The organism is Janthinobacterium sp. GW821-FHT03C10 (genome assembly GCF_059420865.1).
Genome location: NZ_JBWKUN010000011.1, coordinates 57,672 through 115,342 on the forward strand (window position 1 = coordinate 57,672; position 57,671 = coordinate 115,342).

The 57,671-nt window shown below is 63.1% G+C and carries 54 protein-coding genes (2 of these 54 cut by a window edge); 45 read left to right on the forward strand and 9 right to left on the reverse strand.

The annotated features are described in order from the left end of the window. From AC07VH_RS27420 to tatC, 26 genes are all read left to right on the forward strand, one after another. Positions 1-558 carry the end of a glutamate synthase-related protein gene (locus tag AC07VH_RS27420; RefSeq protein WP_494788895.1) on the forward strand. It extends 4,143 nt beyond the left edge of the window, so only the last 558 of its 4,701 coding nucleotides appear in the window; its start codon lies beyond the left edge, outside the window; the stop codon is at positions 556-558. Positions 559-638: 80 nt separating this feature from the next. Next, the gene (locus AC07VH_RS27425) at positions 639-2,102 is read left to right on the forward strand and encodes a glutamate synthase subunit beta (protein ID WP_475416706.1); all 1,464 of its coding nucleotides are present in this window, start codon (positions 639-641) and stop codon (positions 2,100-2,102) included. 259 nt (positions 2,103-2,361) lie between these two features. After that, positions 2,362-3,171 carry an ABC transporter ATP-binding protein gene (locus AC07VH_RS27430; protein ID WP_152252789.1) on the forward strand — a complete coding sequence of 270 codons (810 nt, stop codon included), beginning with the start codon at positions 2,362-2,364 and terminating at the stop codon, positions 3,169-3,171. Beyond that, a complete protein-coding gene (gene mlaE / locus AC07VH_RS27435; protein WP_034780952.1) occupies positions 3,168-3,950 on the forward strand; it encodes a lipid asymmetry maintenance ABC transporter permease subunit MlaE in 783 nt (260 codons plus the stop codon). Before AC07VH_RS27430 ends, mlaE begins: the two co-directional genes overlap by 4 nt. Before the next feature lie 78 nt (positions 3,951-4,028). Then, on the forward strand, positions 4,029-4,499 hold the full coding sequence (mlaD, locus tag AC07VH_RS27440; protein ID WP_070219660.1) for an outer membrane lipid asymmetry maintenance protein MlaD: 471 nt from the start codon (positions 4,029-4,031) through the stop codon (positions 4,497-4,499). Continuing rightward, positions 4,496-5,377 (forward strand): MlaA family lipoprotein, encoded by an 882-nt coding sequence (locus AC07VH_RS27445; RefSeq protein WP_494788896.1) that lies wholly within the window; start codon positions 4,496-4,498, stop codon positions 5,375-5,377. The genes mlaD and AC07VH_RS27445 overlap by 4 nt, the downstream gene beginning before the upstream one ends. A 72-nt stretch (positions 5,378-5,449) precedes the next feature. Continuing rightward, on the forward strand, positions 5,450-6,085 hold the full coding sequence (locus tag AC07VH_RS27450) for an MlaC/ttg2D family ABC transporter substrate-binding protein (RefSeq protein WP_494788897.1): 636 nt from the start codon (positions 5,450-5,452) through the stop codon (positions 6,083-6,085). A 52-nt stretch (positions 6,086-6,137) separates the two neighbouring features. Continuing rightward, positions 6,138-6,485, forward strand: a complete 348-nt coding sequence (locus AC07VH_RS27455) for an STAS domain-containing protein (RefSeq protein ID WP_475416703.1) — start codon at positions 6,138-6,140, stop codon at positions 6,483-6,485. Between the two features lie 211 nt (positions 6,486-6,696). After that, complete coding sequence (locus AC07VH_RS27460) at positions 6,697-7,614, forward strand: ABC transporter ATP-binding protein (protein WP_494788898.1); 918 nt, start codon at positions 6,697-6,699, stop codon at positions 7,612-7,614. Then, on the forward strand, positions 7,611-8,372 hold the full coding sequence (locus AC07VH_RS27465) for an ABC transporter permease (protein ID WP_493047634.1): 762 nt from the start codon (positions 7,611-7,613) through the stop codon (positions 8,370-8,372). Before AC07VH_RS27460 ends, AC07VH_RS27465 begins: the two co-directional genes overlap by 4 nt. Before the next feature lie 46 nt (positions 8,373-8,418). Continuing rightward, positions 8,419-8,655 carry a BolA family protein gene (locus tag AC07VH_RS27470; protein ID WP_034753824.1) on the forward strand — a complete coding sequence of 79 codons (237 nt, stop codon included), beginning with the start codon at positions 8,419-8,421 and terminating at the stop codon, positions 8,653-8,655. Positions 8,656-8,659: 4 nt separating this feature from the next. Continuing rightward, entirely contained in the window at positions 8,660-9,910 is a 1,251-nt protein-coding gene (murA, locus tag AC07VH_RS27475; RefSeq protein ID WP_076569461.1) for a UDP-N-acetylglucosamine 1-carboxyvinyltransferase, read from the forward strand. Between the two features lie 12 nt (positions 9,911-9,922). Then, on the forward strand, positions 9,923-10,591 hold the full coding sequence (gene hisG / locus AC07VH_RS27480) for an ATP phosphoribosyltransferase (protein ID WP_070219646.1): 669 nt from the start codon (positions 9,923-9,925) through the stop codon (positions 10,589-10,591). Between the two features lie 26 nt (positions 10,592-10,617). Next, positions 10,618-11,943, forward strand: coding sequence for a histidinol dehydrogenase (gene hisD, locus AC07VH_RS27485; RefSeq protein WP_489629414.1), 1,326 nt, complete (start codon positions 10,618-10,620; stop codon positions 11,941-11,943). Then, the gene (locus tag AC07VH_RS27490) at positions 11,940-12,869 is read left to right on the forward strand and encodes a DNA-methyltransferase (RefSeq protein WP_489629415.1); all 930 of its coding nucleotides are present in this window, start codon (positions 11,940-11,942) and stop codon (positions 12,867-12,869) included. The genes hisD and AC07VH_RS27490 overlap by 4 nt, the downstream gene beginning before the upstream one ends. A 33-nt stretch (positions 12,870-12,902) precedes the next feature. Further along, positions 12,903-13,997: a histidinol-phosphate transaminase gene (gene hisC / locus AC07VH_RS27495; protein ID WP_494788899.1), complete on the forward strand. Its 1,095-nt coding sequence runs from the start codon at positions 12,903-12,905 to the stop codon at positions 13,995-13,997. A 19-nt stretch (positions 13,998-14,016) separates the two neighbouring features. Continuing rightward, entirely contained in the window at positions 14,017-14,607 is a 591-nt protein-coding gene (gene hisB, locus AC07VH_RS27500) for an imidazoleglycerol-phosphate dehydratase HisB (RefSeq protein WP_010402123.1), read from the forward strand. 38 nt (positions 14,608-14,645) lie between these two features. Next, positions 14,646-15,284, forward strand: a complete 639-nt coding sequence (gene hisH, locus AC07VH_RS27505; protein ID WP_489629417.1) for an imidazole glycerol phosphate synthase subunit HisH — start codon at positions 14,646-14,648, stop codon at positions 15,282-15,284. A gap of 55 nt (positions 15,285-15,339) precedes the next feature. Then, positions 15,340-16,113, forward strand: a complete 774-nt coding sequence (hisA, locus tag AC07VH_RS27510) for a 1-(5-phosphoribosyl)-5-[(5-phosphoribosylamino)methylideneamino]imidazole-4-carboxamide isomerase (RefSeq protein WP_475416697.1) — start codon at positions 15,340-15,342, stop codon at positions 16,111-16,113. A 60-nt stretch (positions 16,114-16,173) separates the two neighbouring features. Next, complete coding sequence (gene hisF, locus AC07VH_RS27515) at positions 16,174-16,935, forward strand: imidazole glycerol phosphate synthase subunit HisF (protein ID WP_034753845.1); 762 nt, start codon at positions 16,174-16,176, stop codon at positions 16,933-16,935. Between the two features lie 34 nt (positions 16,936-16,969). Next, the gene (hisI, locus tag AC07VH_RS27520; protein ID WP_070219635.1) at positions 16,970-17,407 is read left to right on the forward strand and encodes a phosphoribosyl-AMP cyclohydrolase; all 438 of its coding nucleotides are present in this window, start codon (positions 16,970-16,972) and stop codon (positions 17,405-17,407) included. Further along, on the forward strand, positions 17,404-17,775 hold the full coding sequence (locus AC07VH_RS27525) for a phosphoribosyl-ATP diphosphatase (RefSeq protein WP_034753849.1): 372 nt from the start codon (positions 17,404-17,406) through the stop codon (positions 17,773-17,775). Before hisI ends, AC07VH_RS27525 begins: the two co-directional genes overlap by 4 nt. Positions 17,776-17,790: 15 nt before the next feature. Beyond that, on the forward strand, positions 17,791-18,162 hold the full coding sequence (locus AC07VH_RS27530) for a histidine triad nucleotide-binding protein (protein WP_475416696.1): 372 nt from the start codon (positions 17,791-17,793) through the stop codon (positions 18,160-18,162). 80 nt (positions 18,163-18,242) lie between these two features. Next, on the forward strand, positions 18,243-18,479 hold the full coding sequence (tatA, locus tag AC07VH_RS27535) for a Sec-independent protein translocase subunit TatA (RefSeq protein WP_046683197.1): 237 nt from the start codon (positions 18,243-18,245) through the stop codon (positions 18,477-18,479). A gap of 48 nt (positions 18,480-18,527) precedes the next feature. Then, on the forward strand, positions 18,528-19,061 hold the full coding sequence (gene tatB / locus AC07VH_RS27540) for a Sec-independent protein translocase protein TatB (RefSeq protein WP_475416695.1): 534 nt from the start codon (positions 18,528-18,530) through the stop codon (positions 19,059-19,061). Continuing rightward, entirely contained in the window at positions 19,058-19,813 is a 756-nt protein-coding gene (tatC, locus tag AC07VH_RS27545; RefSeq protein ID WP_035823092.1) for a twin-arginine translocase subunit TatC, read from the forward strand. The genes tatB and tatC overlap by 4 nt, the downstream gene beginning before the upstream one ends. Positions 19,814-19,897: 84 nt before the next feature. On the opposite strand, the gene AC07VH_RS27550 is transcribed toward tatC, so the two are convergent. From AC07VH_RS27550 to AC07VH_RS27570, 5 genes are all read right to left on the reverse strand, one after another. Continuing rightward, entirely contained in the window at positions 19,898-20,299 is a 402-nt protein-coding gene (locus AC07VH_RS27550; protein WP_494788900.1) for a hypothetical protein, read from the reverse strand. Between the two features lie 172 nt (positions 20,300-20,471). Then, on the reverse strand, positions 20,472-22,331 hold the full coding sequence (locus AC07VH_RS27555; RefSeq protein WP_475416732.1) for a DUF885 domain-containing protein: 1,860 nt from the start codon (positions 22,329-22,331) through the stop codon (positions 20,472-20,474). Positions 22,332-22,501: 170 nt separating this feature from the next. Then, positions 22,502-22,990 carry a hypothetical protein gene (locus AC07VH_RS27560; protein ID WP_494788901.1) on the reverse strand — a complete coding sequence of 163 codons (489 nt, stop codon included), beginning with the start codon at positions 22,988-22,990 and terminating at the stop codon, positions 22,502-22,504. A gap of 69 nt (positions 22,991-23,059) precedes the next feature. Further along, on the reverse strand, positions 23,060-27,241 hold the full coding sequence (locus tag AC07VH_RS27565) for a DEAD/DEAH box helicase (protein WP_494788902.1): 4,182 nt from the start codon (positions 27,239-27,241) through the stop codon (positions 23,060-23,062). Further along, positions 27,238-29,181: a dipeptidyl-peptidase 5 gene (locus AC07VH_RS27570; protein WP_494788903.1), complete on the reverse strand. Its 1,944-nt coding sequence runs from the start codon at positions 29,179-29,181 to the stop codon at positions 27,238-27,240. Before AC07VH_RS27570 ends, AC07VH_RS27565 begins: the two co-directional genes overlap by 4 nt. 199 nt (positions 29,182-29,380) lie before the next feature. Here AC07VH_RS27570 and hemE point away from each other — a divergent pair, with 199 nt between their 5' ends. Both hemE and AC07VH_RS27580 read left to right on the forward strand, forming a co-directional pair. Then, a complete protein-coding gene (hemE, locus tag AC07VH_RS27575) occupies positions 29,381-30,466 on the forward strand; it encodes a uroporphyrinogen decarboxylase (protein WP_152255899.1) in 1,086 nt (361 codons plus the stop codon). Between the two features lie 842 nt (positions 30,467-31,308). After that, positions 31,309-33,372: a primosomal protein N' gene (locus AC07VH_RS27580; protein WP_494788904.1), complete on the forward strand. Its 2,064-nt coding sequence runs from the start codon at positions 31,309-31,311 to the stop codon at positions 33,370-33,372. Here the strand turns inward: AC07VH_RS27580 and AC07VH_RS27585 are convergent. Continuing rightward, on the reverse strand, positions 33,369-34,259 hold the full coding sequence (locus AC07VH_RS27585) for an ArgP/LysG family DNA-binding transcriptional regulator (RefSeq protein ID WP_475416689.1): 891 nt from the start codon (positions 34,257-34,259) through the stop codon (positions 33,369-33,371). The genes AC07VH_RS27580 and AC07VH_RS27585 overlap by 4 nt on opposite strands. 128 nt (positions 34,260-34,387) lie before the next feature. Here AC07VH_RS27585 and AC07VH_RS27590 point away from each other — a divergent pair, with 128 nt between their 5' ends. Then, a complete protein-coding gene (locus AC07VH_RS27590) occupies positions 34,388-35,836 on the forward strand; it encodes a dihydrolipoyl dehydrogenase (RefSeq protein WP_494788905.1) in 1,449 nt (482 codons plus the stop codon). Positions 35,837-36,001: 165 nt separating this feature from the next. Next, entirely contained in the window at positions 36,002-37,123 is a 1,122-nt protein-coding gene (locus AC07VH_RS27595; RefSeq protein WP_494788906.1) for an HD-GYP domain-containing protein, read from the forward strand. Positions 37,124-37,132: 9 nt separating this feature from the next. Here the strand turns inward: AC07VH_RS27595 and AC07VH_RS27600 are convergent, their stop codons facing one another. After that, complete coding sequence (locus tag AC07VH_RS27600; protein WP_494788907.1) at positions 37,133-37,618, reverse strand: SRPBCC family protein; 486 nt, start codon at positions 37,616-37,618, stop codon at positions 37,133-37,135. Between the two features lie 209 nt (positions 37,619-37,827). On the opposite strand from AC07VH_RS27600, the gene AC07VH_RS27605 reads away from it, so the two are divergent. Further along, positions 37,828-39,888, forward strand: coding sequence for a UvrD-helicase domain-containing protein (locus AC07VH_RS27605; RefSeq protein ID WP_071326079.1), 2,061 nt, complete (start codon positions 37,828-37,830; stop codon positions 39,886-39,888). Between the two features lie 11 nt (positions 39,889-39,899). On the opposite strand, the gene AC07VH_RS27610 is transcribed toward AC07VH_RS27605, so the two are convergent. Both AC07VH_RS27610 and AC07VH_RS27615 read right to left on the reverse strand, forming a co-directional pair. Then, a complete protein-coding gene (locus tag AC07VH_RS27610) occupies positions 39,900-40,256 on the reverse strand; it encodes an addiction module antidote protein (RefSeq protein ID WP_489629428.1) in 357 nt (118 codons plus the stop codon). Beyond that, on the reverse strand, positions 40,253-40,636 hold the full coding sequence (locus AC07VH_RS27615) for a type II toxin-antitoxin system RelE/ParE family toxin (protein WP_494788908.1): 384 nt from the start codon (positions 40,634-40,636) through the stop codon (positions 40,253-40,255). Before AC07VH_RS27615 ends, AC07VH_RS27610 begins: the two co-directional genes overlap by 4 nt. 160 nt (positions 40,637-40,796) lie before the next feature. On the opposite strand from AC07VH_RS27615, the gene AC07VH_RS27620 reads away from it, so the two are divergent. From AC07VH_RS27620 to AC07VH_RS27685, 14 genes are all read left to right on the forward strand, one after another. Beyond that, complete coding sequence (locus AC07VH_RS27620) at positions 40,797-41,015, forward strand: SlyX family protein (protein WP_070290273.1); 219 nt, start codon at positions 40,797-40,799, stop codon at positions 41,013-41,015. Positions 41,016-41,169: 154 nt separating this feature from the next. Continuing rightward, entirely contained in the window at positions 41,170-43,326 is a 2,157-nt protein-coding gene (locus AC07VH_RS27625; RefSeq protein ID WP_494788909.1) for a M3 family metallopeptidase, read from the forward strand. Between the two features lie 227 nt (positions 43,327-43,553). Further along, positions 43,554-45,704, forward strand: a complete 2,151-nt coding sequence (locus AC07VH_RS27630) for a M3 family metallopeptidase (RefSeq protein ID WP_494788910.1) — start codon at positions 43,554-43,556, stop codon at positions 45,702-45,704. Between the two features lie 109 nt (positions 45,705-45,813). After that, complete coding sequence (locus AC07VH_RS27635; RefSeq protein WP_071326083.1) at positions 45,814-46,026, forward strand: VF530 family protein; 213 nt, start codon at positions 45,814-45,816, stop codon at positions 46,024-46,026. Between the two features lie 11 nt (positions 46,027-46,037). After that, the gene (locus AC07VH_RS27640) at positions 46,038-46,316 is read left to right on the forward strand and encodes a DUF4404 family protein (protein WP_034753883.1); all 279 of its coding nucleotides are present in this window, start codon (positions 46,038-46,040) and stop codon (positions 46,314-46,316) included. A 248-nt stretch (positions 46,317-46,564) separates the two neighbouring features. Next, positions 46,565-48,826 (forward strand): YgiQ family radical SAM protein, encoded by a 2,262-nt coding sequence (locus tag AC07VH_RS27645; protein ID WP_494788971.1) that lies wholly within the window; start codon positions 46,565-46,567, stop codon positions 48,824-48,826. Positions 48,827-49,113: 287 nt separating this feature from the next. Then, a complete protein-coding gene (locus AC07VH_RS27650) occupies positions 49,114-50,130 on the forward strand; it encodes a zinc ribbon domain-containing protein (protein WP_494788911.1) in 1,017 nt (338 codons plus the stop codon). 49 nt (positions 50,131-50,179) lie between these two features. Beyond that, positions 50,180-50,905 carry a hypothetical protein gene (locus tag AC07VH_RS27655; RefSeq protein WP_475416680.1) on the forward strand — a complete coding sequence of 242 codons (726 nt, stop codon included), beginning with the start codon at positions 50,180-50,182 and terminating at the stop codon, positions 50,903-50,905. A 65-nt stretch (positions 50,906-50,970) separates the two neighbouring features. Next, positions 50,971-52,086 carry a hypothetical protein gene (locus tag AC07VH_RS27660; RefSeq protein WP_494788912.1) on the forward strand — a complete coding sequence of 372 codons (1,116 nt, stop codon included), beginning with the start codon at positions 50,971-50,973 and terminating at the stop codon, positions 52,084-52,086. Positions 52,087-52,094: 8 nt separating this feature from the next. Beyond that, entirely contained in the window at positions 52,095-53,165 is a 1,071-nt protein-coding gene (locus AC07VH_RS27665) for a zinc ribbon domain-containing protein (protein WP_494788913.1), read from the forward strand. Between the two features lie 163 nt (positions 53,166-53,328). Then, positions 53,329-54,210: an EamA family transporter gene (locus AC07VH_RS27670; RefSeq protein WP_494788914.1), complete on the forward strand. Its 882-nt coding sequence runs from the start codon at positions 53,329-53,331 to the stop codon at positions 54,208-54,210. Between the two features lie 208 nt (positions 54,211-54,418). After that, positions 54,419-55,378 carry a sugar ABC transporter substrate-binding protein gene (locus AC07VH_RS27675; protein ID WP_475416676.1) on the forward strand — a complete coding sequence of 320 codons (960 nt, stop codon included), beginning with the start codon at positions 54,419-54,421 and terminating at the stop codon, positions 55,376-55,378. Between the two features lie 86 nt (positions 55,379-55,464). Continuing rightward, on the forward strand, positions 55,465-57,018 hold the full coding sequence (locus tag AC07VH_RS27680; RefSeq protein ID WP_494788915.1) for a sugar ABC transporter ATP-binding protein: 1,554 nt from the start codon (positions 55,465-55,467) through the stop codon (positions 57,016-57,018). Between the two features lie 17 nt (positions 57,019-57,035). Next, positions 57,036-57,671 carry the 5' portion of an ABC transporter permease gene (locus AC07VH_RS27685; RefSeq protein WP_086146592.1) on the forward strand. 336 nt of this gene lie beyond the right edge of the window, so the window shows 636 of its 972 coding nt (coding positions 1-636); the start codon lies at positions 57,036-57,038; its stop codon lies off the right edge, out of view.

Sequence of the window (57,671 nt, forward strand, 5' to 3'; positions counted from 1 at the left end):
GTGGACAACATCATCATCGGCAACACGGTGCTGTACGGCGCCATCGCCGGCGAAGCCTTCTTCAACGGCGTGGCCGGCGAACGCTTTGCCGTGCGCAACTCGGGCGCCACCACGGTGGTCGAGGGCCTGGGCGACCATGGCTGCGAATACATGACGGGCGGCACGGTCGTGGTGCTTGGCAACACGGGACGCAACTTCGCGGCCGGCATGTCGGGCGGCATCGCCTATGTGTATGACCCGGCCGGCGACTTTGCCAGCAAATGCAACACGGCCATGGTCAGCCTGGACAAGGTCGTCTCGGCGGCGGAACAGCACGTCGACCGCGACGCCTGGCATACGCAGCACCGCGACGGCGTGCCGGAAGCGGACGAGGTCATCCTCAAGCGCCTGATCGAGCGTCACTTCAAGCACACGGGCAGCACCCGCGCCCGCGTCCTGCTCGACGACTGGGCCGCGGCGCGCGGCAAGTTCGTGAAAGTCTTCCCGAACGAATACAAGCGCGCGCTGATCGAGATGGCAGCGGACGCCGCCATGGAAGTGCAAGCCGTCGCCGCCTGAGCCAGCCAAGCTCATTGCCAAATGAATTGACCAGGGAGCGGCCCGGCCGCTCCCCGCCAGCCAAATACAAAGGAAACATCGTGGGTAAAATTACCGGCTTCATGGAATTCAAGCGCCAGGACGAACACTATCTGGAGCCCGCCGCGCGCCTGAAGAACTACAAGGAATTCGTCTTGCACCTGTCGGACGCGCAAGCGACCGTGCAGGGCGCGCGCTGCATGGATTGCGGCATTCCCTTCTGCACCACGGGTTGCCCCGTGAATAACATCATTCCCGACTGGAATGACCTGGTGTACCGCGGCGCCTACCGCGAAGCGCTCGACATCTTGCATTCGACGAATAACTTCCCGGAATTTACGGGCCGCATCTGCCCGGCGCCGTGCGAATCGGCCTGCACCCTGGGCATCCACGAAGATCCGGTCGGCATCAAGTCGATCGAACATAAAATCATCGACATGGGCTGGGAGCACGGCTGGGTCACGCCGCAGCCGGCGGGTTTTAGCACCGGCAAGAAAGTGGCCATCGTCGGTTCCGGTCCTGCCGGCCTGGCGGCGGCGCAGCAGCTGGCGCGTGCCGGCCATGCCGTCACCGTGTTTGAAAAGAGCGACCGGGTCGGTGGTTTGTTGCGTTATGGCATCCCCGACTTCAAGATGGAAAAGTCGCACATCGATCTGCGCGTAAAACAGATGGAAGCCGAAGGCGTGGTGTTCCGCACCAGCGTGCTGGTCGGCAAGGATTTCCCTGCCAATGTGAACAACTGGGCCAAGGAAACCATTTTCCCGGAAGACCTGGAAAAAGAATTCGACGCCGTCATCATGGCCGGCGGCGCCGAGCAGCCGCGCGACTTGCCCGTGCCGGGCCGCGACTTGAAAGGCGTGCACTTCGCCATGGATTTCCTGCCGCTGCAAAACAAGGTCAACGCGGGCGACAAGCTCAAGGACCAGATCAAGGCCACGGGCAAGCACGTGGTGGTGATCGGCGGCGGCGACACGGGTTCCGACTGCGTCGGCACCTCGAACCGCCATGGCGCCGCTTCCGTGGCCCAGTTCGAACTGATGCCGCAGCCGCCGGAACAGGAAAACAAGCCGCTGGTCTGGCCGTACTGGCCGACCAAACTGCGCACCTCGTCCTCGCACGAGGAAGGCTGCGAGCGCGACTGGGCCGTGGCCACCAAGCGTTTCGAAGGCAAGGGCGGCAAGGTGGAAAAGCTGATCGCCTGCCGCGTGGAATGGAAAGACGGCAAGATGAGCGAAGTGCCGAACTCGGAATTCGAGATGAAGGCGGACCTGGTCTTCCTGGCCATGGGCTTTGTTTCTCCTGTTCAACAGGTGCTGCAAGCGTTCGGCGTCGATACGGATGCGCGCGGCAACGTCAAGGCGACCACGGATGGCGCCGGCTGCTACCAGACCTCGGTGGCCAAGGTGTTTGCGGCCGGCGACATGCGCCGCGGCCAGTCGCTGGTGGTGTGGGCCATTCGCGAAGGGCGCCAGTGCGCACGCGCCGTCGATGAGTTCCTGATGGGGGCATCCCTGCTGCCACGCTAATTAACGAGCAATTGTTCGTTTTTTGACAGGGCCACGGCGCGGATTGCGGCGTGGCCTTTCTTATTTTTACTTGTCAAGTCGACAGCTGTGAGCGCCATCGGATGGGGGCGCGATGCGCAGGTCAAATTTCCACTACAATATCTGACTTTCGATTCATTAGTGTTGTATTCTTCCCCTTCACGGGGCTGTCCCAAGGGGTGTCTCAGCAGAGGTTGGCGTTTCTGCACTACAATACGCCATTAAAATAGTGAGCTTCGTCGTGCCAAATCTTGTTGAGATCCGTGATTTACACTTTGCCTATGGAGAACGTTCGATTTTATCGGGCCTTCAAATGGATTTCCCACGTGGAAAAGTTGTGGCCGTCATGGGTGGCTCCGGCAGTGGCAAGACGACCGTACTGCGCCTGATCGGCGGGCAGTTGCGCCCCGGCTCCGGTTCCGTGAACGTGGACGGCCAGATCGTGCATACGCTGGGGACCGACGAGCTGTATCAGCTGCGCCGCAAGATGGGCATGCTGTTCCAGCACGGCGCGCTGTTTACGGATTTGACGGCGTTCGAGAACGTGGCGTTCCCCCTGCGCGAACACACGGACTTGAATGAAGAGCTGATCCGCACCCTGGTGCTGATGAAGCTGCACGCCGTGGGCTTGCGCAATGCGGCGCAATTGAAGCCGGCCGAGATTTCGGGCGGCATGGGCCGCCGCGTCGCGCTGGCGCGCGCCATCGCGCTCGACCCCGAACTGATCATGTACGACGAGCCGTTCGCCGGCCTGGATCCGATTTCCATGGGCGTGACGGCCAATTTGATCCGCAATCTGAACGATGCGCTGGGCTCCACGTCTATCCTGGTATCGCACGATGTGAAGGAGTGTTTCGCCATCGCTGATTATGTCTATTTTCTGTCATCAGGCAAGATCGTGGCGCACGGCACGCCGGCCGAGATGGCCGTGTCGACGCATCCGTACGTCAAGCAGTTCGTCAATGCCGAGGCCGATGGCCCCGTTCCGTTCCACTATCCGGGCAAGTCGCTGGCCGACGACCTGGGCTTGCACGCGGGGGCGGGCCGATGATCGCGCGTTTCCTGGCGGCGATCGGAGCATGGTTGCGCAATTCGGTACAAGACCTCGGCTTTGCCGTGCGGTCGTTTTTCATCATCATCGCCTCGTCGGGCGGCCTGTGGCGCCGTCCGCGCCTGGTGATCGAGCAACTGTTTTTTATCGGTAACCGCTCGCTGGTGATTACCGCCGTCTCCGGCCTGTTTGTCGGCATGGTGCTGGGTTTACAAGGCTATTACACCCTGACCACGTATGGCGCCGAGCAGTCGCTGGGCTTGCTGGTGGCGCTGTCGCTGACGCGCGAACTGGGCCCCGTCGTCACGGCGCTGCTGTTCGCGGGCCGCGCCGGCACCTCGCTGACGGCGGAAATCGGCCTGATGAAGGCGGGCGAGCAATTGTCGGCCATGGAAATGATGGCCGTGAACCCGATCCAGCGCGTGCTGGCGCCCCGTTTCTGGGCCGGCGTGATCGCCATGCCGATCCTGGGCGCCATCTTCACGGCCGTCGGCATCATCGGCAGCTACCTGGTCGGCGTGGTGCTGATCGGCGTCGATGAAGGCTCGTTCTGGTCGCAGATGCAAGGCGGCGTGGATGTCTGGAAAGAAGTGGGCAACGGCACCATCAAGAGCCTGGTGTTCGGCATCGCGGTGACCTTCATCGCGCTGTTCCAGGGTTACCAGGCGCAGCCGACGCCGGAAGACGTCTCCGGCGCGACCACGCGCACGGTGGTGATTTCGTCGTTGATGGTGTGGTGGCTCGATTTCATGATGACGGCGTTGATGTTTAGCAAGTAATTGCCGATCAGCGACAAACAGCGGGCCTGGGCAAGATGTTGCGCAGGCGGCAGCAAGTAAAATTATTTAGGATTGTTTATGCAACGTAAATCTTTGGATGTCTGGGTCGGCTTGTTCGTCTTGCTGGGTGTGGCGGCGTTGATGTTTCTGGCGCTCAAGGCCGGCAATATGAGCTCGCTGTCTTTCAGCAAGACGTATACCATTACGGCCAAGTTCGACAATATTGGCGGCCTCAAGCCGCAGGCGCCCGTCAAGGGCGCCGGCGTGGTGGTGGGGCGCGTGGCGGAGATCCGCTTTGACGACAAGACGTACCAGGCGCTGGTGAAACTCGACATCGAAGATGGCTACAAATTTCCGAAAGACAGCTCGGCCAAGATTTTGACGGCCGGTTTGCTGGGTGAGCAATATATCGGCCTGGAAGCAGGCGGCGATTTGGCCAACCTGGCAGAGGGCGACAAGATCGCCCGTACTCAATCGGCCACAGTGCTGGAAGACCTGATCAATCAGTTCATCTACAGCAAGGCAGCGGAAGGAAAGGACAGCAAATGAGCGAGTCGACCAAGCAATCCCAAGGCAGCCTGGCGCGTATCGGCCTGGCCCTGGCCATCGCCGCCGGCGTGAGCGCCTGCGCCACCGGCACCAATCCGCGCGACCCGTTGGAAGGGTATAACCGCGCGATGTTCAAGTTCAACGATACCGTCGACCAGGTGGCGCTGAAGCCCGTCGCCACGGCCTACAAGACGGTCACGCCGTCGTTCGTGCAAACGGGCGTGGGCAACTTCTTCGGCAACTTGTCCGATGTGTGGAGCGCCGTGAACAATTTGCTGCAAGGCAAGGGCGAAGCGGGCTTGCAAGACGTCGTGCGCGTCAGCATGAACTCGACCTTCGGCATCCTCGGCCTGATCGACATCGCCTCGCAGGCCGGTATTCCCAAGCATAACGAAGACTTTGGCCAGACCCTGGGCTGGTATGGCGTCCAGTCGGGACCGTACGTGATGCTGCCGCTGCTGGGGCCGTCGACCGTGCGCGACACGGTGGCCCTGCCGCTCGATATCACGGGTGACCCCTGGCGCTACAAGGATCCTGCCTCGGTGCGCAATATCGGCACGGTGACGCGCGTGGTCGACAAGCGCGCCGCGCTGCTCGACGCGACGAACCTGATGGAAGCGGCCGCGCTGGACCGTTATGAATTCATCCGCGACGGTTTCCTGCAGGCGCGCGAAAGCAAGGTCTTCGATGGCGATACGGACCGCCGCGACCGCAAAGTGCCAAAAAACGACAGCAGCGAATACGAGCCGGAGTACGAGGCAAAACCGCAGCCTGCCAATGACGCGCCTGCGGCCACGGCCGCCGCCGCGGTGGCGCCGGCGGACCTCGTAACATCTGGTAGCAATACCGTTGCTTCCGAGGCCAGGCCCCAGGAGTAAACTCCGGTACAGAAACACCACGGCTGCGATCAACGCCAGCCGGTGCATAGCAACACCATGAAAGGTAGAACCATGAAATTGATGAAACAACTGCTGGCGATGGCCACCATCGCCTTTGCCACCGCCGCCCAGGCCGCTCCTGCCGTCGAAGCGCCGGATGTCCTGGTCAAGCGCATCAGCCAGGACGTGATCGACACGGCCAAGAACGACAAGGCCATCCAGGCAGGCGATATCAAGCGCGTCACCGAATTGGTGGAAAGCAAGATCTTGCCGTACGTGGATTTCCAGCGTATGACCTCGCTGGCAGCGGGCCGTCACTGGCGCGACGCCACGCCCGACCAGCAAAAGCAGCTGGCCGCGGAATTCCGCACGCTGCTGATCTACACGTACTCGGGCGCCCTGTCGCAGATCAAGAACGAAACCGTGGAATTCAAGCCGCTGCGCGCCGACCCTAGCGACACGGAAGTGGAAGTGCGTTCGCAGGTCAACGTGGCGCGCGGCGAACCCGTGCCCCTGAACTACCGCGTGGCGAAAACCCCGTCCGGCTGGAAGATCTATGACATCAACGTGCTGGGCGCGTGGCTGGTGGAAACCTACAAAAGCAGCTTTGCCAGCGAGATCAGCAAGGGCGGCATCGATGGTCTGATCAAGACCTTGCAGGCAAAAAACAAGGCCCTGGCCAGCCGTCCCGCTGCCAAAGCCAAATAATCGGCTATCATATAGCTCCTGACCCAGCTCCAGACCAGCGCAGCCCGACGCCATGCCCGATTCTCTCGACACCTTGCAGTCCCTGACTTCCCTGACCGTGCACAATGCCACTTCGGCATTGGAGCAGGGTCTGGACGCCATCCGCTCGGGTCAGACGAAGTTCGACCTGCGCAACGTCAAGGCCGTCGATTCGGCCGCCGTGTCCGTCATGCTGACGTGGCAGCGCGCCGCGCAGGAGGCGGGCGCCGTGCTGGAGCTGAAAAACCTGCCGAACAACCTGAAGAACCTCACCAAGCTGTATGGCGTCTGCTCGCTCGTCTCGAGCACCTTGACGGCCGACGACTGCGCCAGCGCCGGCGGCCACGCCGAACGCAGCCCGTCCGACCTGCATCATCATTGATCCTGTCCCACTCCCCGCATCAGCAGTAGCTTTCAAGCCGGCAGACCAGCAGCGCCGCCGGATTGATCTCCAAGTGTTCCACGAATTTTCCAACTATAATTGACTGTTGCGCCGTCCTCGCCTGAAGGTGGCGCCCTGCACCGGCCTGCCGGCCTGGATGTCTCCGGCAACTGGCGCATCACACCAGACGCATTACACTTGAAACAAGCACATGACCGCAATTCAAATAACGAATGTAGAAAAGAGCTATAAATCGCTCAAGGCGCTGGGCGGCGTGTCGCTGGCCATCGAAGAAGGCGAGTTCTTTGGCCTGCTCGGCCCGAACGGCGCCGGCAAGACCACCCTCATTTCCATCATCGCCGGCCTGATACGCCCCGACGCGGGCACCGTCAAGATCCACGGCCACGACGTGGTCGCGGACTTCCGCAACGCGCGCCGCAACCTGGGGGTGGTGCCGCAGGAACTCGTGTTCGACCCGTTCTTCACCGTGCGCGAAACCCTGCGCCTGCAGTCCGGCTATTTCGGCCTGCCGAACAACGACAAGTGGATCGACGAGGTCATGGAAAACCTCGACCTGACCGGCAAGGCCGACACGAATATGCGCGCCCTGTCCGGCGGCATGAAGCGCCGCGTGCTCGTGGCGCAGGCGCTGGTGCACAAGCCGCCCGTCATCGTGCTCGATGAGCCGACGGCCGGCGTCGACGTGGAACTGCGCCAGACCCTGTGGAAGTTCATCTCGCGCCTGAACCGCGAAGGCGGCCACACGGTCGTGCTGACCACCCACTATCTGGAAGAGGCGCAAGCCATGTGCCAGCGCGTGGCCATGCTGAAGACCGGCAAGGTGGTGGCGCTCGACACCATGTCGGCCCTGATCCGCCGCATCGCCGGCTCGCAGCTGCAGGTGCACCTGAAACACGGCAGCCTGCCGGCCGACCTGCAGCACCTGGTGCTGCACCCGGAAGAACAGCAGGCGCCGAACAAGTTCAGCCTGCGCGTCAATGAATACAGCGAAGTCGAGAAGATCCTCGCCCGCCTGCGCGAAGCGGGCGTCGAAATCGATGAAATGCAATTGCAACAAGCCGACCTGGAAGATATCTTCTTGCAGATCATGGATAAAGGTACCGTATGATTTCGACAGGATTTCGCACCCTCGTCTACAAAGAGACGCTGCGCTTCTGGAAAGTGGCGACGCAAACCGTGGCCGCGCCCGTGCTCACGTCGATGCTGTATTTGCTGGTGTTCGGCCATGTGCTCGACGGCCGCGTCGAGCCGAGCCCCGGCGTCAGCTACACGGCCTTCCTGATTCCCGGCCTGGTGATGATGAGCGTGCTGCAAAACGCGTTTGCCAATTCCTCGTCCTCGCTGATCCAGTCGAAGATCACGGGCAACCTGGTGTTCGTGCTGCTCACGCCCCTGTCCCACTGGGAAATCTTTTCGGCGTATGTACTCGCTTCCGTCGCGCGCGGCCTGGCCGTGGGCTTTGGCGTGTTTGCCATCACCTGCTGGTTCGCCGACCTGTCGTTTGTCGCGCCGCTGTGGATCGTCATCTTCGCCTTCCTCGGTGCCGCCATGCTGGGCACCATGGGCCTGATCGCCGGTATCTGGGCCGAGAAATTCGACCAGCTGGCCGCCTTCCAGAACTTTTTGATCATGCCGGCCACCTTTTTGTCGGGCGTGTTCTATTCGATCCACTCGCTGCCCGCCTTCTGGCAGACGGTATCGCACCTGAACCCCTTCTTCTACATGATCGACGGCTTCCGCTACGGCTTCTTCGGCGTGTCCGACGTCAGCCCCTGGCTCAGTCTTTCCATCGTCGCCGGCTTCCTCGTGATCCTGGCGCTGGCATCGATCCGCCTGCTGAAAAGCGGCTATCGTTTGCGCCATTGATTGCGGCACATCACATCACTACATTATTCAATATCAAGGACTTATCGTGACCACCACTCCAGAACTGATCCACGGCTACCTGTCGGCCGGCCTCGAATGCACGCACCTCGAAGTGGAGGGCGATGGCCAGCACTTCCAGGCCGTGATCGTTTCGCCCGCGTTTGCCGGCAAGCGCCTGATCCAGCGTCACCAGATCGTCTACGCGGCGCTGGGCGACCGCATGCGCGAAGAAATCCACGCGCTGTCGATGAAAACCCTGACACCTGAAGAATTCCAAGGATAAGCACATGGACAAGCTCCTCATCAACGGCGGCAACCGCCTGAACGGCGACATCGCCATCTCCGGCGCGAAAAACGCCGCCCTGCCCATCCTGTGCGCGGGTCTCTTGACCGCGGGCGACCTGGACCTGACGAACGTGCCGCATTTGCACGACGTGGCCACCATGCTCAAATTGCTGGGCCAGACGGGCCTGAAAGTGCAGCAGGACGGCGACCGCGTGGTCCTCAACGGCAGCGCCATCACCACCCTGGAAGCGCCGTATGAACTGGTGAAAACCATGCGCGCCTCGATCCTCGTGCTGGGCCCCATGCTGGCACGCTTCGGCGAAGCCAAGGTCTCGCTGCCGGGCGGCTGCGCCATCGGTTCGCGCCCCGTCGACCAGCACATCAAGGGCCTGGAAGCGCTGGGCGCCGAGATCCGCATCGAAGCGGGCTACATCTACGCCAAGTGCGCCAAGCTGAAAGGCGCGCGCATCGTCACCGACATGATCACCGTCACCGGCACCGAAAACCTGCTGATGGCCGCGACCCTGGCCGAAGGCGAGACCATCCTGGAAAACGCCGCCTGCGAACCGGAAGTGACCGACCTGGCGCACCTGCTGGTGGCCATGGGCGCGAAGATCGACGGCATCGGCACCAGCCGCCTGGTGATCCAGGGCGTGGACGCCTTGCACGGCGCCTCGCACGCGGTGATCGCCGACCGCATCGAAACGGGTACCTTCCTGTGCGCCGTGGCGGCCACCGGCGGCGACATCACCCTGCGCAACGTGCGCACGGACATCCTCGACGCGGCGCTCGACAAGCTGCGCGCCATGGGCCTGACGATGACCTTCGGCGCCGACTGGATCCGCGCCGAGATGTCGGCCCGTCCGAATCCCGTCAGCTTCCGCACCACGGAATATCCGGGCTTCCCGACCGACATGCAGGCGCAGTTCATGGCCGTCAACACGATCGCCAACGGCGCCAGCCGCGTCACCGAGACGATCTTCGAGAACCGCTTCATGCACGTGCAGGAAATGAACCGCCTGGGCGCCGACATCACCATCGAGGGCAACACGGCCATCATCGCCGGCGTCAAGCAGCTGCGCGGCGCGCCCGTGATGGCGACCGACCTGCGCGCCTCGGCGTCGCTGGTGATCGCCGCCCTGGCGGCCGACGGCGAAACGCTGATCGACCGCATCTATCACCTCGACCGCGGCTACGACCGCATGGAAGTGAAATTGTCGGCCGTCGGCGCGAACATCGTACGTATTAAATAACAAGGAACGAGCATGAACGGATCGAACAACGGCGACAGCTCCCAGCTGATCCTGGCGCTCTCGAAGGGCCGCATTTTTGAGGACACCATGCCGCTGCTGGAAGCGGCCGGCATCAAGGTGCTGGAAAATCCGGAGACTTCGCGCAAGCTGATTTTGGCCACCAACGATCCGAACGTGCGCGTCATCATCGTGCGCGCCAGCGACGTGCCGACCTACGTGCAGTACGGCGCGGCCGATTTCGGCGTGGCGGGCAAGGATGTCTTGCTGGAACACGGCGGCGAAGGCCTGTACCAGCCGATCGACCTGAATATCGCCTCCTGCCGCATGTCGGTGGCGGTGCAGGCCGGTTTCGACTATGAAAAGGCCGTGCACCAGGGCGCGCGTTTGCGCGTGGCCACCAAGTTCGTGCACACGGCGCGCGAGCATTTCGCCGCCAAGGGCGTGCACGTCGACCTGATCAAGCTGTATGGCTCGATGGAGCTGGCACCGTTGGTCGGCCTGTCCGACGCCATCGTCGATCTGGTCAGCACGGGCAGCACCCTGCGCGCGAACAACCTCGTCGAGGTCGAGCACATCATGGAAATCTCGTCGCGCCTGGTGGTCAACCAGGCGGCATTAAAGCTCAAGCGCGAGCGCTTGCAGCCGATTATCGAGGCGTTTGAACGCGCCTCGCAAGCCTAGACACATTCAGTAGCAGAAAGCCGATTATGCCGATACAGATACGCAAGCTCGATTCAAGCCAGGAAGGTTTCCAACAATCGCTCGACACGCTGCTGGCGTTCGAGGCGGGCACCGATGCAGCGATTGAAACGTCGGTCGCAAAAATCCTGGCCGACGTGAAAACGCGCGGCGACGCCGCCGTCCTGGAGTACACCAACCGTTTCGACCGCATCCCGCATGGCGGCGCGGCGGAAATGGCGGCGTTTGATATTTCGCAATCCGAACTGCAGGCGGCCCTGAACGGCCTGCCGTCGGCGCAGCGCGAGGCGCTGCAGATCGCCGCCCAGCGCATCCGCGCCTTCCACGAACGCCAGCGCGAGGAATTGCGCGGTTTTACTTACACCGAGCCCGATGGCACGGTGCTGGGACAGAAGATCACGCCGCTGGACCGCGTCGGCATCTACGTCCCGGGCGGCAAGGCGGCGTATCCGTCGTCCGTGCTGATGAACGCCATTCCCGCGCACGTGGCGGGCGTGGGCGAGATCATCATGGTGGTGCCGACGCCCGATGGCGTGAAAAACCAGATGGTGCTGGCCGCCGCCGCGATCGCCGGCGTGACGCGCGTGATCACCATCGGCGGCGCGCAAGCCGTCGGCGCGCTGGCTTACGGCACGCAGACGATTGCCGCCGTGGATAAAATCGTCGGCCCCGGCAACGCCTATGTGGCGGCCGCCAAGCGCCGCGTGTTCGGCATCGTCGGCATCGACATGATCGCGGGACCTTCCGAAATCCTGGTGCTGTGCGACGGCACGACGGACCCGGACTGGGTGGCGATGGACCTGTTTTCGCAGGCCGAGCACGACGAACTGGCGCAGGCGATCCTGCTGTGCCCCGACGCGGCCTACATCGCGCAGGTGGAGGAGAGCATCGCCAAGCTGCTGCCGACGATGCCGCGCCAGGCCACCATCAGCACCTCGCTGGCCGACCGCGGCGCCCTGATCAAGGTGCGCAGCATGCAAGAGGCGTGCGAAATCGCCAACGCCATCGCGGCGGAGCACCTGGAAATCTCGGCGGACAACCCGCAGCAGTGGGCCGAGCAGATCCGCCACGCGGGCGCCATGTTCCTGGGCCGCTTCTCGTCCGAATCGCTGGGCGACTATTGCTGCGGTCCCAATCACGTGCTGCCGACGTCGCGCACGGCGCGCTTCTCGTCGCCGCTGGGCGTGTACGACTTCCAGAAACGCTCGTCCATCATTCACGTCAGCGAGGCGGGCGCGCAAACCCTGGGCCGCGTCGCCGCCACGCTGGCGTATGGCGAAGGCTTGCAGGCGCACGCGCGCAGCGCCGAACTGCGTCTGAAGCCGCAGCCATGACGACGATGGCGGATCAGCCGGACTGGGTCAACCGGGTCTATTGCGAAGACGCGCTGGCGGGGCTGGCGCGCATTCCCGATGGCTCGGTGGACCTGATCCTGACGGATCCGCCGTACAACCTGGGCAAGGATTACGGCAATGCGTCGGACCAGCAGTCGGTGGCCGATTACCTGCGCTGGACGGAAGAATGGATCGATGCGGCGCTGCCCAAGCTGAAAGCCAACGGCAGCCTGTACATCTTTCTGACCTGGCGCTATTCGCCGGAAATCTTCGTCATGCTGAAACAGCGCATGGCGATGATGAATGAAATCATCTGGGACCGCCGCGTGCCGTCCATGGGCGGCAGCGTGCGCAGCTTTTCATCGGTGCACGACACCATCGGCTTCTTCGTCAAGCGCAAGGATTACTACTTCGACCTTGACGCGGTGCGCATCGCCTACGACGCGGCCACCAAGAAAGCCCGTTCGCGCTCGATCTTCATCGGCGCGAAATGGCTGGAAGTGGGCTACAACCCGAAAGACCTGTGGAGCGTGTCGCGCCTGCACAAGGAACACCCGGAACGGGCCGACCACCCGACGCAAAAGCCGCTCGAAATCATCGAGCGCATGGTCAAGGCCTCGTGCCCGCCCGGCGGCGTGGTGCTCGACCTGTTCATGGGCAGCGGCACCACGGCCCTGGCGGCCAGGCGCTGCGGGCGCGATTTCGTCGGCTTTGAACTCAATCCCGACTACTGCGCCATCATCGAACAGCGGCTGGCGGCCCTCGCGCAGGAGCTGGCAGCACCGGCCGCGACCAAGCCAGCCAAGGCGGCGAAAAAGCCGGCGGCGGTCAGAAAAACGGCTGCCGTGAAAAAGCCGCCCGCCGTGAAAAAAGCCCCGGCCCGCAAGGCGCGCAGCGCCAGCGTGCCGGAAGACGTCGTCATTTAGTCTCCATTTCATTTCATCAGGAGTGTTTGCAGCATGTCTTTCCTCGATCAGTTAATCAGCAACACCGTGCGCGCCGATGTGCGGGCCGTCAAGGGCTACCAGGTCGCCGATGCCAGCGGCTACATCAAGCTCGATGCGATGGAAAACCCGTATCCGCTGCCGCAGCATCTGCGCGAGGAACTGGGCGCGCGCCTGGCCGGTGTGGCGCTGAACCGCTATCCGCCATCGTACGCCAGCCTGCAGGCGGCCATCTGCGCCAATCTGGGCGTGCCCGCCGGCTACGACGTCATGCTGGGCAACGGTTCCGATGAACTGATTTCCATCCTGGCCATGGCCTGCGCCCGCCAGGAGCCGGGCCAGCGCGCCGTGCTGCTGGCGCCCGTGCCGGCCTTCGTCATGTATGCGCGCTCGGCGCAGTTTGCCGGCATGGATTTCGTCGGCGTGCCGCTGCAGGCCGACTTCAGCCTGGACATGCCGGCCATGCTGGCGGCCATCGAAGAGCACCGCCCGGCACTGGTCTTCCTCGCCTATCCGAACAACCCGACGGGCAACCTGTTTGCCACTGCCGACATCGAACGCCTCCTTGCCGCCCTCGGCGACACGGGCATCGCCGTCGTCGACGAAGCCTACGAGCCGTTCGCGCAGCGCAGCTTCATGGGCCGCCTGCCCGAATATGAAAACCTGGTGGTGATGCGCACCGTGTCGAAACTGGGCCTGGCCGGCATCCGCCTCGGCTACATGTCGGCCGCGCCGGCCCTGCTGGCGCAGCTCGAGAAAGTGCGTCCGCCGTACAATGTGAATGTGCTGACGCAGGCGGCGGCCGAATTCGCGCTCGAGCACCTCGACGTGCTCAACGCCCAGGCGGCCCTGCTCAACAGCGCGCGCGACGACCTGGCACGACGCTTGGCGGAGCTGCCCGGCGTGACAGTATTCCCCTCGAAGGCAAATTTTCTTCTGATTCGTGTGGCGGATTCCGACGATGTTTGCGCAAAACTGCTTGCCCGCAGGGTTTTAATTAAAAATATGAGTAAAATGCATGCTGCGCTGGCCAATTGCCTGCGCATCAGCGTCAGCACCCCGGAAGAAAATTCCCTTTTTTACGATGCCTTCAAGGCATCCCTCGTTTAGCCTACCGCCAGAGCCTCCCATGAACCGCACCGCAGAAATCACGCGCAACACCAATGAGACGCAAGTTCGCGTCGCCCTCAACCTGGACGGCACGGGCCAGCAAAAGCTCAACACCGGCGTGCCCTTCCTCGACCATATGCTGGACCAGATCGCCCGCCACGGCCTGATCGACCTGGATATCGAAGCGACGGGCGACGTGCATATCGACAACCACCACACGGTGGAAGACGTGGGCATCACGCTGGGCATGGCCGTGGCCAAGGCCATCGGCGACAAGAAGGGCATCCGCCGCTATGGCCACGCGTACGTGCCGCTGGACGAGGCGCTGTCGCGCGTGGTGCTCGATTTCTCGGGCCGCCCGGGCATCGAGTACCACATCCCGTTTACGCGCGCCATGATCGCCGGCTTCGACGTCGACCTGACGCTGGAATTTTTCCGCGGCTTCGTCAACCATGCGGGCGTGACCTTGCATATCGACAACTTGCGCGGCACGAACGCCCACCATCAGTGCGAAACCGTGTTCAAGGCCTTTGGCCGCGCGCTGCGCATGGCTGCCGAGCTCGACGAGCGCGCGGCCGGCATCATTCCATCGACCAAGGGCAGCCTGTAAGCGCCGCGCTCGCTATATTGTAGATTCCGGGATCAAACATGAATAAAATTGTGGTGGTGGATTACGGCATGGGCAATCTGCGCTCGGTGGCGCAGGCGCTGCGTGCCGTGGCGCCGGAAGCCGACGTGCGCATTTCCGGCCTGGCGCAAGACATCGACAGCGCCGACCGCATCGTCTTGCCGGGCCAGGGCGCCATGCCTGACTGCATGCGCAGCCTGCGCGAATCGGGCGTATTGGAGGCGCTGCTGCGCGCCGCCGACAGCAAGCCCGTGCTGGGTGTGTGCATCGGCGAGCAAATGCTGTTCGACGGCAGCGAAGAGGGCGACGCGGCCGGCTTGGGCTTGCTGCCAGGCAAAGTCGTGCGTTTCCAGCTCGACGGCCAGGTGCAGGAAGACGGCTCGCGCTTCAAGGTGCCGCAAATGGGCTGGAACCAAGTGCGGCAAACGGCGTCCCATGTCATGTGGGATGGTATCGCCGACAACGCGTATTTTTACTTTGTGCACAGCTATTTTGCTCAACCTCAAGAGGCCGCGCACACGGTGGGCGAGACTATCTATGGCGCGCCGTTCGCCTGCGCCGTCGCCCGTGATAATATTTTCGCGACACAGTTTCACCCTGAAAAAAGCGCTGCCGCTGGCTTGCAGCTGTACAAGAACTTCGTTCACTGGCAACCTTGACGTTGGTTTTCCGGCTTTTTTTCCGCCCCTCACTCACTTTTAAATCACACTGACCATGCTGCTCATTCCCGCCATCGACCTGAAAGACGGTCACTGCGTACGCCTGAAACAAGGCGATATGGAACTTGCCACCGTATTTTCCGAAGACCCGGCCGAAATGGCCCGCCATTGGCTGATGCAAGGCGCGCGCCGGCTGCACCTGGTCGACCTGAACGGCGCCTTTGCCGGCAAGCCGAAGAACGAGGGCGCCGTGAAAGCCATCCTGAAAGCCGTGCAGGATTTCGCCGCGGAAAACGACATCGAGGAAATCCCCGTGCAGCTGGGCGGCGGCATCCGCGACCTCGACACCATCGAGCGCTACCTCGACGCCGGCATCACCTACATCATCATCGGCACGGCGGCCGTGAAAAGCCCCGGCTTCCTGCACGACGCCTGCGGCGCCTTCCCGGGCCACATCATCGTCGGCCTCGATGCCAAGGATGGCAAAGTGGCAACGGATGGCTGGAGCAAGATGTCGGGCCACGAAGTGATCGACCTGGCCAAGAAATTCGAAGCCTACGGCGTCGAATCGATCATCTACACGGACATCGGCCGCGACGGCATGATGGGCGGCATCAATATCGAGGCCACCGTCAAGCTGGCGCAAGCCGTCAAGATCCCCGTCATCGCTTCGGGCGGCCTGCACAACATCGGCGACGTGGAAGCGCTGTGCGCGGTCCAGGCCGAAGGCATCGAAGGCGTGATCTGCGGCCGTTCCATCTATGAAGGCACGATCGACCTGGCGCAGGCGCAGGAACGCGCCGACGAACTGACCGACGCCGCCGTTTAAGCCTGCCCGGCCGGGGCGCGCCTGCGCGTGTCCCGGCCTGGCGACAATCTGGAACCCATCATGCTTGCAAAACGTATCATCCCCTGCCTCGACGTGACCAATGGCCGCGTCGTCAAAGGCGTCAATTTCACGGAATTGCGCGACGCGGGCGACCCCGTGGAAATCGCCCGCCGTTATGACGAGCAGGGCGCCGACGAAATCACTTTCCTCGACATTACCGCCTCGAGCGACAACCGCGGTTTGATCTTCGACATCATCGAAGCGGTGGCGTCGCAAGTGTTCATTCCGCTGACCGTGGGCGGCGGCGTGCGCGTGGTGGAAGACGTGCGCCGGCTGCTCAACGCGGGCGCCGACAAGGTCAGCATCAACACCTCGGCCGTGACGAATCCCCAGCTGGTGTACGAGGCCTCGCAAAAGCACGGCTCGCAATGCATCGTCGTCGCCATCGACGCCAAGCAGGTGTCGCCCGGCAAGTGGGAAGTGTTTACCCATGGCGGGCGCACGGCCACGGGCCTGGACGCGTTCGAGTGGGCGCGTAAAATGGAAAGCTTGGGCGCGGGCGAAATCTTGCTCACCAGCATGGACCGCGACGGTACCAAGGTGGGCTTCGACCTGGGCCTGACGCGCGGCGTGTCCGACGCCGTCAGCATTCCCGTGATCGCCTCGGGCGGCGTGGGCGGCTTGCAGGATCTGGTCGACGGCATCAAGGTGGGGCGCGCGGATGCCGTGCTGGCCGCCAGCATCTTCCACTATGGCCAGCACACGGTGCAGGAAGCCAAGCGTTTCATGGCGCAGCAGGGCATCCCCATGCGCCTGGCGTAAAGACAAGCGGACAATATCAGCGGGATAGAAGAACATGCAGAACGGAACCATCGTAGCAAGCAATGCCAAGTGGCTGAAAAAGGTCAAATGGGACGAGCACGGCCTGGTGCCCGTGATCGCGCAGGAAGCGGGCAGCAATGACGTGCTGATGTTCGCCTGGATGAACCGCGACGCGCTGGCGCGCACGGTGGAGCTGGGCGAAGCCGTGTACTGGAGCCGTTCGCGCAAGAAACTGTGGCACAAGGGCGAAGAATCGGGCCACACGCAAAAGGTGCTGGAAATCCGCCTCGATTGCGACGAAGACGTGGTCTTGCTGAAAATCGAGCAAGCCGGCGGCATCGCCTGCCATACGGGCCGCCATTCGTGCTTCTTCCAGAAGTTCGAAGGCGACGAGAAAACGGGCGAATGGCAGATCACCGACCCCGTCCTGAAAGACCCTGAGACGATTTACGCGGAAAGCAAGAGCAAATGAGTGAAACCCTGAAGCGCCTGGCCGCCGTGATCGAATCGCGCAAGCTGGCCAACGGCGGCGACCCCGCCACCTCCTATGTCGCGCGCCTGTTCGCCAAGGGCGATGATGCCATTTTGAAAAAAATTGGCGAAGAAGCGACGGAAACGGTGATGGCCGCCAAGGATGCGCGGCGCGACAACGACCCGTCGAAGGTCCTGTACGAGTGCGCCGACCTGTGGTTCCACTCGCTGGTGATGCTGGCGCAGTTCGACCTGACGCCGCAACAGGTGCTCGACGAGCTGGCGCGCCGCGAAGGCCTGTCCGGCCTCGAGGAAAAGGCGGCGCGCAAGGACGAGCTGCGCGACGCCGGCGAAACAGACAAACACTGACCTACTGGAGCGTGCGTGGATAACTGTATTTTCTGCAAGATTGCTGCAAAACAAATTCCTTCGAGCATCGTGTATGAGGACGACGACTTGCTGGCCTTCAAGGACATCAACCCGGCCGCCCCCGTGCATCTGCTGCTGATCCCGAAGCGCCACGTGGCGACCCTGTCCGATTGCGACGACAGCCATACGGAAACGCTGGGCAAGCTGCTGCGCCTGGCGCCGAAACTCGCTGCCGAGTTCGGCTGCGCCGTCACGTATGACGCCGATGGCACGCCTGCCGGCGGCTTCAAGACCATGATCAACAGCGGCCCGAACGGCGGGCAAGAGGTGTATCACTTGCACATGCACGTGTACGGCGGTCCCCGTCCCTGGCGCGGCCAGCACTGATTTCGCTGCGCGCCGGGTTCGCGTGTATACTACCGGCATTGGTTGACGCTATTCGGGCACCGTCCCGCAAGGAGAATGTGATGGGTTCATTGAGTATTTGGCACTGGGTGATCGTTCTGGTTATCGTGATGCTGGTCTTCGGCACCAAGAAACTGGGCAATATCGGTGGTGATATCGGCAAGGCCGTCAAAGGCTTCAAGGATGGCGTCAAGGGCGACGATGACGCCCCGGCAGCCAATACCCCTCCTGCTGCGCCATCGCAAGTGGCCGACAAAAGCACCATCGACGTCGAAACGAAAGAGAAAAGCAAGTCCTGATAGCGTGGCGGGGCGCTTGCCTCGTCCGGTAACAGCCCTTGTCCGCTTATGATCGATCTCGGTCTCTCTAAAATCGCCATCATCGGCGTGGTTGCGTTGATAGTCATCGGCCCTGAAAAGTTGCCGAGAGTGGCGCGCATGGCCGGCACCCTGTATGGCCGCGCGCAACGCTACCTGAACCAGGTGAAATCCGAAGTCTCGCGCGAAATTGAAATGGAAGAGCTGAAAAACCTGCAGAAGGAAGTGCAGGATGCGGCCCATTCTGTCCAGCAAAGCGTGGAGAAATCCATGCATGGCGTGGAAAATTCGATTTCCGGCAACCTGGCCGAGGTGGAAAACGCCTGGCGCGGCGATTCCAGTTCGTATGAGGGGCATCACGATGCCCATGAAGCCATGCTGCGCGCCACCAACGATGACCTGGCCCGCAAGGCGCGCGAATTCCGCCGCAAGAAACTGGTGCGCAATTCCGCCGTTCCTGGCTGGTACAAGCAGCGCCATGGCGGCAAGCAGCACGTGCAGTCGGCGGCTGCCCGCGTGGCGCGCTTTCGTCCGCGCGCCAGTTCCTCCTCCTTTTACTCATGAGTAGCAAATCCCCGGTGGAAGAAACCTTTATCTCGCATCTGGTCGAGCTGCGCAACCGCCTCGTCAAGGCCTCGATCGGCATCGCCGTCGTCTGCGCCGTGCTGTTTTACTGGCCCGGCCCATCGCATATCTACGATTTTATCGCCGCGCCGATGATCGCCTCGCTGCCGGCCGGCTCGAAAATGATCGCCACCGGGGTCATCTCGCCGTTCCTCGTGCCGATGAAAGTGACGCTGGTGATCGCCTTCATCGTCGCCTTGCCCTGGGTGCTGTACCAGATGTGGGCGTTCATCGCCCCCGGCCTGTACACGCATGAAAAGCGTTTGATCGCGCCGCTGGTCATCTCCTCGTCGCTGCTGTTCATGGCCGGCGTGGCCTTCTGCTATTTCTTTGTGTTTGGCCGCGTGTTCCACTTCATCAGCGATTTTTCGCCGTCGTCGATCGCGGTAACGCCGGACATCGAAAACTACCTCGATTTCGTCATGTCGATGTGCCTGGCCTTCGGCGCCACGTTCGAGGTGCCCGTGGTGGTGGTGATCCTCGTGCGCATGGGGCTGGTTTCCATCGCGAAACTCAAGGAAGTGCGTCCCTACATCATCGTCGGCGCCTTCGTGATTGCCGCCATCGTCACGCCGCCGGACGTCGTCAGCCAGTTCTCGCTGGCCATTCCGATGTGCCTGTTGTTCGAGCTGGGCCTGCTGGTGGCGCCCATCTTCGTCAAGGCCACCCAGGCGCCGGAAGAAGCATCCTAGACGCTCTACCATACTCGCAGGCAAAAGCCGCTGACCTCCCCCGGGAGCAGCGGCTTTTTCATTGGCGGGAAAGTTGGTGCGCGCTTACTGCAGCATCAGCTTGCTGAGGATGCCCAGGTTGAGCAGGATTAAGGTGCTCATCATCCAGTAGACGTGTTTCATGTCGGCGCCCTGGCGCAAGTCCAGGCGTTCCAGGCGGGCGTTGAATTTTTGCTCCAGGGCATCTATTTTGGTGTCGAGCCTGAGCTCCAGCGCATCGATCTTCACCTCCAGGGCGCTTACTTTGGTATCGACGTTTTGCGCCACCAGCTTGATTTCCCCCAGCAGATTGCGCTCCAGCGCCGCCAGCTCGCCATGCACGACCACGGCAGAACCCAGTACTTCGCCCAGGGCCGTGGCATGGGCTTCCGCCTGCTGCGTGGGCATGCCCGCCGAGGCGAGGCGTTTGGCGTAATCGAGGGTGTCGAACTGGATGGGCATATGCATGGACGCTCCTGATTCTCACCCTAGCAGAAAAATCGGCAATTGCCAGTGAGGAGTGCGGTGGCGCCTGCCTTCCCGTCAGCTTAATAGACGGGGATGCCGGTGGTTTGCGGCGGCGCAAACGCATGCAAAAAGGGCGCCGCGGCGCCCTTTGCAAGCTGAGGAGGCGTGCGAGTTAATTCATCAATTCCTTGATGACTTTCACGGGCGCGCTGCCGTAGCTGAGGAATTGCTCGTGGAAATCCTTCAGCACGAACTTGTTGCCCAGCGCTTGCTTGCGCTGTTCGCGCAAGTCCATGATTTCGCTGTAGCCGCTGAAATAGCTGGTCAGCTGAACCGAGCTCAACTGCACGCGGCGCCATTTCTCCGTGGCTTCGCGCTTGGTCTGGAAGGCCTGGCGCGTCAGCAGGTCGAGCGCCTGCGCTTCCGTCATGCCCAGCACGTGCACGCTGTAGTCGAGGATCGTGTTGGTGACGCTGCGCAAATTCCATTTCGAATACATCAGCCACATTTCCGGCGCATTGTTGCCATAGCCCGATTCGAGCATCATGCGCTCGCCATACACGGCCCAGCCTTCGATCATGGCGCCATTGCCGAAGATCGATTTGACCAGCGACGGCGACTTGTTGGCGTACACGAGCTGCGTGTAGTGGCCGGGGATGGCTTCGTGGATGTTCAGGATCTGCAAGATCCAGTGGTTGTATTCGCGCAAGCTGCTTTCCGCCTGTTCCGGCGTTTCGCCGTCGAGCGGCGTCACGTTGTAATAGGTGCGGTCCTGCGGGCGGTAGGGGCCGGGCGCCTCGATGCTGGCGCCGGCCACGCCGCGCTGGTAGGCGGGCGTTTCACGCACGACGAGGGGCTTTTTCGGGTCCATCGTCAGCAGGTTGTGGCTGGTCACCCATTCCTGCAATTCCGGGATCTGGCGGCGGATTTCCGGCACGAAGTCGGCGGGGGCCACGTGGTTGCTGGACAGCTTGTCGATCACCATGCCGATCTTCGCCGTGCGGTCCGCCGGCTTGGCCGTGCTGCCCATGGTTTTCACCCACAGCTCGTCGGACAAGGTGTCCATGTGCTCGAGCAGCTTTTCGCGCGCGGCCAGGGCTTTCTGGTACATCTGCTCGGCGCTGACGCTGGCCTGGATATCGTAGGCGAATTTCTGTTCATATAAATCCTTGCCGATGCGGAAGGAGCGCGCATTGCCGTTCTGCGCCAGCGCGGCATCCTGTTCCGTCAGCCAGGCCGCATAGCCTTGCACGGCCGTGCGGGCCGCGGCGATGCGGGCGTTGTACAGCTGTTTTTCCGCCGGCGTCAGGATGGAGCCCTGTGCCGTCTTGTTCAGGTCGTCAAGCACGCTGAGCACGCCGGCGCTCTGGGCGATGGCCAGCTGCGTGTGTTCGCGCGTGGGATTGACGATGCTGGCGCGCGCGGCCGCATAGTATTGCGGCACGCTGGCGATGCGCTTGAGCAAGGTGCGCAGGCGCTGCGGCTGGGACGCGTATTCCGTGTTAAGGATGAAATCGATGGAGCCGGCCACGTTGTACTGGGCGGGATTCCATTCGAATTCGCGGAAGGTGGTCAGATACCAGCGGTCCGATTGCAATTTATTCGTCAGCAAGGCCAGGTCGGTGCGTTGCTTGTCCGACATTTTGCCGGCATTCAGCTTGCCGAACTTGCCCAGCCATTCTTCGATGAAGGCCAATTGCTTCTGGCGGCTGGCCGCGTCGGGAATGCTCAGGTTGGCGGCGCCATCGTACTTGCCGACCGAAATCGCGCTTTCCGGATCCAGGCGCCACAGGGCCGTGAGGAACTGGCCGCTGAGGTTATTCATGGAGCGGTCGCTGCTGTTCTCGCTGGCGACGGCCGCGACCGTGGCTGCCGTGGCCGCCGTGACGACGGCCGCTTTCTTGCCGACGGTTTTTTTCTTGCTGCTGCTGGTGCCGGCCTTGCCGCTTTTCTGCGGCTTCTTGGCGGCGCTGGCCGGTGTCAGGGTAAAAGCCATCATCAATGCGGCGAGCGCAACTTTATTTTTGATCAGCATAGTTTATCTCTTGAATATTTTGCCGTTTGTTCTCATCAGGAAATAATAAACTGATAATATAAGTAACAAACAACTATTGAAAGGTTGGCCTTGCTTGCCTGGGCGGCCCAAAGATTAGCATTAATTGCCGCCGCTGCGCAGTTTTTTGCGCCGGGAGCGGCGCCGCGCTAGACGACGATGGCGCTGCCGCGCAGCATGTCCTGGTGGCGCGCATTGATGGCCGCCACGGCATCCTTGCCGCGCGCCATGCCGGTGGCGTGGATTTCCGTTTCCTGCGTGTAGCGCTGGCCGACGCGCACCGTGTAGGACTGGAACAGCCAGCTCCAGAAGTTCGTTTCATAGACGGCTTCATCCATGTCGCGCCATTTGACGCCCGTGAGTTTCTTTTTCCACGGCAAGATGCCGGACGCCAGCCACACGCCCGCTTCGTCGTAGTACAGCTGATAGCTGCGGATGGTCAGCAGGCGGTAGCCGACGATCAGCGCCGAGCCGATCAGCACCACGAAGGCAGCGCGCGCGTTGTACTTGAAGGCCAGCGGCAGGGCGGCAAAGAACAGCAGCACGGCGATGATGAAGGTGCTGACATAGGCGGTCCAGGATTTGCCGCACAAAAAGGTGGCGCGCTGGCCGGCGCTGGTGGCGATGTAGTCGGTCATGGCGTGGCATCAAAACAGGGAAAAACGATCATCGCATGGAACGCGGCTTGCCCGTGCATTTTTTCAAGCTCATCGCTTCAAGCCCTCCTGCAGCATGCCCAGCATGTCATTGGCCGACATGCGTGCGGCCGCGTCGCTGCCTTCCAGCAGACTGTCGGCCAGGTCGCGCTTGTGCTGGTGCAATTCGACGATGCCTTCCTCGATCGTGTGTTTCGCCACCAGCCGGTAAATGGTAACGGGGCGCAATTGTCCCATGCGGTGGGCGCGGTCCGAGGCCTGGTCTTCCACGGCCGGGTTCCACCATGGGTCCATGTGGATCACGTAATCGGCCGCCGTCAAATTGATGCCCATGCCGCCCGCCTTCAGGCTGATCAGGAAGACGTCGCCGTCTCCCGCCTGGAAGGCATCCACGCGGCGCTTGCGCTCCTGCATGGGCGTGCTGCCGTCGAGATACTGATAACTGACGCCATGCTGCTCCAAGTGCTTGCGGATGAGTGTTAAATGGTCGACGAACTGGCTGAAGACGAGCACCTTGTGGCGGTTTTCCAGCAAGCCCGACAGCAGTTCGGCGAAGGCGGCCAGCTTGCTGCTGGCCAGGCCCAGTTCCGGCGCCACCAGTTGCGGATTGCAGCAGGCGCGGCGCAGTTTCATGATCTCGGCCAGGATCTGGATGGCCTTTTTCGACGCCGGTCCTTCCACCATGGCCAGCTTTTCCAGCGCTTCGCGGCGCAGGGATTCGTACAGCGCCGTTTCCTGCGGCGACAGTTCCACTTCCAGCACGATTTCCGTGCGCGAAGGCAGTTCCGACAGCACTTGCGTCTTCGTGCGGCGCAGGATGAACGGCGCGATCAGGCGGCGCAGCCGCAGGCGCGCGCCGGCCGCCGCCCGCTTGTCCTGATCCTTTTCGATCGGTCCCGCAAAGCGCAAATTGAACTGGTCCAGGGTGCCCAGCAAACCCGGGTTAATAAAACGGAACAGATTCCACAGTTCGCCCAGGTGGTTTTCCAGCGGCGTGCCGCTGGCCACCATGCGGAAATCGCCTTGCAAGGCCATCACGGCTTGCGAACGCTTGGTGGCGCCATTCTTGATCGCCTGCGCTTCGTCGAGCACGATCGTATGCCAGCGCACGCCGGCAAACATGTTGGCTTCCTGCTGCAGCAAGCCATAGCTGGCCACCACCAGGTCGAACGGTTGCAGGGTGTCGAGCATGTCGGCGCGGTCGCCGCTGCCGAACAGCTTCACCTTCAAGGTGGGGGCGAAACGCTGCGCTTCGCTGATCCAGTTCATGCACACGGACGTGGGGGCGACGACGAGGGTGGGGCCGTTCGGCGCGCGCGCCAGGATCAGGGCCAGCGCCTGCAAGGTCTTGCCGAGTCCCATGTCGTCGGCCAGGCAGGCGCCCACGCCCCAGTGCGCCAGACGCGCCAGCCACTCGTAGCCGGCCAGCTGGTAGTCGCGCAGGTCGGCCTGCAGGGTGCTGGGCAGCTGCGGCGTAAAGTCGTCGAGGGCGCGCAGGCGCAGCAGGTGTTCGCGCCACAACTTGTCGGCCTTCACGCCGCCCGCATCGTTGGCCAGCTCTTCCAGCGCGAAGGCGGCCAGCGGGTGGATGTGCACGCCATCGGCATGCGCTTCGCCATACGCGGCCAGTTCCGACAGGCGGCGGTGCAATTCATCGCTGAGGGCCAGGAACTGGTTGTCGCCCAGGGCCACGAAGCGGCTTTTATTGTTCTGCATCAAATCGAGCAGGGCGCGCAAATCCATCACCTTGTCTTCATCGATCTGCACTTCGCCGCTGGCGGCAAACCAGTCTTTTTCACTTTTGATATTCAGGCGCATCTGGCCGCTGTCGATGCGCTTCGACACGCGCATGGTTTCGCCTTCCGGCCACGCCAAGACCATGCCGGCGGGATCGAGCGCTTGCAGCTCGACCAGCAATTGCAGGCCCAGCGCTGGCTGGCCCAGCAGCCACTCGCCATGCTCTTCTTCCGCCTCTTCCAGCACCAGGCAACGTCCGATCAGCTGGCGCTGCGCTTCGCGTTCCGCATTCAGGTCGCGCCGCGCCTGCACGGCCCGGCCCGCCACATCGGCAAACACGCTTTCGGCGCCGCTGCCCGGTGCGTAATAGGCGCCGTTGTCGAGCAGCGGGCGCACGAGAATCTGCATTTTCAAACCCTGCTGGTAGGGCAGCAGGTGTACGTGCAGGCGGTGGTCGGCCGTGATGACTTCCGCGTCGCCCGCGCCGCCGCCGATGTCCGATTGCACGGTGACCATGGACGAGATGGCGCCGATGGCCTGCATCACCTGTTTTTCCGCATGCAGGGGCACGGACAGGCCCAGGCCCACGATGGCGCCGATGCGCCGGTGTTCGTCGAGGATGTGCACCACGCGCAGGCGCGTCGGCGTCTCGCGCTGCACGACGACATTGCCGCCGTTGTCGGGCAAGGGCGGCTGCATGCCCAGCCACAGCTGTCCCTCGTGCGATTTGATCAGGAGCTCGGGCGCGCCGGCGATCAGTTCCACGCGCGTGTCGGGGTGGTCAAGCCAGAAGACGAGCGGGTGGCCCACCAGCAAGATGGCGGCCTTGTCGAGCTCGATTTCATAGCGCGGTGCCGATGAATAGTATTGCTTGAACGGCGCAATGCTGCCCGCCGCGCGCGCGTCCTGCGGCGTGAGGAAATCGATGTCGCCCGCCTCTTCCGCCAGGCGTTTGAGGCCCATGGCGCGGCCCTTGCTCCAGCCGCCCCGCGCGTCGCGTTTCTGCTCGCGCACTTCCACGGCCGTCAAGCCGAAGCGCGGGTCGAACGCCACCAGCCACACGAGGCGCGAGACGCTGCCGATGGCTTCGGCGGGCGCGTTCTGCTGCAGGTTGATCAGGGCGCTCAGCTGGCGCTGCCACGCTTCCTGGCGCTCGAACCACGGCGCCATGTCCGTCAGACCGTGCTGCGCGCGCTTGGCCGTCGCATAGCGCTCCTGCTGCGGTTCGCTCAGCAAGCCCAGCAAGCCGGCCGCCTGCGCCGCGATCAGGTCGTAGCCGGCCGCGTCCGCTTGCTGCACCAGCGATCGCAGCTGGTCCTTGCGCTCGCTCAATTGCGGCAGCGCCAGCCAGTAGTACAGCAAGGCCTGGAACAGCTGCGCCTGCAGTGCCGTTTCCCAGCTGCGCGTAGGGATACTGTCCGCCTGCTGCACGCCGGCGCGCACCAGGCGCAAGGTGTTCAGTTGCTGGTAGACGATGCTGTCGTGGTTCGGTTGCGCATGCAGCGCGATATCGAGGTAGGTTTCCGCGCTTTTCAGCAGCTTCGCATCGTTGCCGCGCAGCAGGGCCAACACGTACAGGTGGCCGCCGATGCCCGTAAAACACAGCTTGCGCTTGCCCGTTTCCTTGCGCAGCCCTTTCAAGGCCGTTTCGAAGCCCGCCACGGCGTGGGCGTGTTCGCCGCGCAACAGGGCGATGCTGCTGTCGATAAACAGCGCCTGCGGCCCCTGCTGGCCCGCCAGGTAGCGGGCGGCCGCGTCGAGTTCGCCGCACAGCAGGGCGTCCTCGGCCAGGGCCAGCGGCAGGGCGGCGCCGATGTGGTCGCCGGCGGCCGCCTGGCGCGCATGGTGGGCGCGCGCGTACGCGCGGATGGCGTGCGCCGTGACCGGTTCGCGCGGGGCGTTGCCCAGCAGCACGGCGAGGATGTCGTCCTGCAATTGCGGCATGACGAAAGACAACATTTCCGGCTCGAACGGCCGGCCGAAGATCTCGATCAGCGGATGCAGCTGCTGCGCTTCATAGCAGGCCATGCAGGCGGCCAGGATGGCGGCCACCTGGCGCACCTCGTCATTGCGCAAGAGGGCGATGCGCAGGCGCGCCACGCCCTGGCGGTAGCTGCGCAGCTCCACATAGCCGTCCCAGTTGCGGCGCACGGGGTTGATCAGCTCGATGGCCTGGCACAGGTCGCGAAATACCAGGTGCTCGATGGCGGTGCGCATGGCGGGCCAGCGCAGCTTCGCCTCGCAGGCATAGCCCCGTCCCACCACTTCGGACGCCAGCGCGTGGCGCGTCAAATGCTGCAGCATGCCCGTGACGGTAAGCAGGGCGAACGGCGTGCCGTCCGGCTCGACGACATTGGCGCGCTGCAAGTGTTCATACACGGCATGCTTGCCCACCGGTTCGCCCGCGATGGCCAGCAAGGCCAGGATCATCTGTTCATGCTGCTCCAGGGCGGCGAATTCATCCAGCAAGCGCTGGTCTGCATGCGGGTCGGTCATGCGGGCAAGTTGGCGATGTGCACGGGCGGCTCGCCGGCCGCCACGGGCAGGCCGAACACGCGCTGGTAGAAATACAGTTCCGCCTCCAGCGTGCGCACGATGTTTTCCGCCTTGCGGAAGCCGTGGCCCTCGCCTTCGAGCGGCACATACGCGACGGGCACGCCGCGCGCCTGCAGGGCGTCGACCATCAGCTGCGACTGCTGCGGCGGCACCACCTTGTCATCGAGGCCCTGGAAGAAGATCATCGGGCGCGACAATTTATCCGTGTGGTGGATGGGCGAACGCTCGCGGTACAGCGCCTCGGCCTGCGGCTGCGAAGCGATCAGGTAATCGGTGTAGCGCGATTCGAACTTGTGCGAATCGTCGTCCAGGCCCTTCAGGTCGGATACGCCATAGTAACTTGCACCGGCCTTGAAGACGTCGTGGAAGGTCAGCGCGCACAGGGTCGTCAGGCCGCCCGCGCTGCCGCCGCGCACGATCAGGCGTTCGGGGTCGGCCAGGCCGTTGGCCGCCAGGTAACGGGCGCCGGCGATGCAGTCTTCCACATCGACGATGCCCCATTGGCCGCGCAGCGCGTCGCGGTATTCGCGGCCGAAGCCGCTGCTGCCGCCGTAGTTGACGTCGAGCACACCGATGCCGCGGCTGGTCCAGTACTGCGTCGCCAGTTTCAAGGTATTGCTGGCCATGCTGGTGGGGCCGCCATGGCTGATGACGATGACAGGCGGCAAGGTGCCTGCCGGCGCCTGCACGTCGCCATTCGTGGGCGCATAGAAGAACGCGTAGGCCGTGCGGCCATTGCTGCTAGGGAAACTCAAGCTGCGCGGCACGGACAGGTAAGCCAGCGCGGGCAAGGCCGTGATCGACTGCGCCAGCACTTCCAGCTCATGGTTAGCCAAATCGATGCGCGCCAGTTCCAGCGCGATGGTGGGGCTGCCGCCCAGCAGCGCGACGAAGCCGGGGCCCACGCGCAGTTCGCGGATTTCCTGGTACGGGTGCGGGATCGGCTCCAGCTTGGCCGCCGCCACGTTCAGCTGCGCCAGGTAGCTGACGCCGGCCTGGATATACGTGCAGACGATCTCGTCGTCGGACAGGAAACCGTACATGCTGCCGCCGAAGGTCCAGTGCGGCGTGGCAAATTCCGCTTCCATCGGGCACAGCGCCTCGATGTCGGCGCCGTGCAGGCGGTACAAATTCCACCAGCCGCTGCTGTCGGAAACGAAGTGCAGCAAGCCGCTCGGCGACCATTCCGGCTGGCAGATCGACTCGCGCGCGCCGCCGGCGATCAGGCGCGGCGAGCCCAGCGTGCCGTCCGCCTGCACGTCGGCCAGCCACAGTTCCGTGCCTTGCCACGGCAGGCGCGGATGGTCCCAGCTGATCCAGGCCAGCTGGCTGCCGTCCGGGGACAGGCGCGGCGCCGCATAGAAATCGTGGCCGCGCGCCAGCACCGTTTCGCGGCCGTCGAAGCCGACGGCGGTCAGGCAGTTTTCCGGATGCGCGTGGCCTGCGTCCGGATGCTGTTCGCGCACGGCGATCAGGCGGGCACGGGCCGCATCGACGACGAAGTCCGCGTGGCGCGTATTGCCGCCCGTGGTGAACGCTTCGGGCGCGCCGTCGCCGCTCACGCGGTACAGGCAATTGTCGGCGAAATGCGAGAAATACACGGTGTCGCCGGCAACGGCATATGCGCCGCCGCCGTATTCATGCACGCGGGTGCGCACATTGAACGGTGCCGGCGTCAGTTCATCGACCCGCGCGCCGCGCTGGCGCAGCAGGGTGTTGCGGCCCGCCTCGCTGGCGCGCCCGGCCAGCCAGAACACGTCGGCGCCATCCGCCCCGCCCAGGGCCAGCTGCGTCAGCGGCGAGGCGCCGGCGGCGACGGTGGCCGCGCTGATCGGCGATGGCCAGATGCCATAAGGGGTGATGGATGCGGTCGAGGTCATGCGGGCTCCGTGTCGTGGTGGAAAGAGGGGGCCTCCAGGCGGCGTCAGGCAGCGCGGCGGCGTGCATCATCATAATGGAAGGTCAGGCACAACGAAAGTCATCGCTGTGCGCGGCAAATGCTGCAAAGCGGCACCGGAATCAATGAAATGGCGGCGATTGGATGCGATAATACCGCTTCTCCAAGCTCGATTGCCTGCCATGCCACAATTTGCTCCGCTCCAGAATGACACCTTCCTGCGCGCCCTGCTGCGCCAGCCGACCGAGCACACCCCTGTCTGGCTGATGCGCCAGGCGGGCCGCTACCTGCCCGAATACCGCGCCACGCGCGAGCGGGCCGGCTCCTTCCTGGGCCTGGCAAAGAATCCCGATTACGCGACCGAAGTGACCCTGCAGCCCCTGGAGCGCTTCCCGCTCGACGCGGCGATTTTGTTTTCCGACATCCTGACGGTGCCGGACGCGATGGGCCTGGGCCTGTATTTCGCCGATGGCGAAGGGCCGAAGTTCGAGCGCCCGCTGCGCACGGAACAGGACGTCAAGGCGCTGCAGGTGCCGGACCTGGCGTCGCTCGACTACGTCTTCAATGCCGTCACGCAGATCCGCACGGAACTCAATGGCCGTGTGCCGCTGATCGGTTTTTCCGGCAGCCCGTGGACCCTGGCCTGCTACATGGTGGAAGGCGGCGGCTCGAAAGAGTTCCATACCATCAAGAAGATGCTGTACAACCGCCCGGACCTGATGCACCACATCCTGGCGATCAACGCCACCTCCGTGGCGCAATACCTGAATGCGCAGATCGATGCCGGCGCGCAAGCCGTGATGATCTTTGATTCCTGGGGCGGTGCGCTGGCCGACGGCGCCTACCAGGAATTCTCGCTGGCCTACATGCAGCAGGTGGTGGCGCAGCTGAAACGCGACAAGGATGGCGTGAAGATTCCCGCCATCGTGTTTACCAAGGGCGGCGGCCAGTGGATCGAGCAGATCGCCGACATCGGCGCCGATGCCGTGGGCCTGGACTGGACCGTCAACCTGACGCGCGCGCGCCAGCTGGTGGGCCATAAAGTGGGTTTGCAGGGCAATCTCGATCCCGCCATCCTGTTCGCCAGCCCCGAGCAGATCCGCGCCGAAGTGGCAAAAGTGCTCAATGCCTTCGGCGCGCCGTCGGCAGGCACGGGCCACGTGTTCAACCTGGGCCATGGCATTTCCCAGTTCACGCCGCCGGAATCCGTGGCGGCCATGGTGGAAGCCGTGCACAGCATGAGCCGCGCCATGCGCAGCGGCCAGTAAGTATTCGTTTTCCCCTGGCGCAGGGGCAGAAAAGGCAGGCTTTCCAGCGGAAGCCTGCCTTTTTCTTTGCTGCGCCTTAGCAAGAAATAGCGACTTATGCACAATTTTTTTTGCTGCGGAAATAAGAGGCAGTGTCAAAGCCATGCCCGGGGATGCTTTGCAAGTGCTTGATTATTAAGAGATAAAAAATGCCTTGTTGGGCGGACTTTGTCGCTATTGATAAGGTTATTCTTTCGTCCGCCAGCCTTATTCCTTCATTGTCCACAAAGTTATCAACAGATTCTGTGGATAAAATTGAAAAGTATTTTGTTAACCGATACTTAGCGACGATGTTCAGGTTTCACCTGAAGTGCATGTTGCAGTGCATGATAATTGAACAATGTTTCGCCGTCCGTCAGGTAAAACCGAACGCTTGCCCGGCAATTGTCAATTTTGCCGCATGCGGCCCGTGTTTTTCCGCATAGGGCGCATCAAAACGGTGCGGATTGCTGTATAAAAAAATCATAAATGGTTCAGTTATGCACAGCGGCGGAAATGTCCCACGGATTTGGCGCTTCCCGGGCATCAATTTTTAAGCCATTGATTTTAAATGGTTAATTTTTCTTGCGTGCCGCTCTTGACGGCGATCGAAATTTTCTATCCACATTTTTCTGAAAGTTAATTTTGCTTTGTCCACAAAGTTATCCACAGAATTTTCTTCTGGCACGATGACACGCCGTGCTGTCTGCCGTTAGGCGTTTGACGGACGAAACAAGTATCATGGCCCGCTGGCTTGATGCCGGACATCCCGCCGCGCCGTCGCCCCTGCGGCGCGCTTTTTTATTGAGATAGGCCATACCTCCATGCCGCAGTGCCTTTTGACGTCGTGCATCCTGAAAATCGCGCTCGACACGCCCCTGAACGCCCTGTTCGACTACCGCTGGAACGCGGTGGCAGAGCCCGCGGCGGACGGCGTCGCGGACGCGCCGCTGCCGCAAGTGGGGCAGCTGGCGCTGGTGCCGTTCGGCCGGCGCGAAGTGATGGGGCTGATCGTCGGTGTGTCCGACAGCACCGACGTGCCCGCCGCGAAGATGAAGGACGTGCTGGCCGTGCGCAGCCAGCTGGCGCCCCTGTCGGAGCAGTGGCTGGCGCTGGCCGCCTTTGCCGCCGATTACTACCAGCGCCCGCTCGGTGAGGTGGCCTTGCCGGGCTTGCCGAAGAACTTGCGCGTGCTCACCACCGTGGCGCTGGACCGCGCCATCAAGAAGCTGGGCAAGCTGGCCGACGCGCATGACGGCACGCCGCTGAACATGCCGGCCTTGAATGCCGCTCAGCAAGAGGCGGCCGACGCCATCGGCGGCGCCCAGGGTTTTAAACCGACCCTGCTGTACGGCGTGACGGGCAGCGGCAAGACGGAAGTGTATCTGCAAGCCTGCGCCCAGGTGCTGGCGCGCGAGGACGATGCGCAAATCCTGATCCTGGTGCCGGAAATCAACCTGACGCCCCAGCTGGAAGGCAATATCCGCGCGCGCTTTCCCGGCGTCATGCTGGCCACCCTGCACAGCAGCCTGTCCGAAGGCGAGCGCATGCTGCACTGGCTGGCCGCGCACCAGGGCCAGGCGCGCATCATCCTCGGCACGCGGCTGGCCATCCTGGCGTCCTTGCCGAAACTCAAACTGATCGTCATCGACGAGGAGCACGACCCGTCCTACAAGCAGCAGGAAGGCTTGCGCTATTCGGCGCGCGATCTGGCCGTGTGGCGCGCCTGGCAATTGCAGATCCCCATCGTGCTCGGTTCGGCCACGCCCTCGCTGGAAAGCTGGCACCACGCGCAGACGGGGCGCTACCGCAAGCTGGAATTGCGCGAGCGGGCCGTCAAGAATGCGGTCTTGCCGCGCGTTAAGATCCTCGACATGGAGCGCGACAAGCCGAAGGATGGCTTGACGTCACACCTGGTCGCCGCCTTGAAACTGCGCATGGAGCGCGGCGAGCAGTCGCTGCTGTTCCTGAACCGGCGCGGCTATTCTCCCGTGATCTGCTGCGAATCGTGCGGCTGGATCAGCAATTGCACGCGCTGCACCTCGTTCATGGTGCTGCACAAGCCCGAACACCGCTTGCGTTGCCACCATTGCAGCTTGGAATTGCGCATCCCCCGCCATTGCCCCACCTGCGGCAACGTCGACTTGCAGCCGCTGGGACGCGGCACGCAGAGGGTGGAAGAGGGCTTGCAGCAACTGTTTCCAGAGGCGCGCATTTTGCGCATCGATGCCGATTCCACGCGCAAGAAGGGCAGCGCGCAGGAAGCGTTCGACACCGTGCACCGGGGCGAAGTGGATATCCTGATCGGCACGCAGATGGTGGCCAAGGGCCACGATTTCAAAAAGCTGACCCTGGTCGGCATTTTGAATCCGGACACGGCCCTGTTTTCCCAGGATTACCGGGCCAGCGAGCGGCTGTTCGCCCAACTGATGCAGGTGGCGGGCCGGGCCGGACGGGCCGCGCAGACGGAAGGGGGCAGCGTCAGTGAAGTGCTGATCCAGACGCGCTATGCGCGCCATCCGCTGTACGACGCCGTCGTCAACCACGATTACGACCACTTCGCCACCACTCTGCTGGAAGAGCGGGCCCAGGCGGCGTTGCCGCCGTATCTGTTCCAGGCCCTGCTGCGCGCCGAGGCGCCCGAGCTGGCGACCGCCATCGAATTCCTGCAGGCGGCCAAGGAATGCATGGAGCACCCGCAGGTGACCATCAATGACCCGATTCCCATGAGCATGACGCGCGTCTACAACGTGGACCGCGCCCAGCTGCTGCTGGAATCGCCCTCGCGGCCGGCCTTGCAGGCGTTTTTGAAGGAATGGTTAGCGGAACTGCGCGCCATGAAGACGCGCGTCAAGTGGTCGCTGGAAGTGGACCCGCTGGACATTTAAACCAGGTAGTCGCGCCCGGCCTTGACGATCTGTTCCGACAGCAGCTTGGTAAACGGTGTGTCCAGGGTCCAGGCGTGCCAGCTCAGGGGCACGTCCAGGGTGCGGCCCGGCAGCAGATCCACGAGACGGTCCGTCGCCAGCGCTGGCGCGGCCAGGCGCTGCGGCATCAGGCCGTAGGCCAGGCCATCCTGCACGCAGGCGCGGCGCGCCGCTTCCACGGGCAAGGTATGGTGCGGAAACGGTTCGCGCAGGCTCAATTGTTCAGCGAGGAAACGCGCCAGCAAGCCGTGCTGGCCCACGACGGCGGGCGCCAGTTGCACCGCCTCGGCACTGAAACCGTCGCCGAACCAGTGGCCCGCAAACACGGGCGTGGCCACGCAGACATAGCGCAAGGTGCCCAGCGGCGTGACGCTGGTGGCGGCCGCCGCGTCGATCGCCGTGCCGGATTCGGCCGCCACGCAGCCGAACACGGAGCCGTCGCGCACCATCTGCAAGGCGCTGTCGCTGTCGGCCAGGCGCACGTCGAGCTGGCAGCGGGGCGGCGCCAGCAGGGCGGATAAGGTGTCGGGAAACCACGTGGCCAGGCTGTCGGCATCGATGGCGATGGCGATTTCCGGCATGCTGACGCTGTTGCCCAGGTCGATGTCGAGCGACGCTTCCATCAGCTTGACGTTGCGGTGATGCACGATCAGTCGCTGGCCCAGGCCCGTCGGCACGGCTGGCTGGCCACGGATGATCAGCAGGCGCCCGCTGGCGTCTTCCAGCGCCTTGATGCGCTGCGAGACGGCCGACTGGGTGATGCCCAGCGCCAGGGCGGCCTTGTCGAAACTGCCATGGCTGGCGACGGCGTCCAGCACGGCCAGCGCGCGATAATCGAGTGATCTCATTAGCTCAGCTTATAAATTTTGAAAATGATTAGTTATACTAATGCATATATTGCTGCAAAGTAAAACCTTATTTTCAGCAAACGGGTAGTATCGAACGCTGTGAGCAACTTCGGTGGATGGATAGCACGATGAAAACGATACGAGTGGATGTGGCCGTGATCGGCGGCGGCACGGCCGGCATGACGGCGCACAGGGCGGCGCGCATGCAGGGCAAGCGCGTGCTGATGATCGAAAGCGGGCCGTACGGCACGACCTGCGCGCGCGTGGGCTGCATGCCCAGCAAGCTCCTGATCGCGGCGGCCGAGGCGGCCCATGCGGTGGCTGCCGCGCCCGCGTTTGGCGTGCATCCCGGGCCCGTGCGCATCGACGGCCGGCAAGTGATGGCCAGGGTGCGCAGCGAGCGCGACCGCTTTGTCGGCTTCGTGCTCGACGGCGTCAACGCCATCCCCGACGAAGAAAAATTGCGCGGCCATGCGCGTTTTATTTCCCCCGGTAAATTGCAGGTGGATGAGCATACGCTCGTCGAGGCCAGCAGCGTGGTGATCGCTACCGGTTCCACGCCCATCGTGCCGCCGGAGTGGCAGGCGGCGGGCGAGCGCGTCATCAGCAGCGACGCCGTGTTCGAGTGGACGGATTTGCCGCAATCGGTCGCCGTGGTCGGCAGCGGCGTGATCGGCCTGGAACTGGGCCAGGCGCTGGCGCGGCTGGGCGTGCGCGTGACCTTGTTTGCGCGTGGCAATAAGGTCGCGCAGCTGACGGACCCGCTGGTGCTGCGGGAGGCCGATGCCGTGCTGGCGCGCGAACTCGATATCCGTTTCATGACCCAGGTCGCGCACATGGCAAGAACGCCGGATGGCGGCGGCATCGCGCTCACCAGCCGCGATGATGCGGGCGTGGAAAAAACCGAGCAGTTCGAGTATGTGCTGGCCGCCATCGGCCGCCGCCCGAATGTGGACAAGATCGGCCTGGAGACGGCGCAAATCGAGCTCGACCGCCATGGCATCCCCCTGCACGACCCGCACACCATGCAGTGCGGCAAGAGCGCCATCTTCATCGCGGGCGATGCCGACAACGCCTTGTCGCTGCTGCCCGAAGCGGCCGACGAGGGCCGCATCGCGGGCGAGAACGCGGCCCGCTATCCCGAGGTCAAACCTGGCTTGCGCCGCACACCCCTGGCGATCGCCTTCACGGAACCGCAGATCGCCACCGTGGGCGCCACCTACCAGCAATTGTGCGTGAGCCACGCGGGCCGCTTTGCCGTCGGTGCCGTGTCGTTCGGCAACCAGGGCCGCAGCCGCGTGATGCTGCAAAACCAGGGTTTGCTGCGCGTGTATGCGGAATTCGGCAGCAAGCGCTTTCTTGGTGCCGAGCTGATCGGCCCACGGGCGGAACACCTGGGCCACTTGCTGGCCTGGGCATGCCAGGCCCGGCTGACGGTGCCCGCCATGCTCGACATGCCGTTCTACCACCCCGTCATCGAGGAAGGCGTGCGCACGGCCTTGCGCGAGCTGGCGCTGCACCTGGAAAAAGACCCGGAACATGCGCCTGGCTGCGCCGATTGCACGCCCGGACCTTGAATGCAACTTTATGATTTACATAATTTTGTAGACAAGCGCACATGATTGCGCGATCATCGCTGCCACATTGAAATATTGATTAAAAGCAAAAAACATTTCAATTGGCACATGCCGCTGATGCCACGATGGTAAAAACAAGCGGGTGCAGGCGATGATGGAGACGATGTGAAAATTCGGCGCATTTACGCGGGAGAACTCGCCCTGGGCGTGGCCCTGCCCTGGGACGTGCATGGCGAGACGGGCGGCTTGCTGGCCAGGCTGGGCCATGTCATCAGCAGCGAAAACCAGATCGCATTGCTGCTGGCGCGCGGCGTCATTGCCGATACCAGCGCCGACGTGCCGCGCACGGCCACGGAAGCGCCGTCGGCCCTGCGCATGCTGAACCTCGTCACGGCGGGCCTGGCCCTCGTCTTGCCGGCCGTCGCCGCCGGGCAGGCGGGCAGCCACTTGTCCTTGGCGCCGCTGGCGCAACTGGTGGAAGAGGCCGTTGTTCTGGACGCCGACGTGGCGCTGGCCTGCATCCTGCACAACCAGGGCGCGGGCGACTTTGCCGTAAGGCACAGCGTCGACACGGCCGTCATCACGGCCCTGCTGGCGCGCGCCCTGAAACTCGATGATGATGTTGTGCGCAGCGTGGTGCTGGCCGCGCTGAGCATGAATGTGGGCATGCTGGAGCGCCATGCGGATTTCCAGCACAAGGCGGGCCCGCTGGACGCGCAGGAGCGCGCCTATTTGCGCGCCCATCCGCAAGCTGGCGTCGACCGGCTGCGCGCAGCGGGCGTGACGGACGCCGTCTGGCTGCAAGCCGTGCTGCAGCACCATGAAAATATCGATGGCAGCGGCTATCCGCTGGGCACGCAAGGCGAGGCGATCGGCATCGGCGCCCGGCTGATCATGCTGGCCGACCGCTATTGCGCGCGCGTCTCGAAGCGCAGCTACCGCCAGCCCCTGCTGCCGAACGTGGCCTTGCGTGAAATGTTGATGGCCGACAAGGCCACGCTGGATGCGCCGCTGGCATCCCTGCTGGTGCGCGAGCTGGGTATCTACCCCGTCGGCACCTTCGTCAAGCTGTTGAATGGCGAAATCGGCGTCGTCACGCGCAAGGGCTTGAATGCCACCACGCCCCACGTGCAGTCGCTGATCGGCCCCCGCGGCGCGCGCCTGGACGTGCCGCTGCGGCGCGACACGCGCGTGGACTTGCACGCCATCCGCGAAGTGCTCAGCGCGGAGCAGGCGGGACTGCAATTTCGCCCCGACCAGTTATGGGGCCGCAGCGCACGGATTTAGCGCGGGAGCTTAATTCAGCAGACCCGCATCCAGCCGTCCCTCGAGCGCCAGCTCGCGCATGATGCGCACCGTGTCGATGTCGGATTCCTTGTAGGCGGAGCGGCGGAAGTCGTCGTACAGGGCGTTGGCCGCATCGGTGGCCGCGTCGTGGCCGTCGTCGTACTGGAAGCGTACCCACAGGCTCGCTTCGTCGGGCATCTCGATGGTCATGACCAATGAAGAGGCGCTGATATCCTGTTGCGCCGGCACTTCGTAACGCACCTGCAGTTGCGGCACCAGCACCACCCTGTCGTTGATGACCAGCTCGCCGTAGCGCAGGCTGCGCGCGAAACCGGCATCGCTGCGCTCGCTGATCTGGCATTCATCGAGGTGCGGCACGAACAGTTTCGGCGACTCGGCACGCAAGACGAGGCCGCGCCAGACTTGCTCCAGGCTCAGGGTGTCGATCAGCGGGTTCAAGGGATCGTTGATTTCAATCAGGTGTTCAAATTTCATGGGACTGCCATTCGGTAAGTGGGCGCGCGCGGGCGATATAGGCGGAATGGTACTCCAGGCGTGGCCGCGCCGCACGCATTGCAGCGGCCAAGATGGCGGCATATGGCGATATATCAATGCCGTTGCCTGTTTTTCAGGCATGCTCCGTCGTGCAAATGGCGGGCGCGACGCTGTTACAATGGGCTGCTGTTCCCTGCGGAAATACCCTGATGTCCAAAGCACCACAGTTCGGTCTGAATGCGCCCCAAAGCGAAGCGGTTACCTACCTCGACGGCCCTTGCCTGGTGCTGGCGGGCGCCGGTTCGGGCAAGACGCGCGTGATCACGCAAAAGATCGCCCATCTGATCGAAGACCGGGGCTACGACCCGCGCACCATCGCCGCGCTGACCTTCACCAACAAGGCGGCGCTGGAAATGCAGGAACGCATCGCCAAGCTCTTGAAGCAGCCACGCCAGGCCAAGCAGTTGACGGTGTCGACCTTTCACTCGCTGGGGGTGAAAATCCTGCGCCAGGAAGCCAATGGCGTGGGCTTGAAGGACCGCTTTTCCATCATGGATAGCGACGATTGTTTTTCCCTCGTGCAAGACCTCGCCATTACCACCGATAAACAGGTGATCCGCGGCATCCAGAACGCCATGTCCTTGTGGAAAAATGGCCTGATCGATCCGGACATGGCGCTGGCGCAAGCCAAGGACGAAGATGAAGCGAACGCGGCGCGCATCTACCGCAGCTATGTGGCCACGCTCTCCGCCTACCAGGCCGTCGATTTCGACGACCTGATCCGCTTGCCCGTGGAATTGTTCCGCAACAACGGCCCCGTGCGCGACAAGTGGCAGCGCCGTTTGCGCTATCTGCTGGTCGATGAATACCAGGATACGAATACCTGTCAGTACGAACTGGTCAAACTGATGGTGACGGGCATCGGCAAGAAGCCGATGTTTACGGCCGTGGGCGACGATGACCAGGCGATCTATGCGTGGCGCGGCGCCACCGTGGAAAACCTGAAAACGCTGGAAACGGATTTCCCCGATTTGCGCGTGATCAAACTCGAGCAGAATTACCGCTCCACCATGCGCGTGCTCAATGCGGCCAATGCCGTCATCGGCAACAATCCCAAGCTGTTTGAAAAGTCGCTGTGGTCCGAGCACGGCCTGGGCGAGCCGATCAAGGTGCTGGGCATGCAGACGGACGAGCAGGAGGCGGAGCAGGTCGCCATCATGATCTCGGCCGACCATTTCGAGCGAAAAAATAAATTTTCCGATTACGCGATTTTGTACCGGGGCAACCACCAGGCGCGCATCATCGAGCAATGTCTGCGCAAGGAACGCATTCCGTACACGATTTCGGGCGGCCAGAGTTTTTTTGACAAGGCCGAAATCAAGGACATCATCAGCTATCTGCGTTTGCTGGCCAACGAGGACGACGACCCGGCCTTCATTCGCGCCGTGACGACGCCGCGCCGTGGCGTGGGGCAGTCGACCCTGGAGGTGCTGGGCGCGTTCTCGGGACAGTGGCAGTGCTCGCTGTTCCAGGCCGTGTTCAAGGGCGGTATCGAGGCCAAGCTGACGGACCGCCAGCTGGGGCCGCTGCGCGACTTCTGCAACTTCATCAACGACCTGGAATCGCGCGCCAGCCGCCCCGGCGCGGCCGGCAGCGGCGACAACGCGGCCGAAGTGCTGGACGACATGATGAAGGAAATCCACTACGAATCGTATCTGTACGATGCCTTCGAGGAACGGCAGGCGCAAAGCAAGTGGCAGAACGTGCTGGAATTCGTCAACTGGCTCAAAGAGCGGGGCCGGGGCGGCAAGGACCGCGACGGCGAAGAAAAGAACGTGCTGGAACTGACGCAGATGGTGGCCCTGATGACCATGCTCGAGGGCAAGGATGAGGAGCAGGATGCCGTGCGCATGTCCACCCTGCACGCGTCGAAAGGTCTTGAGTTCCCGCACGTGTTTCTGGTGGGCGTGGAAGAGGGGATCTTGCCGCACAAGGGCGACGCGGACGCGCCGGCCGAAACCATCGCCGCGCGCATCCAGGAAGAGCGGCGGCTGATGTACGTGGGCATTACGCGCGCCCAGCGCACCTTGCACATTACCTGGTGCAAGAAGCGCAAGCGGGCCGGCGAGCAAGTGCATTGCGACCCGTCGCGCTTCATCAAGGAAATGCAGCTCGACGTGGGCGACGCCGTGCCGACGGAGGCGGAAGTGATTTCACCCAAGGAACGTCTGGCGCGCATGAAGGCGCTGCTGGCCGCGCCGAAAGTTTAATTAAGGATTGTTCAAGCTTCCACGGCGCCGTCGGGCGTGGCTTTCGGCACGATGGCCAGCTGCATGCCCAGCGCATCGAGCATCTTCAAAATGGTTTCAAAGCGCGGCTTGCTGCCTTCGCGCAAGGCTTTATACGCGCCTTCGCGCGTGATGTCGGCCCGGGCCGCCACCTTGCCCATGCCATAGGCGCGCACCACATCGTTCATGGCCGACTGGAACAGTTCCGCGTTACCGGTGGCGACGATTTCGCTCATGTAGGCGGCCACGGCAGCCTTGCTGGTCAGGTGTTGCGTTGGATCAAATTTGCTCAGGCCTAATGCTGCCAGGTCGTCGAGGTCGAAGGTGTCATGGTCGATAGGTTGATTCATTTTTTTCGTGCTCCTGTGGATGCCGCCGCCGCTTTCCGCATGGCCGCCTGCCGGGCTTTCAGCTCCCTGAGGATCGCTTGCGCCTGTTTGATGTCGCGTTGCTGGTTCGATTTGTTGCCATCGAGTAGCAGCAAGATCAGGGTGCCCCGATTCGTTTTATGAAAATACACGCGCCAGCCCGGCCCCGTCTGTAAAAAACGCAGTTCGCACACGCCTTCGCCCACTGGCCGCCAGTCGCCCTTCTTACCGTGCTGTAAGTGCTTGATGCGGGCATCGATGGCGGCCGCCGCCACATCGTGCAGGGAGTCTTCCCAGTGCCGGTATTCGGCCGTCTTGCGCGTATCGATCAGTACTGGTTCGGGTGGCGCTGGTGTGTTCATTGTAATCGTTTGTTCTCATTCGTCAAGCGGTTTGATTCAGCCATACGGAGAGAATAGGCAGAAATCGGCACCGCCTCGGGAAGAATGCCGCTTGTTTGTCCTGGCTCACGCCGCTGCGGCGGTAGAATGCCCCTTTCAGTCAGGAATCACCGAGAGCACCATGGACAATGCAGAACAGATGGAAACACGTTTCGTCGATATCGAGATCAAGCTGGCGCAGCAGGAAGACCTGGTCGAGTCGCTGAACCAGATGGTGTACCAGCAGGGCAAGCGCATCGACCAGCTGGAAGCGATGCTGCACAAGCTGGGCGAGCATGTGCGCGACGGGGCGCAGCAGGCAAATGGCGGGCTGGTCAACGAGCGTCCGCCGCATTACTAAACAAACATTTTCATGTACGGCGCATGAAAACCTTTGCTGTACGGGCGTATCGCTACCATCGGTAGTTGCTGGTGACGCAAGTGTTTCAGGCTGTTATTATTTCAAGCTGGCCCGCGACACAATCGCGGCTCTCTTGCGTTCCTTGAAAGAAGACATGACCCGTCCTACAATGCTCGTCATCGCCGCCAGCCTGATGCTGGCGCCAGCCGCCGCCGCTTTTGCCGCCACCGCCGCTACTACCGTGCCCGCCGCTACCGCAGCCTTGCCCGCCTCGAACCCGTTTGCGCAGGCGAGCAGCCTGCCATTCCAGTATCCGCCGTTCGACAAGGTACAGGACGCCGACTACGCGCCCGCCTTTACGGCAGGCATGGCCGCCAACCTGGCGGAAATCAACGCGATTGCCAATAACCCGAAAGCGGCCACCTTCGACAACACCATCGTCGCCATGGAACGCTCGGGCCAGCTGCTGGGCCGCGTGCGCACCGTGTTTTCCGTGATGTCCGGCTCGAATACGAATGAGACGATCCAGGGCCTGGAACGCGAACTGGCGCCGAAGATGGCGGCCCACAGCGATGCGATCATGCTCAACGACAAACTCTTCAAGCGCATCGACACCCTGTACGCCAAGCGCGACAAGCTGGGCCTTGATGCGGAATCGAAACGCCTGCTGGAACGCTATCACACCGATTTTGTACGCGCCGGTGCCAAGCTGTCGGCGCTTGATAAGGAAAAGCTGCGCGCCTACAACGGCCAGCTGGCTGCCCTGTCGACCAAGTTCGCGCAAAACGTGCTGAAGGAATTGAACGCGTCGGCCGTCGTCGTCGATACGCGCGAAGAACTGGACGGCCTGTCGCCGGCCGCCATCGAAGTGGCCGCCGGCCTGGCCAAGAAGCGCGGCCTCGATGGCAAATACCTGATCGCCCTCGTCAACACGACGGGCCAGGCGCCGTTGTCGCTGCTGACCAACCGCGCGGTGCGCGAACGCATCATGGCCGCATCGCAAGCGCGCGGCAGCCGTGGCGGCGAGTTCGACAATACCGAGGAAGTGCTGGCACTGGCAAAGCTGCGCGCCGAACGTGCCGCGCTGATGGGCTACCCGAACTACGCTGCGTATTCGCTGGAAGACCAGACGGCGCACGACACCACCGCCGTGAACGCCCTGCTGGGCGAGTTGGCGAAGCCGGCCGTCGTCAATGCGCGCCGTGAAGCGGACGATATCCAGAAGGTCATCGATGCGGGCAAGGGCGGCTTCAAGGTGGGCGCCGCCGACTGGGCCTTCTACAGCGACAAGGTGCGCGCCGAACGCTACAATTTCGACGAGACGCAGTTGAAACCGTACTTTGAAATGCACAGCGTGCTGACCAAGGGCGTGTTCTTTGCCGCTGGTAAATTGTACGGCTTGACCTTCAAGCAGCGCACGGACTTGCCCGTCTATACGGCGGACATGCTGGTGTACGACGTCTTCAATGAAGATGGCACCCAGCTGGCCATCTTTACGCTCGATCCTTACGCGCGCAGCAACAAGCGCGGCGGCGCCTGGGCGAATGCCTACGTGGGCCAGTCGAGCTTGCTGAACCGCAAGCCGGTGATCGCGAATAACCTCAACATTCCAAAGCCGGAAGCGGGCCAGCCGACCCTGATGACGTTTGACGAAGTCAACACCATGTTCCACGAATTCGGCCATGCGCTGCACGGCATGTTCTCGAACGTGAAATACCCGCGCTTCGCCGGCACCAGCGTGCCGCGCGACTTCGTCGAATACCCGTCGCAAGTCAATGAAATGTGGGCGCTGTGGCCGGAAGTGCTGCAAAACTACGCCAAGCACTATCAGACGGGCGCGGCCATTCCAGCCGAACTGCTGGCCAAGGTAACGGCGGCCGACAATTTCAACCAGGGCTACAAGACCACGGAATACCTGGCGTCGGCCCTGCTGGACCAGCGCTGGCACCAGCTGACCCCGGCACAGATCCCCACCGACATGCTGGCGTTCGAGAAAGCTGCCTTGACGGACGCGGGCGTCGATTTCGCCCCGGCGCCGCCGCGCTACCGCACCACGTATTTCTCGCACGCGTTCGCGGGCGGCTATTCGGCCGGCTACTACGCGTATCTGTGGTCGGAAAAGCTCGATGCCGACACGGTCGAGTGGTTCAAGGAAAACGGTGGCCTGACGCGCAAGAACGGCGACTGGTTCCGCAATAAACTGCTGTCGCGCGGCGGCAGCGCCGATGCGCTCGACATCTACCGCAACTTCCGCGGCCGCGATGCGAAGATCGAGCCGCTGCTGGAACGCCGTGGCTTGAACGGCAAGTAATTCCTCCCCAGCACAGGCCTCGCCGGTGCTGAACATCAATGGCCGCCCGGCAATGGGCGGCCATTTTTATTTGGAGATTTTGATTGTTCGCCGTGGTAAACCGCGCATTTGGCGTGCTGCACCACAGGATCACCCATGTTGGATGACGCTTGTGTGACAGGCTGCTATGATCTGCCACTGGCCCGCGACGCGATCGCGGTTCTTCCCCGCGCTTCCTGAAAGATGTCATGATCCGTCCACAACTGCTCGTCATCGCCGCCAGCGTCATGCTGGCCCACGCCGCTCCTTCCGCCCTGGCCGCCACTGCGAAATCCGCACCGGCCGCCGCCGTTAGCGCCCAGAACCCCTTGCTCAAAGCCAGTCCGCTGCCATTCCAGATGCCGCAGTTCGGCCTGATCAAGGATGGTCACTACGCGCCGGCGTTTGCCGAAGGCATGAAACGCCAGCTGGCCGAAGTCAACGCGATCGCCAACAACCGCCAGCCGGCCACGTTTGAAAACACCATCGTGGCCCTCGAGCGCACGGGACAGCTGCTGCACCGCGTGCAAAGCATCTTCAGCAATATGACCTCGACCAACACGAACAGCGTGCTGGAAGCGGTGGAAGTGGACGTGTCGCCGAAGCTGGCCGCGCATGGCGACGCCATCACCTTGAACCCGAAATTGTTTACCCGCATCGACACCCTGTACGCCAAGCGCGACAAGCTGGGGCTCGATGCCGAATCCCTGCGCCTGCTCGAGCGCTATCACACGGATTTCGTGCGCGCCGGCGCCAAGCTGTCCGATGCGGACAAGGAAAAACTGAAAGCCTACAACGCCGAGCAGGCAGGCCTGGAAACGGCCTTCGCGCAAAACGTGCTGAAGGAAACGAATGCCAAGAGCATCGTCGTCGACACGCGTGCCGAGCTGGCGGGCATGACGGACAGCGATATCGACACGGCCGCCGCGGCCGCCAAGGAACGGGGTTTGACGGGCAAGTTCGTCATCGCCCTGGTCAATACCAGCGGCCAGCCACCGCTGGCCGTATTGACGGACCGCAAGACACGCCAGCGCCTGATGGATGCGTCGCTGAACCGGGGCAGCCAGGGCGGCGAGTTCGACAACCGCGCCATTGTGCTGAAGCTGGCGAAACTGCGCGCCGAACGGGCGACCTTGCTCGGTTACGCCAACTACGCCGCGTACTCGCTGGAAGACCAGACGGCCAAGACCACGACGGCCGTCAACACCCTGCTGTCGGAACTGGCGAAACCGGCCGTCGCCAACGCGCGCCGCGAAGCGGCCGACCTGCAGCAAGTGGTCGACGCGGAAAAAGGCGGCTTCCAGGTGGCAGCGGCCGACTGGGCCATCTACACGGACAAGCTGCGCAAGCAGCGTTTCAATTTCGATGAAAACGAGCTGAAACCGTACCTGGAACTGAACAGCGTGCTGAACAACGGCGTGTTCTTTGCCGCGAACAAGTTGTATGGCATCAGCTTCAAGCAACGCACTGATTTACCGGTGTACAACCCGGACGTGCGCGTCTACGACGTGCTGGATGCCAACGGCAAGCCGCTGGCCCTGTTCATCGCCGATTTCTATGCGCGCGGCAACAAGCATGGCGGCGCGTGGATGAATGAATACGTATCGCAATCAGCGCTGATGGGCACGCATCCCGTCGTTGCCAACCAATTGAACATTCCGAAGCCGCCCGCCGGCCAGCCGACCTTGCTGACGTTCGATGAAGTGACGACCATGTTCCACGAATTCGGCCATGCGCTGCACGGCATGTTTTCGAACGTGAAATACCCACGCTTTGCCGGCACCAGCGTGCCGAGCGACTTCGTCGAATACCCGTCGCAAGTCAATGAAATGTGGGCCGTCTGGCCGGAAGTGCTGCAAAACTACGCCAAGCACTACCAGAGCGGCGCGGCCATGCCGCAGGCATTGCTCGACAAGGTCACGGCGGCGAAGAAATTCAACCAGGGTTTCATGACGACGGAATACCTGTCGGCGGCCCTGCTGGACCAGCGCTGGCACCAGCTGGCGCCGAGCCAGATCCCGACGGATGTGCTGGCCTTTGAAGCGGCATCGCTGAAAGACGCTGGTGTCGATTACGCGCCCGTGCCGCCGCGCTACCGCACCACGTATTTCTCGCACAGCTTCTCGGGCGGCTACTCGGCGGCGTATTACGCCTACCTGTGGTCGGAAAAGCTGGACGCGGAATCGGTCAACTGGTTCAAGGAAAACGGCGGCCTGACGCGCAAGAATGGCGACTGGTTCCGCAGCAAATTGCTGTCGCGCGGCGGCAGCGTCGATGCGCTGCAACTGTTCCGCGACTTCCGCGGCCGCGACGCCACCGTGGAACCATTGCTGGAACGCAGGGGCTTGAACGCGAAGTAAGCCGTTCTCATCAGAAGCTTGCGTTGCGTTGACATGGCGCACGCAAGCTTTCCGTGCCGGCGGCGTAGAATTGAGTAAGATGTAAACAAGAAGGCAGTCGAAAGAGTATATGAGTCAGCAAGATTTGAATGGCATTACCCTGGAAGGTATCGTGACGCGCCTGCACGCCCACTACGGCTGGGACGGCTTGGCCAAGCACATCGATATCAATTGCTTCATCAGCGATCCCAGCATCAAGTCGAGCCTGAAGTTTTTGCGCAAGACCCCGTGGGCCAGGAGCAAGGTGGAACAGCTGTACCTGGACACGCAATTTACTGACTGACAGGAAAAAACATGGATAGCAAACTCAAGGAATCGCTGCAACAACTGCATTCGACGCTGGAAACCAGCGGCCCCGTCGATGAAGAACTGCATGGTTTGCTGCAAAAACTCGATGTCGACATCAAGTTGCTGATGGAAAAGCGCGCCGCGCAGGAGCAGGAAGAAGAGTCGACCACCTATGGGCTGGCCGAGCGCAGCCAGGAATTGTCGGCCAAGTTCGCCGTCAAGCATCCGAAACTGGAGCCGGCCTTACGCGAATTGGGTGAAATTTTAGCCAACATGGGTATCTGATCGGGGTCAGTCGCTACGCGATCGCAATGCGTCCCACTGGGCCGCATTGCCCCGACGGGGCCGCCCCGTTTCTCCCAAGTAATTGAAAAATAAACGTTTTTTGTACTGAAATCCAACAGTAAAAAGCAGGCCGTCAGGTTGGAAATGGCCAATTCCGGTACAATCCGTACCCTATGAGCTCCCCTACCAATTTATTTGCGACCGTTCCCAAGCGGTCTGCCCGCGCTGCCGTGGCGCCTTTCCTGCCGATGTCGCGTGCCGAGATGGACGCGCTGGGCTGGGACCAGTGCGACGTCATCCTCGTCACGGGCGATGCCTACATCGACCATCCGAGCTTCGGCATGGCCCTGGTCGGCCGCCTGCTCGAAGCGCAGGGTTATCGCGTCGGCATCATCAGCCAGCCGGACTGGCTGTCGGCCGACGCCTTCCGCATCCTCGGCAAGCCGCGTCTGTACTACGGCATTACCGCCGGCAACATGGATTCCATGGTCAACCAGTACACGGCCGACCGCAAGATCCGCTCCGACGACGCCTACACGGCGAATGCCGAACCGAATAAGCGCCCGGACCGCGCCGTCACCGTGTACGCCCAGCGCGCGCGCGAAGCGTATTCCGACGTGCCCATCGTCATCGGCAGCATCGAGGCGTCCTTGCGCCGCATCGCCCATTACGATTACTGGTCGGACAAGGTCCGCCGTTCCGTCTTGCCCGATTCCAAGGCTGATTTGTTGATTTTCGGTAATGCCGAGCGGGCGCTGGTCGACCTGACCCACCGTCTGGCCGCCGGCGAAAACATCAAGGATATCCGCGACCTGCGCGGCACGGCCTTCATGGTGCCGTCCGGCTGGCTGCCCGGCGACGACTGGGGCGTGCACAATTCCACCCGCGTCGACGTGCCCGGCAAGATCGACCCGCACTACAGCCCCTACGAGATGGTGCAGGAAGACAAGACCGCCTGCGCCACGGAAAATGCGTCGAAATCGGCCGAAGTCATCAAGCCGATCCGCATCATGAGCCGCGAAGAACGCCTGGCCATGGCCAAGGAAAAGCACGACAAGACCGTCGTGCGCCTGCCCGCCTACGACGTCGTCAAGGATGACCCCGTGATGTATGCGCACGCTTCGCGCGTGTTCCACCTGGAATCGAATCCCGGCAATGCCCGTGCCATGGTGCAGGCGCACGGCGAGCGCGACGTGTGGCTCAATCCGCCGCCGCTGCCGCTGGCCATGGACGAAATGGATGGCGTGTACGACATGAATTACGCGCGCGCCCCGCACCCGAGCTATGGCAAGGCGCATATTCCCGCCTGGGAAATGATCCGCTTTTCCGTTAACATCATGCGCGGCTGCTTCGGCGGCTGCACCTTCTGCTCGATCACGGAGCACGAAGGCCGCATCATCCAGAGCCGTTCGGAGCCATCGATCCTGCGCGAAATCGAACATATCCGCGATAAAACCAAAGGCTTTACGGGCACTATTTCCGATATGGGTGGCCCGACGGCGAATATGTACCGCCTCGCTTGCAAGGAAAAAGAGATTGAAGTGTCGTGCCGCCGCCTGTCCTGCGTGTACCCGTCCATCTGCGTCAACCTGGGCACGGACCACAGCAAGCTGATCTCGCTGTACCGCAAGGCGCGCGCCATTCCCGGCATCAAGAAAGTGCTGATCAGCTCGGGCTTGCGCTACGACCTGGCCGTGCGTTCGCCCGAGTACGTCAAGGAACTGGTGACGCACCACGTGGGCGGCCTGCTGAAGATCGCGCCCGAGCACACGGAAGAGGGGACGTTATCGAAGATGATGAAGCCCGGCATCGGCGCCTACGACGAATTCAAGGAAATGTTCGACCGTTTCTCCTTGGAAGCAGGCAAGAAGCAATACCTGATCCCGTATTTCATCGCCGCCCATCCGGGCACGACGGACACGGACATGCTGAACCTGGCCCTGTGGCTGAAGAAAAACAATTTCAAGCTGGACCAGGTGCAGACCTTCATGCCCACGCCGATGGCGATGGCGACGACCATGTATCACACGCGCAAGAATCCCCTGCGCAAGGTGACAGCCGACTCGGAAGTGGTGGAAACGGCGCGCAGCGGCAAGATCCGCCGCACCCATAAAGCCTTCCTGCGCTACCAGGACCCGGCCAACTGGCCGATCCTGCGCGAAGCGCTGGTCAACATGGGCCGTGGCGACTTGATCGGCAATGGCGACAAGCATTTGATACCGGCCTGGACCTCGTCCGAGTCGGGCGGCCTGGCCGCTGGCGAACGCAGCCGTCAGACGCATGGCGCCGGCACGCCGGACAAGTTCAAGGTCACGCCGGGCAAGAACCGCATCGCCCTGGGCGGCACGGCAGCGGCGCCGAAGGCGACCGCCGTCGAATCGAAGGTGCGTCCATCGATACTCTCGACCATCAAGACGAAGGCCAAGCCGGCCGCCGCGCCGATGGGCCGTGGCGGCAAGCCGCCGGCCAAGGGCGGCCATGCCGCACCGGCACGGGGCGGACGCAAATAAACGGTCTTCGGTCTTCGGCCTTCGGGCTTCGACTGAAAACCCGGCAACGCGTACTGCGTTGCCGGGTTTTTTGTTATGGGCGCACCAGGATGGGGCATGGCACGCCATGGCGGCGGGATTTTTACCAATATTTAAAAATTGAATAGAGCAAAAGGCAATTTTCCCTTGTGGCAACTTGGTGTTTGAAAATATACTCGTTGGATATTTAGCCGTACGGCAACAAAGCTGCCTTTCTGGCAATCGCCAGCGTACGCGACTCCCAGCGTTGATATGAAAAGAGATGCCAATTGAAATGCCTTTCCTGCCAGGCCGAGAATAAGCCGGGCGCCAAATTCTGTTCTTCCTGCGGCACCACGTTTGCCGTTGTTCCCGCCGCCGCCCCGGTACCGGGCAAATCCTGTGGCCAGTGCGGCCATGAATGCAAGCCCGATGCCAAGTTCTGCCCCAAGTGCGCGTTCAGCTTTGCCGTGGCCCCAGTGGCGTCGCCGGCACCTGTTGCGGCACCTGTTTCGGCGCCGATTCCTGAGCCAGTGAATGCGGTCGTTCCTGAGCCGGCGCCAGTGGCAGAGGTGGTCGCGCAAGCTGTCGCTGAACCCGTGCCCGTTGCCATCCCGCAGCCAGTCGCGCCGCCGCCGCCCGTGCTGGAAAAGCGCCGTGCCGATCCCGCACCCGCACCGGCACCTGCTCCCGTGGCAGAACCAGCTCCCGCGCCCGATGTGCCGGTGGACAGCCCACCGGCTGGCGGCCGCATGCAACTGATTGCCGCAGCCGTCGCAGCGGTGGTATTGCTGGGTGGTGCGGGCGCTTACTATTTTCTCTCAAGCAAGCCGGCAGCGCCGGCGCCGGAACCCGTTGTTCCAGCGCTGGCGGACCCTGCGCCTGCCGCCGAGCAGCCAATGGCCATCAGCGACCCGGCGCTCGACGGCGCGACGGCGGCCGAGCCTGCCGTTGCGCCTGCTGCGCCCGCCCCGGCGCCTGTCGCCGCGCCCGCCCCCGAGCCGGTGCCCGCACCCGCCCCGGCCCCGGCTGTGGAAAAACCGGCTCCCGTCGCGGAAAAACCGGCCAAGCCCGTCAAGGTGACACCGCCACCGGCGCCTGTCAAACAGACTAGCGGCCTGGAAAGCGTGATCACGGACAGCCTGTCGGAAGCGAGCCACTGCATGAGCCAGCGCAAGTACGACTGTGCCATCGCCAACGCGAATGCCGTGTTGCGCATGGACACGGGCAACCGCCATGCGCTCGACATCAAGCGCAAGGCGAAAGAGGCGCAGGACAAGGCGCTGTCGCAAATCCAGATCGAGTAAGCCGCGCGGCTTGCCTTCCCTTCCTATTTTGATACTCCTGGAGAATAACGTGAAAAACTTGAAACAAATTGCCAAGCCCATGGTGGCGCTGCTGGTCGTGTCCTCGATGCTGGCCGGTTGCGCCGCGCCGGGCGGCCCTGGCGCCACGGGCAATACCACCACCGCAGGCACGGAAGCGGCCAGCGGCGAGTGCAACACGGCCATGCTGGCCGGCATCGGCGCCGTCGTGGGCGGCTTGCTGGGCGGCGGCAACAATACCGTGCGCGGCGCGGCGCTGGGCGCCAGCCTGGGCGCGCTCGCCTGCGTGGCCTTGAATTATCAAAGCCAGCAAGTCAAGACGTCGCAGCAGGTGCAAGCCGACTACAAGGTGGCCAACAAGGGCAAGCTGCCCGAACAGTCGACCCTGGTGAAGTACGAGACGGGCTTTACGCCATCCTCCGTGCGTCCGGGCCAGAAGGCGCAGACCAATTCGTATATCGAAGTGGCGGCCGGCACGCGCGATCCGAACCCGCTGGTGGAAGAGGAATTGAGCCTGTACAAGCCAAATGGCGAGCTGATCAAGACCGTGCGCAAGGTGGTCAGCAGCAACAACGGCAGCGGTGCCTACAAGGGCGGCTTCTCGATTCCCATGCCTGAAGGCGTGCCGCAGGGCATTTACCCGGTGCGCACGGCCCTGTACCTGAATAGCAAGCGCGTCGGCGGCCAGGACGTCAAGCTGCAGATCGTCCAGCGCCAGGCGCCCGTGAGTGAGCTGCAACTGGCTCTCGCCTACTAACACCTTGGTAGCACGGGGCGGCCAGGCAGGCCGTCCCCTCCCGATTCATTTCCACTAGGCTTTACATGACCATTTCCACAGAAGCACATAACCCTCTTCCCTTTTCCTCCGCCGTGGGCTCGCTGATCGAAGCGACCGACGCCATCAGGAATTTCCGCGCGATTGCCCTGCTGGCCCTGACCTTCATCGGCGCCGTGCTCGTCGGTGGCGTGCTGACGATGCTCGCCGGCAGCATGGGCAGTGTTTTGCTGGGCTTCCTGGGCGGCCTGATGGCCTTCCTCGTGATGTTTTACGGTTCCAACGCCGTGGGCATCCTGCTGATGCGCGATGCGCAGGGCCAGCCGGGCATGAGCCTGGTGGATGCCGTGCTCGTCTCGCTGTACACGAGCCACCGCCTGATCGCGGTCGTGTTCCTGGAATTTCTGATTGTGCTGGCGGCCATGATCGCCATCGCCATCATCTTGTTCCTCTGCAAGATTCCCGTGCTCGGTCCCGTGCTGTACACGGTCGTCTTCCCGCTGTCGGCCATCGTGCTGGGCGTGCTGGTGTTTGCCCTGTTCTACGTGATGCTGCCGCTGGCCGGCCCCGCCGCTTGGTCGGGTGCCACCGTGTTCCAGATCATTGCCCGCCTGAACCAGATCGTGCGCACCAAGCTGGTGTCGGTGATCCTGCTGGAAGTGCTGCTGTTCCTGATCACCGCGTTCGTGGCACTGCTGATCTTTGGCGTAGTGGGCACGGGCGTGTCGCTGACGACGGGCATGTCGGCCGGCATCCTGGGCCTGGGCGGCCAGATGAACATGTATTCCCTGGCTTCGGGTTTCAGTGGCGGTTCCGGCTACATCATCGCAGCCGGCCTCGGCGGCGGTTTGCTGATGGCGGCCGCGGCCGTGGTGCCGGGTTTGATCTTCAGCAAGGGCGTGTGCATCATTTACCTGAACGCCACGCGCAACGTCGATTTCAGCGCCTCGGAAGCGAGCCTGAACGACGGCCTGGCCACGGTCAAGAAAAAAGCCGAGGAAGCGCGCGAACGCGCGCGTGCCCTGGCCGAACAGGCCGCGGCCCCAGCCGCTCCGGCAGCGCCAGCGGCTGCGCCCGCTGACGGCCTGCACTGCCCCAGCTGCAAGGCGCCGGTCGCGTCCGATGACGTGTTCTGCGGCGAGTGCGCGCATAAACTCAAGTAAGGCAGACCATGGCGCAATTCTGTAGACAGTGCGGCACCGCCCACGCGCCCGACGCGCGCTTTTGCGACGAGTGCGGCAAGGCCGTCAACGCCGCCCCGGCACCCGTCCCGGCCGCGACGCCGGCGCTGTCCGGCGTGAAGCGGCGACACGTCGTCATCGCCGGCGGCGTGCTGGCGCTGGTCATCGTGGCCGGCGGCGCCCTGGCGTGGCTGCTGGCGCCGGAAGCGGCGTCGGCCAGCAGTTTTGGCCGCGCCATCGACACCCATCTGGCGGCCGACGAGGCGGCGCGCGACAAGCTGCTGTGCCTCACCGACTTGCCGTACCAGAAGGAAGAAATCCGCGTGGCGTCGTACGACAGTTCCACTCGGCAATGGCTCGATGCGCTGGTGCGTAGCGGCTTGTACAACGCTCCCGTCGAGCAGAGCAGCGGCGTCTGGATTGTGCAAACGCAATTTGTCTACGCGCTGGCCGCGCCCGGCAAGGCGGCCTTGCGCGGGAATAAGCTGTGCGTGGCCAAGGGCCTGAAAGTGGCCAAGGTCAGCGGCTACGAGCAGGTGCGCGAGATGGGCGGGCAGCAGGTGGCGATGGCCACGGCCACCCTGGCGCTGACCGATGAAGCGGCGTGGCTCGCCAAATCGGCCGACCGGGCAATGATCCTGCAACACTTGCCGCATGGCGACCTGGAAGTGCAACTGCCGCTGGCCCTGGTCGACAAGCAATGGCAAGTCACCGACCGCGCGCAACTGCACCAGGCCGCCATGGCCATGCGCCAGGCGTCCGGCGCGCAAGGAGCTGGCATGCTGGACAAGCTGAAAAGCCTGTTCCGCTTTGGCGGCCATCCGCTGGTGGGCAAATGGAAGGGACCGATGGGCTCGGTCCTGGAATTCACGCGCGACAGCGTGATCGATAACGGCAAGGAAACCAAGGTGACGTTTACCACCGAGGGCGATGCCGTGACGGTCATGTCGGAAGAGGGGGGCGACGTCGCCATGCAGATCACGCTGAGCGAGAACACCAACACGGCCACGCTGATGCTCGGCGGCATGCCGATCGCGGTGCTGCAGCGCGTGCGCGATTAAGCGTCGGGCAGGCGGTGCAGCGTGCCGCCTTGCCTCATTCCCGAAGCCCGGCCCTGCCGGGCTTTTTTACGCCCGCCAAGCGCCGGTGCATCCGTCAACTTATCTTGACATCAAGATAGTTCGCGCCCACACTGGTCTTTTATCTTAATGTCGAGATAGTTTCATGGCCTCTTCCTTTGCCCGCCCCGCCTGGGGCGATATCGTGCTCACGGCGCTGGCGCCCCTGATCTGGGGTTCCACGTATATCGTCACGTCCGAACTGCTGCCGCCGGACCGGCCCTACACGGCGGCCTTGATCCGCGTGCTGCCGGCCGGCCTGCTGTTGCTGCTGATCATGCGGCGCCTGCCCGCGCGGCGCGACTGGGGCCGCGTGCTGATTTTGTCGGCGCTGAATATCGGCGTATTCCAGGCGCTGCTGTTCGTGGCCGCCTACCGCTTGCCGGGCGGCTTGGCGGCCGTGGTGGGCGCCATCCAGCCGCTCTTGGTGATGGGCCTGGCCTGGGGCGTGGAAGGGCGCCGTCCGGCCCGCCTGGCCTTGCTTGCCAGCGTGCTGGGCGTGGCCGGCATGGGCGTTTTGTTGTTGTCGCCGCGCACGGTGTGGGAACCCGTCGGCATCGCCGCCGCGCTGGGCGGCACGGCGTGCATGGCGGCCGGCACCTACCTGACGCGGCGCTGGAAGCCGGACTTGCCCGTGCTGGCGCTGACGGGCTGGCAATTGCTGCTCGGCGGCCTGATGCTGGCGCCCGTCGCCTGGCTGGCCGACGCCCCGCTGCCGGCCTTGTCGCTGCAACAAGTGCTGGCCTACGCCTACCTGTGCCTGGCCGGCGCCCTGCTGGCCTACGCCTTGTGGTTCCGCGGCATCGCCAGGCTGTCGCCCGTGGCCGTCTCCTCGCTGGGACTGCTCAGTCCCCTGATGGCCGTCGTGCTGGGCTGGGCCTTGCTGGGCCAGGCCATGACGGGCTGGTCAATGCTGGGCTTGCTGCTGGTGCTGGCCAGCGTGCTGGCCGTGCAGTGGGCCAGCGCCCGTCCCGCAACAAACGCCTGACTTGCGCGTATTTCCCCTCGGCAGGCCGACCGCGTCGGCCTGCCCCTTTCCCTCTGGGCGCTCCCTTTTTGCTGCACCGCACATACAGTTTTGCTTGCACTGATATGGGGCATTGAGGCACTATTCGCTTCGCGCAAACGTTTGCGCGCAACGAATTTCCACAAAAGCATGCAGTACACGTGCTTGACCAACCACTCTGGAGACGCTCATGACATCCCGTATTCGCCTGAAAATGATTGCCGCCGCTGTCCTGGTATGTGCCTTGCCCGCCGTGCCGGCGATGGCGCAGACGCCAGCCAAACCGAAGGTGGCATTGGTGATGAAGTCGCTCGCCAATGAATTTTTCCTGACCATGGAAAATGGCGCCAAGGCGCATCAGAAGGCCAATGCCGCCAAGTACGACCTGCTGTCGAACGGCATCAAGGATGAAACGGATACGTCGAGCCAGATCAAGCTGGTCGAGCAAATGATCGTCTCGCGCGTCAACGCGCTGGTGATCGCCCCGGCCGACTCGAAGGCGCTGGTGCCGGTGCTGAAGAAAGCCATCGACGCGGGCATCATCGTCGTCAATATCGACAACAAGCTCGACGATGGCGCGCTGAAAGAGAAGGGCATCAGCGTGCCGTTCGTCGGCCCGGACAACCGCAAGGGCGCCAAGGTCGTCGGCGACTTCCTGGCCAAGCAGATCAAGAAGGGCGACCCCGTCGGCATCATCGAAGGCGTGTCGACCACCTACAACGCGCAGCAGCGCACCCTGGGCTTCCAGGACGCGATGAACGCGGCCGGCGCGAAAGTCGTCAGCGTACAGTCGGGCCAGTGGGAAATCGCCCCTGCCAACACGGTGGCGGCCGCCATGCTGAACGCCAACCCGAATATCAAGGCTTTGCTGTGCGGTAACGACAACATGGCCATCGGCGCCGTGTCCGCCATCAAGGCGGCCGGCAAGACGGGCAAAGTGCTCGTCGTCGGCTACGACAACATCAACGCCATCAAGCCGATGCTGGCCGATGGCCGCGTGCTGGCTACCGCCGACCAGTTCGGTTCGCAGCAAGCCGTGTTCGGCATCGACACCGTGCTCAAAGCCCTGGCGCAGAAGAAGAAACAGGCCGATCTCGGTGGCGTCATCGAAACCAAGGTCGAACTGGTCGCCAAGGGCGCCAAGTCCTGATCGTCTGATCCCGCCGGGGCCAGCGTCCGCGTCTCTTCCTGAGGCTGCGGCGCCGGCCCCGCCGTCTTTTTCCGCGGAGTTTTATCATGCCCACCGACATCCCCCCGGCGCCCTCAGCCGCCATCCCTCTATTGACCCTGGATAACATCGGCAAGTCCTATGTCGGCCCCGTGCTGGGCGGCGTGGGCTTGCGCTTCGCCCCAGGCCAGGTGCTGGCGCTGACAGGAGAGAACGGTGCCGGCAAGAGCACCCTGTCGAAGATCATCTGCGGCCTGGAGCAAGCCACCACGGGCACGATGTTGCTCGACGGCAAGCCCTACCAGCCCGCCTCGCGCGGCGCCGCCGAGGCGCTGGGCATCCGCATGGTGATGCAGGAACTCAATCTGATTCCCACCCTGTCGATCGCGGAAAACCTGTACCTGAAGAATTTGCCGCAGCGCTTCGGCTTCATCGACCGCGCCCGTCTCGAGCGCGACGCGCGCGAACAGATGGAGAAAGTGGGCCTGGGCGCCCTCGACCCGTGGACCTTGGTCGGCGAGCTGGGCATCGGCCACCAGCAGATGATCGAGATCGCGCGCAACCTGATCGGCGCCTGCCGCCTGCTGGTGCTCGATGAGCCGACGGCCATGCTGACGCACCGCGAAGTGGAATTGCTGTTCCTGCAAATCGAGCGCCTGAAGGCCGACGGCGTGTGCATCATCTATATTTCCCACCGCCTGGAAGAACTCAAGCGCGTGGCCGACCGCATCGCCGTGCTGCGCGACGGCCAGCTCGTGTGCGACGACGATATCGCCGGCCACTCCGCCGCCGACCTGGTCAGCCTGATGGTGGGCCGCTCGGCCGACGACGCGGTCGACCTGAGCGGCCGCACCTTAGGGGCGCCGCTGCTGCGCGTGCGGGGCCTGGCGCGCGGCAAGGTCGTCAACCCGACCTCGTTCGACTTGCGCGCCGGCGAAATCCTCGGTATCGCCGGCCTCATCGGCTCTGGCCGCACGGAATTGCTGCGTTTGATCTTCGGCGCCGACCGCGCGGACGCCGGCGACGTGTTCCTCGGCGACAGCGAAGTCCCTGCCGCCTTGCACTCGCCGCAGGCGGCCGTGCAAGCCGGCATCGCCATGATCACGGAAGACCGCAAGGGCCAGGGCTTGTTGCTGCGCCAGTCCATCGCCGTCAACACGACCCTGGCCTCGCTCGACACCGTCAGTGGCGCAGGCTGGCTCAACGACGCGGCCGAAGCGTCGGTGGCCGACGATTACATCCAGCGCCTGGGCATCCGCTCGCGCAACAGCGCGCAAACGGTGGCCGAGCTGTCCGGCGGCAACCAGCAAAAGGTGGTGATCGCCCGCTGGCTGTACCGCGACTGCCCCGTGATGCTGTTCGACGAACCCACGCGCGGCATCGATATCGGCGCCAAGTTTGATATTTATCAGGTGCTGGCCGAACAGGCGCGCCAGGGCAAGGGCCTCGTCATCGTGTCGAGCGACTTGCGCGAACTGATGCTGATCTGCGACCGCATCGCCGTCATGAGCGCCGGCAGCATCGTCGACACCTTCGAGCGCGGTGCCTGGAGCCAGGACGCGCTGCTGTCGGCCGCCTTCTCCGGCTATTTGACCCCCAACTCCACTCCAGCTGCGGCCTGATCGCCGGAAAGATTCCCATGACCTCCAACTCCTCTCCTTCGTATCTGCAGCGCAGCCTGGCCGACCTGAAAAACTATGCGGGCCTGATCGGCGCCTTGCTGGCCATGTGCGTGCTGTTCTCGTTTGCCAGCGAAAACTTTTTTACATTGGCTACCCTCAGCACCCTGTCGAACAACATCCCAACCCTGGTCGTGATGGCCGTCGGCATGACGTTCGTGCTGATCATCGGCGGCATCGATTTGTCCGTCGGTTCCGTGATGGCGCTGGCCGCCTCCGTGCTGTCCTTGGCCGTCGTGCACTGGGGCTGGCCCGTGTGGAGCGCCGCCCTGCTGGGCATGTTCGTCGCCGCCCTGTGCGGCGCGACGACGGGCCTCATTTCCGTCGGCTGGCGCATCCCCTCCTTCATTGTGTCCTTGGGCGTGCTGGAAATGGCGCGGGGATTGGCTTACCAAGTGACCAATTCGCGCACGGAATACATCGGCAGCGCCGTCGACGGCATCAGCTCGCCCATTGCGTTCGGCCTGTCGCCCGCCTTCATCGCCTCGATCGCCATCGTCGTCATCGGCCACCTGGTGCTCACGCGCACGGTGCTGGGACGCCACTGGATCGGTATCGGCACGAATGAAGAAGCCGTGCGTTTGTCCGGCATCAAT

Coding starts and splice junctions, on each gene's coding strand:
- mlaE (WP_034780952.1), top strand. CDS start 3,168: ATGATCGCGCGTTTCCTGGCGGCGATCGGAGCATGGTTGCGCAATTCG.
- mlaD (WP_070219660.1), top strand. CDS start 4,029: ATGCAACGTAAATCTTTGGATGTCTGGGTCGGCTTGTTCGTCTTGCTG.
- AC07VH_RS27445 (WP_494788896.1), top strand. CDS start 4,496: ATGAGCGAGTCGACCAAGCAATCCCAAGGCAGCCTGGCGCGTATCGGC.
- AC07VH_RS27450 (WP_494788897.1), top strand. CDS start 5,450: ATGAAATTGATGAAACAACTGCTGGCGATGGCCACCATCGCCTTTGCC.
- AC07VH_RS27455 (WP_475416703.1), top strand. CDS start 6,138: ATGCCCGATTCTCTCGACACCTTGCAGTCCCTGACTTCCCTGACCGTG.
- AC07VH_RS27460 (WP_494788898.1), top strand. CDS start 6,697: ATGACCGCAATTCAAATAACGAATGTAGAAAAGAGCTATAAATCGCTC.
- AC07VH_RS27465 (WP_493047634.1), top strand. CDS start 7,611: ATGATTTCGACAGGATTTCGCACCCTCGTCTACAAAGAGACGCTGCGC.
- murA (WP_076569461.1), top strand. CDS start 8,660: ATGGACAAGCTCCTCATCAACGGCGGCAACCGCCTGAACGGCGACATC.
- hisG (WP_070219646.1), top strand. CDS start 9,923: ATGAACGGATCGAACAACGGCGACAGCTCCCAGCTGATCCTGGCGCTC.
- hisD (WP_489629414.1), top strand. CDS start 10,618: ATGCCGATACAGATACGCAAGCTCGATTCAAGCCAGGAAGGTTTCCAA.
- AC07VH_RS27490 (WP_489629415.1), top strand. CDS start 11,940: ATGACGACGATGGCGGATCAGCCGGACTGGGTCAACCGGGTCTATTGC.
- hisC (WP_494788899.1), top strand. CDS start 12,903: ATGTCTTTCCTCGATCAGTTAATCAGCAACACCGTGCGCGCCGATGTG.
- hisB (WP_010402123.1), top strand. CDS start 14,017: ATGAACCGCACCGCAGAAATCACGCGCAACACCAATGAGACGCAAGTT.
- hisH (WP_489629417.1), top strand. CDS start 14,646: ATGAATAAAATTGTGGTGGTGGATTACGGCATGGGCAATCTGCGCTCG.
- hisA (WP_475416697.1), top strand. CDS start 15,340: ATGCTGCTCATTCCCGCCATCGACCTGAAAGACGGTCACTGCGTACGC.
- hisF (WP_034753845.1), top strand. CDS start 16,174: ATGCTTGCAAAACGTATCATCCCCTGCCTCGACGTGACCAATGGCCGC.
- hisI (WP_070219635.1), top strand. CDS start 16,970: ATGCAGAACGGAACCATCGTAGCAAGCAATGCCAAGTGGCTGAAAAAG.
- AC07VH_RS27525 (WP_034753849.1), top strand. CDS start 17,404: ATGAGTGAAACCCTGAAGCGCCTGGCCGCCGTGATCGAATCGCGCAAG.
- tatA (WP_046683197.1), top strand. CDS start 18,243: ATGGGTTCATTGAGTATTTGGCACTGGGTGATCGTTCTGGTTATCGTG.
- tatB (WP_475416695.1), top strand. CDS start 18,528: ATGATCGATCTCGGTCTCTCTAAAATCGCCATCATCGGCGTGGTTGCG.
- tatC (WP_035823092.1), top strand. CDS start 19,058: ATGAGTAGCAAATCCCCGGTGGAAGAAACCTTTATCTCGCATCTGGTC.
- AC07VH_RS27550 (WP_494788900.1), bottom strand. CDS start 20,299: ATGCATATGCCCATCCAGTTCGACACCCTCGATTACGCCAAACGCCTC.
- AC07VH_RS27560 (WP_494788901.1), bottom strand. CDS start 22,990: ATGACCGACTACATCGCCACCAGCGCCGGCCAGCGCGCCACCTTTTTG.
- AC07VH_RS27565 (WP_494788902.1), bottom strand. CDS start 27,241: ATGACCGACCCGCATGCAGACCAGCGCTTGCTGGATGAATTCGCCGCC.
- AC07VH_RS27570 (WP_494788903.1), bottom strand. CDS start 29,181: ATGACCTCGACCGCATCCATCACCCCTTATGGCATCTGGCCATCGCCG.
- hemE (WP_152255899.1), top strand. CDS start 29,381: ATGCCACAATTTGCTCCGCTCCAGAATGACACCTTCCTGCGCGCCCTG.
- AC07VH_RS27580 (WP_494788904.1), top strand. CDS start 31,309: ATGCCGCAGTGCCTTTTGACGTCGTGCATCCTGAAAATCGCGCTCGAC.
- AC07VH_RS27585 (WP_475416689.1), bottom strand. CDS start 34,259: ATGAGATCACTCGATTATCGCGCGCTGGCCGTGCTGGACGCCGTCGCC.
- AC07VH_RS27590 (WP_494788905.1), top strand. CDS start 34,388: ATGAAAACGATACGAGTGGATGTGGCCGTGATCGGCGGCGGCACGGCC.
- AC07VH_RS27600 (WP_494788907.1), bottom strand. CDS start 37,618: ATGAAATTTGAACACCTGATTGAAATCAACGATCCCTTGAACCCGCTG.
- AC07VH_RS27605 (WP_071326079.1), top strand. CDS start 37,828: ATGTCCAAAGCACCACAGTTCGGTCTGAATGCGCCCCAAAGCGAAGCG.
- AC07VH_RS27610 (WP_489629428.1), bottom strand. CDS start 40,256: ATGAATCAACCTATCGACCATGACACCTTCGACCTCGACGACCTGGCA.
- AC07VH_RS27615 (WP_494788908.1), bottom strand. CDS start 40,636: ATGAACACACCAGCGCCACCCGAACCAGTACTGATCGATACGCGCAAG.
- AC07VH_RS27620 (WP_070290273.1), top strand. CDS start 40,797: ATGGACAATGCAGAACAGATGGAAACACGTTTCGTCGATATCGAGATC.
- AC07VH_RS27625 (WP_494788909.1), top strand. CDS start 41,170: ATGACCCGTCCTACAATGCTCGTCATCGCCGCCAGCCTGATGCTGGCG.
- AC07VH_RS27630 (WP_494788910.1), top strand. CDS start 43,554: ATGATCCGTCCACAACTGCTCGTCATCGCCGCCAGCGTCATGCTGGCC.
- AC07VH_RS27635 (WP_071326083.1), top strand. CDS start 45,814: ATGAGTCAGCAAGATTTGAATGGCATTACCCTGGAAGGTATCGTGACG.
- AC07VH_RS27640 (WP_034753883.1), top strand. CDS start 46,038: ATGGATAGCAAACTCAAGGAATCGCTGCAACAACTGCATTCGACGCTG.
- AC07VH_RS27645 (WP_494788971.1), top strand. CDS start 46,565: ATGTCGCGTGCCGAGATGGACGCGCTGGGCTGGGACCAGTGCGACGTC.
- AC07VH_RS27660 (WP_494788912.1), top strand. CDS start 50,971: ATGACCATTTCCACAGAAGCACATAACCCTCTTCCCTTTTCCTCCGCC.
- AC07VH_RS27665 (WP_494788913.1), top strand. CDS start 52,095: ATGGCGCAATTCTGTAGACAGTGCGGCACCGCCCACGCGCCCGACGCG.
- AC07VH_RS27670 (WP_494788914.1), top strand. CDS start 53,329: ATGGCCTCTTCCTTTGCCCGCCCCGCCTGGGGCGATATCGTGCTCACG.
- AC07VH_RS27675 (WP_475416676.1), top strand. CDS start 54,419: ATGACATCCCGTATTCGCCTGAAAATGATTGCCGCCGCTGTCCTGGTA.
- AC07VH_RS27680 (WP_494788915.1), top strand. CDS start 55,465: ATGCCCACCGACATCCCCCCGGCGCCCTCAGCCGCCATCCCTCTATTG.